This window comes from Patescibacteria group bacterium, assembly GCA_041665365.1.
GTDB lineage: Bacteria > Patescibacteriota > Patescibacteriia > UBA9570 > UBA9570 > UBA9570.
Window position 1 is genome coordinate 1 of sequence record JBAYIY010000001.1, and the last position, 57,671, is coordinate 57,671.

Sequence of the window (57,671 nt, forward strand, 5' to 3'; positions counted from 1 at the left end):
TACAAGAATTACAAATGTTAGTGCGTTATTTAGGTATCTCTGATGCCGATATGGAAAAGGGGCACATGCGCATGGATGTAAATATTTCATTGCGTCCAGTTGGGGATACTGCTTTGTATCCCAGAACGGAAATTAAAAACATGAATTCGTTTAAAGCGGCCGAGCAGGCCTTAATTTATGAAATAACCGAACAAACCAAATTGTGGGAAAATAATCAAGCACCAGAGCAACAACGCACTTGTGGCTGGGAGGATGCCACCGGCAAAACTATCGAGTTGCGCAGTAAAGAAGCCGCCGCTGATTATCGCTACTTTCCCGAGCCAGATATACCACCTTTACATATTACTCAAGACCAGATCAATATCATCTTTAAAAAGATTCCGGAATTACCTTTAGAAAGACGGGCGCGGTTTCGTGAAGAATATTTTTTGTCTTACTATGATGCTAAGGTTTTAACGGCCGATCCACGCGTCGCGGAATATTATGAAAATACGGTCTCTGAATTACGCTCCTGGTTAAGCTCGATCGATACCACCGAGGGGAGTGACGAAGAAATTTGGCAACGGGAAGGCGAAAAATTATGCCGCCAAGTATGTAATTGGATCACATCAGAATTATTCGGACAATTAGCCAAAGCTAAAAAAGATTTTTCTCAACTCATCATTACACCAGAAAACCTAGCAGAATTTATTAGTTTGGTGCATCAAAATAAAGTAAACTCGTCGGCCGCGCAAACTATCTTACGACATATGTTTGAGCACGGGTCAGACCCATCGCAGGTCATGCAGGAACTTGATCTTGAACAAATTCATGATGGTGACCAGCTCGGTAAAATATGCGATGAAGTAATCGCCGCCAACCCAAAAATTGTGGCTGATTATAAAGCCGGTAAAGAACGTTTACTGATGTACTTAATTGGGCAAATTATGAAACAGATGAACGGTAAAGCTAATCCGGAAATGGTTACTGGTTTATTAAGAGAAAAATTAAAACAATGATCACTATAGTGTCTGGCTTGCCAAGATCGGGTACCTCTCTCATGATGAAAATGCTTGAAGCTGGCGGCATTGCTGCATTAACCGATGAAGTTAGATCGGCTGATATCGATAACCCAAAAGGGTATTATGAGTTTGAGCGGGTCAAACAATTGCCCAATGACACAACTTGGTTACCCGAAGCTGAAGGTAAAGCGGTAAAAATGGTTTCAACCTTATTGTATGATCTACCATCCGACCGGCAGTATAAGGTTATTTTTATGCGCCGGGCTATGCCGGAAATTTTAGCCTCGCAAACCAAAATGCTCTTACGACGCAATAAAGATATGATAGTGAATGATTCTGAAATGAAAGAATTATTTGAAGGACATTTAAAAAATATTACGGCCTGGCTACAACAACAAACCCATTTAAAGACTCTCGAGATTTGGTACAATGATATTATGAAACAACCCGCTGTTGCGGCTCAAAAGATAAAAGATTTTTTGGGTATTGATCTAGATATAAAAAACATGATGAATAGTGTGGATGAATCATTGTACAGAAATAAACTATGACTAAACCCTACGATCTTAAAACTATCTTCTTAGATAAGGTTAAAGCCAAGGGCGGTTTTGTAAACTGCCATGCCCATTTTGATAAAGCCTTTTTGATTAACGAGCAGAACTTATTGCAATCACACATTGACATGGAGGCGAAATGGCATTTATATAAGGAGATTAAGAAAAATTACACCCCGGAAGATTTAAGAAATCGTATGCGTGAAGGAATGAAGCGCATGGTCACTCAGGGCGTACGGTATGTACGCTCATTTATTGATATAGATACCACCGTTGGTTTAAAGTGCCTGGAAGCAGCTTTTGATATTAAGAAAGAGTTTGCCGGTAAGTGTGAGTTGATTATTGTCTCACAAACGTTAGAAGGAGTTATTAATCCTGAAGCTAGAAAGTGGATTGAACAAGCCGCACCGTTAGTTGATGTAATCGGTGGTTTACCTAGTTATGATCGACCGAACTCAGCTCAGCATCTCGATATTATTTTTAATTTAGCTAAAAAATATAATAAGTGTGTTGATGTCCATATTGATCAAGAAAATAATCCGGACGAAAAAGATACTGAATTATTAGCCCAAAAAGTCATCGAACATGGCTTACAAGAAAGAGTTAATGCTGTACATGTAATTTCTTTATCGGCGCAAAGTGAAGATTATTTTCAACATGTTTTAAAACTGATGGTCGAAGCCAAATTAAATGTGATCACTTGCCCTGGAGCTGCCTTAGGCATGAAACAATTGCGCGGTAAAAATGCTCCGGTGCATAATTCAATTGCGCGTGTGCCAGAATTTCTAGCCGCCGGTTTAACTGTAGGCATTGGCACTGATAATATAAATGATTTTTTTCAGCCTTTTATTGATGGTGATTTATATACAGAAGCACGGATGTTAATGGAGGGATGTCGCTTTTACAACTTGGATGCTTTAGTTGATATTTGTACTACTAATGGTCTGAAACTATGTCAAAAATAGCCAAATTAATATTATCTGACGGCACAGCATTTATTGGTGCATCATTTGGTTTTGTTGGTAACGGTGACGGTGAGGTGGTGTTTAATACCGGCATGGTAGGCTATCCGGAGAGTCTGACGGATCCGTCATATCGGGGTCAAATATTGGTCTGTACTTACCCATTAATTGGTAATTATGGGGTACCTAACACTACTCAATTAGAATCAAATAGAATTCAAGTATCAGGTTTAATTGTCTCGCATTACACGGCACAGTACTCTCATTGGCAGGCCACCCAATCATTAGGTGATTGGTTACAAACCAGCCAAATTCCGGCCATTACTGGTATTGATACACGTGCGCTCACAAAAAAACTAAGAACCCATGGTGTAATGTTAGGCAGAATTGAAATTAATCAATCAAACAACTCAACTATAGAAGATCCTAATAAAAGAAATTTGGTTAGTGAGGTGAGTTGCACAGAAGTTATTTGGTACGGTCAGGGTAAAAAAACCGTCATCGTAGTAGATTGTGGTGTCAAAGAAAGTATTATTAGAAATTTAGTTAAGCGCGGCATTAAGGTAAAACGAGTACCATGGGATTATAATTTTACTGCAAATTTAAAAGATATTGACGGTATATTACTATCCAATGGCCCTGGTGATCCGACTCAATGTGTAGCCACCATTCAACAAACCAAATTAGCTATGCAAACTAAATTGCCAATTTTTGGAATCTGTTTGGGTAGTCAAATTCAAGCGTTAGCCGCTGGTGCGACAACCTATAAATTACCGTTTGGTCATCGCGCACAAAATCAACCGTGTCAGATTGAAGGCACCCAACGCTGCATATTAACCTCACAAAATCATGGATTCGCTGTTAAGGAATCAACCCTACCAAGTGATTGGTCAGTGTCTTTTAGAAATGCCAACGATCAATCCGTTGAGGGGATTGTACATAAAACCAAACCTTGGTGCTCGGTGCAGTTTCACCCAGAAGCCAACCCGGGGCCAGCTGATGCTAATTATTTGTTTGATGATTTTATCAAACTGCTATGAATAATACTTTACCAAAAAAGATTCTTTTACTTGGCTCAGGGGGATTAAAAATTGGTCAAGCGGGCGAGTTTGATTACTCTGGCTCACAAGCTATTAAAGCCTTCAAAAAAGAGGGGATCAAAACCGTTTTGATAAATCCTAATATTGCCACTGTCCAGACTGACCCCGACATGGCTGATGTGGTCTATTTTTTACCATTAACTTTAGATTTTGTTCAAGAAGTTATTGTCAAAGAAAAACCGGATGCCATTGCTCTAAGTTTTGGCGGACAGACGGCATTAAATGTAGGTTTAGAATTAGAGACAGCTGGTGTTCTCAAAAAATATAGTGTCGCAGTTCTAGGTACGAATACAAATAGTATCAGAGTAACCGAAGATCGTGATCTATTTGCCCAGACTTTACGTGCCATTAATGTATCAGTGGCCACTAGCACGGCGGTCACTACAATAAAGCAGGCTTTAACAGCCGCCAAGAAAATTGGTTATCCAGTGATGATTCGATCAGCCTTTTCTTTAGGTGGTGAAGGTTCTTCCAAAATTACTACAGCCCCCATGCTTAAAGCTCGCGCTGCTGAAGCTTTAAATAATGTGCCGCAGATATTAATTGAAGAATACTTGGGTGGCTGGAAAGAAATTGAATATGAAGTAGTGCGAGATAAATTTGATAACTGCATTACTGTTTGCAACATGGAAAACTTTGACCCGATGGGTATTCATACCGGTGAAAGTATCGTCATTGCACCATCACAGACTTTATCTAATTCTGAGTATCAAAAATTGCGCGATGTCGCGCAACAGGTGGTACGGCATCTACAAGTAGTCGGGGAATGCAACATTCAATTCGCCTTAGATCCGCACTCGAGTGATTATAGAGTAATCGAAGTTAATGCTAGATTATCACGCAGTTCTGCTTTAGCGTCTAAGGCTACAGGCTACCCTCTGGCATACATCGCTGCTAAATTAGCCATGGGATACTCATTGTTAGAGGTGAACAACTCTGTCACCGGTACTACTACCGCCTGTTTTGAACCAGCTTTAGATTATGTCGCCGTAAAAATACCACGCTGGGATTTAAAGAAGTTTAAACTGGCCGAGCGCACCATTGCCACTGAAATGAAATCAGTTGGCGAAGTGATGGCGATCGGTCGAACTTTTAATGAAGCCCTCCAAAAAGGTTTACGCATGTTAGGTACCGGCGATGATGGTTTGGTTGCCAACGCACGCTCTAATCCTGATTACATGTCTGATATTAAATTACCCACCGATCGACGAATTTTTGCTCTAGCGACAGCGCTGGAACACAAAGTTAGTGTTGATAAGCTGTATGATCTAACTAAAATTGATAAATGGTTTTTATTCAACCTAGCTGAAGTTGTGACTTATCAAAAAACTATTAGCAAAGATTTGACTCCAGTAGTTTTAAAACAAGCCAAGCAACTAGGTTTTTCTGATGGACAAATTGGTCGTTTAACCAAGCAGACTGAACAGCAAATTCGACAACTCAGAAAAACCCATCACATTATCCCGGTTATTAAACAAATCGATACTTTAGCGGGCGAATATCCGGCGCAAACTAATTATCTATATTTTACTTATCACGGTAGCGAACATGATGTGGCTTCAACTAAGCAGGGTATTATTGTGTTAGGTAGTGGCCCGTACAGAATTGGCTCTAGTGTCGAGTTTGATTGGTGTTGCGTACAAGCTGTTAAAACGATTCGCCAAAATAAACAGACCAGCATCATGGTGAATTGTAATCCAGAAACAGTTTCAACCGATTATGATGTGTCTGATAGACTTTATTTTGAAGAACTGACTTTAGAACGTATTTTAGATATCGTCGATTTTGAGCAACCCCACGGAGTGATCGTAGCGATGGGTGGTCAAACTCCAAATAATTTGGCGATGGATTTAATGGCTCATAAAGTACCCATATTAGGTACTAGACCCAAAGATATTGATCGCGCTGAAAATCGCTATATTTTCTCAAAATTATTAGATAAGATTGGTTTAGATCAACCCGCCTGGAAAGAAGTCACCACGATTTCAGCCGCTATGAAATTTGCTGATAAGTTTGGTTATCCAGTATTGATTAGGCCATCATATGTCTTATCTGGTGCCGCCATGAATGTGGCTTTCACACCGGAGAATCTTGAGCATTATCTCAAAGAAGCGGCTGAAGTTTCCAACCGTTATCCAGTAGTGATTTCAAAATTTATTGTGGGTGCTAAGGAAATTGAATTTGATGGTGTCGCCGATCACGGTGATTTAAAACTTTATGCCATGACCGAACACATCGAAAATGCTGGAGTTCATTCCGGTGATGCGCACGCCGTGTTTCCACCGCAACGCACCTACATTGAAACAATTCGCCGCACCAAACAACGTATGCGCCAGGTAGTGAAAGAACTGAATATTTCCGGACCATTTAATATCCAATTTTTAGCCAAAGACAATGAAATTAAAATTATTGAATTAAATTTGCGCGCCTCACGCAGTTTTCCGTTTGTGTCTAAATCATTAAAAATAAATTTTGCCGAGACGGCCACCAATGTTATGCTCGGCAAAACTGTTGAGGTTGATTACGGCCGATTCGATCTTGATTATGTCACCGTTAAAGCCCCTCAGTTTTCTTATAGCCGTATTAAAGGGGCTGACCCGGTCTTGTATGTCGAAATGGGTTCCACCGGTGAGGTAGCCGCCTTTGGTGATGGCTACCAAGAAGCCGTGCTTAAAGCGATGTTGGCAGCCGGCTACAACATTCCCAAACGGAAACGTCTGTTATTATCAGTTGGTCAAGATGCCCAAAAAGCTAAATTATTACCGTTTATTCAAAAACTCAATCATCATAACTATACTTTGTACGCTACTGAAGGGACGGCCGAATTTTATCGCAAACATAATATACCGATTAAAATTGTAAAAAAAGGCGCTGCGGTGATACGCTTAATTGAACAAAAACACATTGATTGCGTCATTAACATTCCACGCCAATATAATCATCGTGAATTAACCGATGGTTACCGCCTGCGCCGCGCGGCGATTGACTGGCATGTCCCATTGATAAGTAACGTGCAGATTGCTAAGATGTTTATAAATTCAGTCTGTAATCTAACTTTAAAAGATTTATTAATCAAAGCCTGGCATGAATACTAATATTATCACCACAGACAACTTCACTCGATCATGGATTGAACAGGTGCACACACGGAGTGCTGCTCTAATAAAGAATGGTTTTCAAGCAACTTTATCTGGAAAAATTATCACCACCTGTTTTTTTGAACCTTCTACACGCACCCGTTTATCTTTTACATCAGCTGCCCAGCGCCTAGGCGCCAGTGTATTGGGGTTTGATTCTGTCACGAGTACGTCTACCACCAAAGGGGAATCGCTCGAGGATACAATCCGAATGGTGTCAAACTACGGTGATGTTATTGTGATGCGTCATCCTGAAGCCGGTAGCGCCGACCGAGCGGCTCAGGTGGCCGGCGTACCTGTGATTAATGCGGGTGATGGTGCCAATCAACATCCCAGTCAAACTTTATTGGATCTATTCACGATTAAACAAGGTATTGGTAGACTTGATGATTTTACAATCTTGATGATTGGTGATATTGAACATTCTCGTGTTGTTCATTCACTATCCACCACGTTAAAGTTATTTAACAACGTGGAGCAGTTATTAATAAATCCATTAACACAAGATTATAAACCACATTTAAATAAAGCTGATATCATTTTGGTTACTCGGGTCCAAACCGAACGGTTTACCGATAAACATCAAGCCGATCTGCTACAAAACAGTTATAAAATCTCTCTGCAAGATGTCGAAGCCATGAAACCAACTTGTAAAATAATTAGTCCTTTACCCAGAACTAGTGAATTACCAACAAACATCGATGCTGTTCCGCAAGCCTACTATTTTCAACAAGCTTCCTTTGGTGTGCCCGTGCGCGCCGCTTTGCTAGAGAATGTGCTCGGCGTATGGTAACTTTACCCGGCCTGTTTGATTGCCACGTGCACTTTCGCACACCGGGCCAGGAGTATAAAGAAGATTGGGTGACAGGCTCGGCTGCGGCACTAGCTGGTGGAGTAGTTGGTGTAGTTGACATGCCTAGTAATGTACCGCCTGTTCTTACCCAAGCTGACTTACTGAACAAACAACGTCTCATAGAAAAAGTTAATCCGGGTATTGCGTACCGTCTACCACTTGGTGTCACTGACAAATCGCTTCAAGACACTTTAGCTGCTCAAGAACAGGCGTGTGGGATTAAAGTTTTTTTACAACCACACTCAACTGGCATGTTTGTGCGCAACGATGCCACTCTACACACTCTTTACCAAAATGCCACCAAACCAATCATGATCCATGATCATACTGGGGTTGATCGCATTATGCCGTTTGTTCGACAATACAAAAAACTAACTTATTTCTGTCACATTTCCACTCAAACTGAAGTAGAAAAAATTGCTCAAGCCAAACGTGAAGGCTTGCCGGTTTACGCTGAAGTTACCCTGCATCACTTATGGTTAGATGAAACCACTAAAACTCAACCAGTGAACCCGCCATTACGGACGGCGGCTGATCGGGCCGCTTTATGGGAAGGGGTAAGAGCCGGTGTGATCGATACAATTGCGACAGATCATGCGCCCCATTTAATCAGCGAGAGCAATCTGCCTGGTTTTCCAAGTATCGAGTTTTTCGTGCCGCTATTATTTACCGGACTAGCGCAAAATAAATTGAGTATCGATGATATTATACGATGCTGTGTTACTAATCCAACTAAACTATTTGGCTTTACTAGTCAGAAAAAAATCGACCTTGATCCAGACTGGAAATGGACCATTAGCCAAGCTGATATTAAAAGTAAATGTGGCTGGTCACCTTACTTAAATATGCCTGTACAGGGTAAGGTGCTTCGGGTATACTAGCCGATAATATGGCTCAGTTATGGCACAAAGGTTATAGCATAAACAAAGAAGTTTTAGCGTTTACAGTGGGGAACGATTACGCTCTTGATCAGGTGATGATAAAACATGATGTCTATGGCAGTATTGCCCAAGCCGCCATGTTGAAAAAAATCGGTGTCATCACAACCAAAGAATTTAAAACTCTACAGACTGCATTAAAAAAAATAATCATCCTGTGGGAAGACGGTAAGTTTATTGTCAAACCAGCCGATGAAGACGGCCATACCGCCATCGAAAACTATTTAGTTAAACAATTAGGTGATTTAGGTAAAAAAATACATACTGCTAGAAGTCGTAATGATCAGGTAGTAACGATGACTCGCTTATACACCAAAGAGCGCATTTTAGATTTGTATAATTTGACGATTAATTTGGCTGATAATTTTCTGACATTAGCGAAAGACAATGAGTTTGTACCCATGCCGGGTTATACTCACATGCAGCGCGCTATGCCGACATCGGGGGGAGTATGGTTCGATCAGTTCGCTGAAGCCCTACTAGATGATCTCCAACTGCTCAAAACCGCTTATCACTATAACGACATGAGCCCATTGGGCAGTGCGGCTGGTTTTGGTGTAAATATGAAGATTGATCGCGCTTATACAGCCAAACTACTAGGGTTTAGTAAAGTGCAAAATAATACCCTGTATGTGTCTTATACCCGTGGAAAAATTGAGGCGGTTATATTATTTGCCGTGAATCAACTTATGCAAACACTCGCTAAGTTTTCTAATGATGTCTTGATATTCTCAATGTCTGAAACTGGTTTTGTGGAGCTACCCCAAGAGTTTTGTACAGGTTCGTCCCTTATGCCGCAAAAAAAGAACGGCGATGTGTTTGAACTTACGAGAGGTAAAGCTAATGTGAGTTTGGGTTATTTAATCAGTACCATCGAAATGCAAAATGTTTTATTATCTGGTTATAATCGCGATTCACAATTAACCAAAGATCTACTCTGTAAGGGTTTGGATTTATATGAAAATACTGTTAAAGTGATGTTGGCGTTAACTAAAGGTATTACTTTAAATAAAACCAAATGTTTAGCGGCGTGTACACCGGAGATATTCGCCACCGATTACGCCCTGGATTTAGTGAAACACGGCATGCCCTTTCGTGATGCTTATCGCCACGTGAGTAATTCACTTGATGAGCTTGAGCAAATTGATCCAGTTAATAATATCCGGCAGAAAACCCATCTTGGTGCTAGTGGCAATTTACAACTAAACCAGATCAAACAGGCTGCTCAGTTAGAAAAAACCTGGGTTAAGTCTGAAACCAATAAATGGGTTAAAACAATTAATACATTGCTAAAATGATATCTTTTTTAAATGTAAAATTTAAAAACCCCTTAGTGCTAGCCTCGGGTATTCTAGGTGTTACAGCCGCTTCGATGAAAAGATGTATTGATTTAGGAGCCGGCGGTGTGACTGTTAAATCATTATCATTGCAACCACGCCCAGGCCATGTTAATCCAACCATGGGTGGTTTTGATAATTATTTTATCAATGCCGTTGGTTTATCCAACCCCGGTGTTGAGCAAGGTATAAAAGAATTAAAAAAATTCAAAAAGGTTTGCCAAGCACCATTAATTGGTAGTGTGTTTGCTGGCACATTAGAAGAATTTGGTACAGTGACGGATCAAATTGTCAAAGCTCCCATCGACATTTTAGAAGTAAATATATCTTGCCCTAATGTTGGTTCTGAATTTGGGGTACCATTTGCCTATAGTGTAGAGGCCGCTACGGCGATCACTAAAATGGTAAAAGCCCATGCCAAAGGGATACCAGTCTGTATGAAATTATCACCCAATGCTTGGAACATCGGCATTATCGCCGCTGCCTGTGAGCAAGCCGGAGCCGATGCCATTACTGCTATAAATACGGTTTCTGGTATGGTCATTGACAGTTCTTTTCAAACACCATTTTTAAGTAACAGTGTCGGTGGCATGTCTGGACCAGCCTTAAAACCAATTGCCTTAAAAGCCGTCTGGGATGTTTACAACTCAGTACACAATATACCGATTATTGCCACCGGTGGAGTTACTACCGGCGAGGATGCCATTGAAATGATGCTGGCCGGTGGCACACTCATTGGAGTTGGTTCAGCCGTGTTTTGGAGAGGCCCAGATGTTTTTGGAAAAATTATGAAAGAAATGGATCAATACATGACACAACATAAAATAAAAAACTTGACTACTTTAATTGGTAAAGCACACTCATGACACCTAAAATTGCTATCTTAAAAACTATTTCTCACGAAGCTGACAATGTGAAGGGGTTTACATTTAATTTTAATAATTTAAACTCACAACCTGGCCAGTTTGTCATGTTATGGTTACCCGGCGTGGATCAAAAGCCGTTCTCGATTGCGGCTGATAATGGTAAAACATTTACCACAGTAGTATTCAAGTTAAAAAATTTCACCACTGCGTTGTTTAAATTAAAACCAGGTGCCAAAGTAGGTGTGTCTGGGCCATATGGCAACCCATACACTTGGAAACCAAAACAACATGTTATAGCAGTAGGCGGTGGCTATGGTGCCGCACCATTAGTTTATTTGATAAACACTGTAAAAAAACAACAGTGTAGTTACGAATTATTAGTCGGTGCCAGAACAAAAGATCTATTACTTTACACTGATCATTTTCCAAAACATACTTTTCTGTCAACTAATGATGGATCGACTGGTTATAAAGGATTTATTACTGGCGTTCTTGAACAACGTTTACAGACCATTACTAAAACTCAGCTAAAACATACTACGGTATATGTCTGTGGGCCAGAACCAATGGAGTATGCTGTAGCAATGTTAGCAAAAAAATATGGTGTAGAATCTCAGATCAGTGTGGAACGCTACATGAAGTGTGGTTTCGGCGTATGTGGTCAATGTTGTATGGATGACACCGGTGAACCCATGTGCCAGGTGGGTCCAGTTATCACTGGTAAAAAGGCTTTATCATTAACAGAATTTGGCAAATATCACCGGGATAAATCAGGCCAAATTATTAATTACTAAATAATAGATTTTTTAGGTATGTCTGATCCAAAGCCACATGAGCATCGTCGTATAAGGGGAGAATTGAGCCGTTGGGGTGAAGCAGAGGCGAAACGATACGAAGCTGCTAAACATGGCCCGGATGGTAGACGTTTTTTGGATAATAATCTCTATGAAGTATTGGATGAAGCTGCCATTAAAGACAAAGTTGTAGCTGATATTGGTGCCGGCGCCGGACCATGGAGTGAGTATGCAATAAAATTAGGAGCTAGTCATGTCACCTGCCTTGATCTCAACCCGGCTATGATCGCACGAGCCAGAGAAAAATGGGGTGAAGCTGGTCCTCCGACAAATATTGATTTTGTAGTGGCCAATGTTGCCAATTTACCGTTGGACAATGATTCCCAAGATGTAGTTATGAGCATAAATGTTGGTTGCAATTTGCCCGAGGTTGGAGATGTCTTTAATAAACATTTTAATGAAGCTTATCGCGTGGCCAAGCCAGGAGCTATGCTTGTAGTCACTGCGCCAGACTCATTAAACACAGTTTTTACTGATGGAAATGAACCTAACGGAGAATCAGTTCAATCTGAGATCGATCAACTATGGGAAAGAGAGACAGACCATACGGTGGGCGGTGCAAAAAAAATACTTAGTACTTTAGTTCATATATTACGCGCAACATTTATTTTAGATAAAACTGGCAAACCAATTGTGATTACAGATAAAAATTCTCAGTTAGTGAAATCTGGCGATCCGATTTTACGAAAAATTCCTGGATTAGTAGTTGATAATAACTACCATACGGCTGCTGAATATCGTCAAGCTGCTCAAGCAGCTGGCTGGGAAATAGTTTCGGAAAGCAACGAATCATTTGCAGATGAAACCGAAAGAACAACCCATAATGAAGCAGGGTCTACTAATAAATTAGGGAAAGAATATATTGAGCACCCTCCATTTATCATGCTTAAATTAACTAAACAGCAGTAAATATACTTATGGAAAATTTATTAGCCATGTTAGAAGAAGTTGGTGCTGTAATGCCCAATGATCACTTTGTGGGCACGTCTGGGAGCCATTTTGATACTTACATCAATAAAGATGCTTTGTACCCCTACACCGATAAAGTAGCCATGGTAGGTGAGATGTTTGCCGAGGCATTCAAAACCTATAATGTTCAAGTTGTGGCTGGCCCAGCTTTAGGCGGTATTATTTTGTCCCAATGGACCGCGGCGGCTTTATCTAAACTGACCAACACAAAAGTATTATCTGTTTATGCTGAAAAAAAAGACGACACTTTAAAAATGACTCGCGGTTACGATAAAATCGTGGCTGGAAAAAATGTGGCGGTCGTGGAGGATCTTACAACCACAGGTGGCTCACTGCAAAAAGTAATCGACGCGATACAAACAGCGGGTGGCAAAGTGGTGGTGGCAGCAGTGATGGTAAATAAGAATCCACAACAAGTTAACAGTGATTTTTTTGGTGTGCCATTTGTGGCCTTAGCTGAAAAAATCGTGACAGTGTATCCAGCTGAAGAGTGTAAATTATGCGCGAATAATATTCCGGTTAATACAACTATCGGGCATGGCAAAATATTTTTTGAGTCAAAGAACAAATAATTTATGAAAATACAAGATCGTATCCAACTCACAAATAATGCCACCGCTAAGCGTTTATTTACCATCATGGCGGAAAAAGAAACCAATGTTGCTATCGCCGCCGATGTCACAGATGCCAACAGTTTAGTTAAATTGATCCAACAAGTGGGGGATAGTATCTGCGTGTTAAAGACCCACATTGATATCATTAGTGATTTTACACCGGAATTGATCACCACTTTGCTTGATCTAAAAAAGAAGCATAACTTTTTGATTTTTGAAGATCGTAAATTTGCTGATATTGGTAACACCGTAAAACTACAATACAGTGGCGGGATCTATAAAATTGCTGAGTGGTCAGATATTATAAACGCCCATGTTGTATCGGGGCCAGGCATCATTGAGGGTCTTTGGGAAGTTGGCAAAACGAAGGGGAGTGGATTGCTATTATTAGCCGAAATGAGTTCAGCTGGTAATTTAGCCACGGGTGATTACACTAAAACCGCCATAAAGTGGGCACAACAATATAGCGATTTCGTGTTTGGTTTTATCGGCATGAAAAAACTGATTGACGATCCTAAATTTATTACCATGACACCAGGTGTAAATCTAGCCGATTCTGGTGATAAATTAAAACAACAATATGTGACTCCCGAACAAGCCATTGCTGGTGGTTCAGATATTATTATCGTTGGTCGAGGGATCTATGGGGCGAGTGATCCGGGACAGATGGCAGAAGCCTACAGACAGGCTGCATTTTACCCCTAAGAAAAAATTTAGCGAACCATCCTAGCCCCCTGCAAGGGGGTTGGGGGTAAACTCCCAACAAATCTAAACGGTTCAACCTGATCCAATCTTATTTTTTGAAATGTTCCAACTAGTTGAGCATCAGCTGGGGCTGGAAACTCTATGGTAATCTGATGTTGATTACGGCCCAACCAATGATCTTTAGAATATTTTTCAACCAGAATCGTATCAATCGTACCGAGTCTGGGTGTTTGGTTACGCATAAACGTTTCTCCAAGCAAAGCAGTTAGCACTGCAAACCGATGTTTTTTTTCGGCATGGGTGACATTATCTTGAAACCGTCTGGCGGCTACGGTGCCGGGGCGTACGGAGTATTGAGCAATAAAAGCCATATCATAACCCACTTGTTCCATTAAACTGTATGATTCAGCAAATTCAGCTTCGGTTTCGCCACAAAAACCAACAATGATATCCGTTGATAATGACACATTAGGAATGCCGGCTTTAATACGAGTAATTAAATCTAAATAATGTTCGCGTGTATAAGGCCGATTCATCCGGCGTAACACAGTTGAGCTACCCGATTGGGCTGGCAGATTGATCTGTTTGCACAATTTTGGATACTGCGCGATAACCTCAATCACATCATTAGTGAAATCGCGCGGGTGGGGAGCATGGAAACGAATCCAAAACTCACCGGGTAACTCGGCCACACTTTTTAGCAACTCAGCAAAACTGATTTCTGCATTCGGTTTATCTAAACCATATGAATTCACATTTTGACCCAACAGGTGAATATCTTTATAGCCACGTGAAATTAAGTCGGTAACTTCATTGATAATATCCTGAGATGGGCGCGACCTTTCGCGGCCCCGGGTGAAGGGGACAGCACAATAGGTACAGTATTTATCACAACCTTTGGCAATTGGCACCCAAGCCCGAAACGTCGAGTTATGAATTGGTTGGATAGCAAAATACTCCATTTGATCACGCAGATTAACAGTAGTTTCAAGATTGGTTTGCGCTAATAGTTGGGGTAATTTTGGAAGATCTTCAATATCAAAGACCAGATCAAACTTGGGTGTGAGTTTTGTTTTATCATGCGGCAAAACACAACCGGTCAGTAAGGTGATCAAATCTCCGGTCTGTTGGCGTTTTTCCCACCAGCGGAATTTACCATAAATGCGATCCACGGCTGATTGTCTAATGGCACAGGCCACTACTACAATCACATTGGCCGTGGTGTCTGTGACAGCGCGGGTATAGCCCATTTTTGTCAGCACACTAGCCACGCGTTCACCGTCAGATTTATTGGTCTGACAGCCTAAGGGCCAGATGAAGTAGGTTTTAGACATAGCGGGAGGATTATAGTATACTCAACCATATGTTACAACACCCTACATTATCACAATTTGTCCTCGATCAAGAAAATAAAACCGGTGGCAGTGGCGAGTTTTCTAAAATATTATTAGATATTGGCGTGGTCGGTAAAGTAATTTCGCGGGAAGTAAATAAAGCCGGTTTAGTGAACATTTTTGGTGAAGCGGGCATGGCTAATAGCTCTGGTGATACGGTTAAAAAACTGGACGTTTTATCCAACGAATGGTTCGTAAAATACCTATCCAAAACCGGTCACTTTGCCGCCCTCGCCTCCGAAGAGGAGACTGATATTGTCTTAGTACCCGGCGGTGAAAATAATGAGTATGTCATTGCGTTCGACCCATTAGATGGCTCATCGAATATTGATTACAACGTCTCAATTGGTAGTATTTTTTCTATCCATCACAGAATCAGTCCAAAAGGTCAGTCGGCTACTTTGGAAGATTTTTTACAACCAGGTAAAGATCAGGTGGCGGCTGGATACATTTTATACGGATCAAGCACCATGTTAGTTTATACTACGGGTCATGGTGTGCATGGCTTCACCCTCGATCAAAGTATCGGTGAGTGGTTGTTATCTCATGAGGCTATTCACATACCGAGCACCTGTGATGTTTATTCGGCCAACGAGGCTTATATTCATACCTGGTCAGAACCAGATCGCTTATTTTTAGATAACTTTAAAAAAGTTAACCCAAAATGCACGTCCCGTCATATTGGTTCACTGGTCGCTGATATTCATCGTAATATATTAAAGGGGGGATTATATTTTAGACCGTATGATGATGCCGCCAAGCAAACAGCTAAGTTGCGCTTAAATTATGAATTAAAACCTCTGGCCATGATTATTGAACAAGCCGGTGGCGTCGCCACATCTGGTACCGAACGGATTTTAGATATCAAACCAAAGTCATTACACGCCAAGTCACCGATGGTGGCTGGTAATTTAAAACACCTTCCCCTTCCTAAAAAATAACCTTATTCCTAACTCCCTCCTACGATAGGAGGGTTGGGGAGGTGTGTTCGCGAATGTCAATTTTCAACACTTCAACAAACTCATCCAATGTCATTGTACCAGTGTCTTTTGAACCTCTTTTCCTAACAGCTACCATTTTACCTTGCACTTCTTTATCGCCCAATACAACCATATAAGATACTTTTTCACTGACAGCTGTTCTAATCTTGCTACCTAAGGTTTCACTGGCCATATCAACCTCAACTCGAATATGATTAGATTCTAACTGTTGCTGTATTTGTTTGGCATACTCGAAATGGCCTTCACCCACGGCTAGCAATTTAACTTGCACCGGAGCCATCCAAGTAGGGAAATTACCGGCAAAGTGTTCAATCATAATGCCCAACCAGCGCTCCACCGAACCCAACACTGCCCGATGAATCACTACTGGACGTTGTTTGGAACCATCAGCGGCAATGTAATGTAAATCGAAACGATTGGGTAAATTAAAATCTAATTGTACAGTAGAAAGTTGCCACTCACGACCAATGGCGTCTTTTACCATGAAGTCCAATTTTGGACCATAAAAGGCCGCTTCACCTGGCACTACTTTATAGGTGATATGGCGTTTAGAAATAATGTCTTCTAAAATCTTTTCCGCATTATCCCAAATAACCGGCTCACCCAAATATTTAGCCATGTCATTCGGATCACGCGTGGAAATACTTACCCAGAAATCATTCAGTCCAAAAGCCTGATAGACCGATTGGATTAAATCTAAAATGTTATTAATCTCCGTTTCAATTTGATCTGGGCGCAGGAAAATATGGCAATCATCTTGGGTTAACGCGCGTACCCGGGTTAAACCGGCCAACTCACCGGATTTTTCATTGCGATACACTGTGGTAGTGGCTGTCCAACGTAACGGTAAATCGCGATAACTGTGTGGCTGACTCTTATATAACATCATGAAGTGTGGGCAATTCATTGGCTTTAAATAGTAGTCCTGGTTGTCCAGTTTTATGGCTGAAAACATCGCATCGTATTTTCCTAAGTGCCCGGAAGTTTTATACAAAGTATCTTTGGCGATGTGTGGTATCCAAATATTTCTAAAACCCAGTTTGTACTGTTCGGCTTCAATAAAATCCTCAACTGCCTTACGTAAAGCCGCTCCCTTGGGATAGAACAGGGGAAAACCTGGCCCAATTTCATCAATCACGGTAAATAAACCCAGTTCTTTACCCAATTTTCGGTGATCGCGTTTTTCAGCCTCTTGCAGTTGAAGCAAGTAATCATTTAGTTCTTTTTTACTGGCAAATAGCAAACCATAAACCCGAGTCATTTGAGCATTCTTAGCATCGGCTTGCCAATATGCCCCAGCCAGTTTCGTTAATTTAAGACCAACCCCCATTAATTCTTTGGTGTTTTGGACATGACCACCCTGACATAAATCAGTAAATGGCCCGGAATGGTAAAGATGAAGTTGTTCACCTTGTTTGGAAAATTTTTCTACCAACTCTTGTTTAAAGGGTTGGTCAGCAAAAAATTTCTTGGCCTGTTCAGCAGTAACATCTTCACGTACAAATTCATGCTGACCATTTATTATTTTACGCATCGCCACAGTAATTTTTTCTAAATCAGCTTCTGTAATCGGTTGTGGTGGTAAAACATCATAATAAAACCCATTATCAATTACTGGGCCAGTACCCAACTTTGTACCAGGATAAAGCTGCACTAGAGCGGCCGCCAGCATATGAGCGGCTGAATGTCGAAGATGATTAAGATCCATTTATTGAGCGATTATAAGATTAATTTGTTGGGCTAAAGCCGGTGTCCGCTCCAACCAGAAGGGGACAAAGGTGACTTGGACACTATCAATTTGTTCATAGTCACTTAAGACATTTTGAATTTGCTGCTCTGTTTTGTCCGTTAAGATCGTCGGATCAATAAAGTCCAGATTCTCCACTTGTCCAGTAGTTTCAACGTCGCCGGATAAAATCCATTCATTACCATCAAAATTTGCTTCATAAGTTAACGGCGCATCTTTGGTAATTGGCTCGTTATCATTGAGTAATAATTTACGAATCGCGGCCGTAGCATCTGGCAGCACGACAGATTTGCCCACACTATGCACCTCGACCGAATTAACTTCATCACCCACGGTGCCATTTACCTCTTGTGCGGTAAGGTTTACTTCTCCCGCCAATGCCGCCTTAGCCGCGTGCTTAGCGACAGTAATAATTTTGTCAGTTAAAACAACTTTTTTAATAACCCCACCAGTCATGGGCGAGGTACTTTTGGCGTATATTTGTGCTTTGACACTATCGTGTAGTGCCACAATTTCAAAATGATCTGGTTCAATATTACCACTCGCTCCGGCGGCATCGGCATAAACCGGTACCTCAATACTTCCTCCAGCTGGCACGGTCACTGTTTCGTCGGTGTGAAACAGAATGCCACTATCCGACAACAATCGAGTGGTTCGCACTAATGGTTGGTTACTACTAGTTTCGTCGTAAATAGTCACCGTGCCGGTAGCCACTGCATCTTCGCTAGCATTAGCCTCATAATCGGTAAAGGTAAAGGTTTGATCAATGGGTGTTTCGGTTATTTCTAAACCAAGGTCTGTTGTAGAATACTGAAAAGGTACTTTAGCCGGCACATCACGCAATTTTACAGCAACTGTAGTTTTGCTGAAAGCCACATAAAACACCGCCGCAACCAAAACGGCCACCACTAGGATGAATACAATTAAGACTGGGGAGAAATAGCGCTGTAAGCGTTGTGGATGTGTCATGGGGCTTATTATACCAAAACCACCTGATCTTCGCCAAGGAGCTGACTAAGTTGCGTCACAGCCTCCCGTTTAATACCACTATCGGTTTTTAATATTTTCTGCTTGGTAACCAAATACACGGGAATTGATCCGGGTGAGGTTTTAAAAACATGCTTAGCTGCCTGAGCTTGATCGGTCGATGTTGTGCCGGTTAAATTAACCAGCACAAATTCTTCTGGCCACGGCGTGATGGTTTCGGCAATCAATTTGGTTTGTCCATCGCGCTTGCTAATTTTTCCTTGCACCGCCACACACTGGCCTTCACTTAAAACGGTTTTTAATTTCTGTACAGCGCTGGCAAATAACACTACCTCTAACTGAGCTGTACCATCACCACATTGAAAAAACTGCATCGCATCACCAGACTTTGTCGTGATCCGTTTTAGTTGTTGCACCAAACCTAAACACTGCACGGGGCTATTCACCCGCTGCTCAGCGGCACTGGCTAGTGTTATCATCCCGGGCAATTTTAAACGTTGCACTTTAGCCAGGGGATGGCCTGATACATACAAACCCAATAAGGTTCTTTCCCATTCCAATTGTTGGCGTCTGATAGAATTTGCGGCTGGCTGTAAATACAGTTTCGGTGAAAGCAATATCGAGCCACTAAAAAGATTACCCTGCCCGGATAAAGCATCTTGTTGCGCCTGACGATTATATTGTAATAACGTTTCTACATTAGCCAGTAAGGTAGAGAATTCTCCAAACGCTATCAGCGCACCCGACATGATTAAACTTTCCAATGATTTCTTATTTAAATCTTTATGTTGAATGCGGCGTAAAAAATTTTGGATATCAGTAAACGGTCCATTAGCTTTGCGTTCTGAAATAATATCTGTAATTAAGTTTTGTCCAACATTTTTTATAGCCGCTAAACCAAATCTAATACGCGGCTGTTTGGGTAAAGATTCCCGCACCACGGTAAAAGTAGAATAACTTTCATTGATATCAGGTGGTAAAACAGCTATCCCCATACTGCGAGCCTCTTCCACTTCAATGGCAATCCGATCAGAATCAGCCTGATCGGAAGTTAATAAACTAGCCATGAACTGAGCCGGATAATTGGCTTTCAAATAAGCCGTTTGATACGCAATTAAAGCATAGCCAGTCGAGTGAGACTTATTAAAACCGTAGTGCGCAAATGGTTCAATAAACTCCCACAATTGTTCGGCAATACGTTGCGACACACCATTGGTTTCGCAACCAACAATAAATTTTTCTTTCTGTTCATTTAATAACTTTTCAATTTTTTTAGCCACCGCTTTAATTAAAAGATAGCCCTCACCAGCCGTAAAACCAGCCACGTCTCGCGCCATGGCCATCACTTGTTCTTGATAAACTAAAATGCCGTAGGTTTTTTCCAGAATCGGTTTTAATTGCGGTATTAAATATGTCACTGTGCGTTTTTTATGTTTGCCTGAGATATATTCCGGAATCCGCTCCATCGGCCCTGGTCGATACAGCGCCACCATGGCAATGATGTCCTCAAACTCAGTTGGCTTTAATTCGCGCAAGTAGCGTTTCATGCCGGAACTTTCTAATTGAAAAATGCCAGTGGTTTGACCGGTTTGAAATAGACGATAGGTTTTTTTATCAGTTAACAAAAGATTATCCAGCGCTACAGTAGTGTCGGTCGTTTTTTTAATTAGCGCCAAAGTTTGTTCAATGATGGTGAGATTTTTTAATCCCAAAAAATCCATCTTTAACAAGCCGAGTCTTTCAATGGGGTGCAATGAATACTGGGTTACGATGTCGTGTTCACTGGTGGAGGAATACTGCACCGGTGTATAAAATTGTAAAGGCTCCTTAGTAATAACTACACCACAGGCATGGGTTGAAGTATGACGCACTACACCCTCCAGTTTTAAAGCTTGGTCAATTAGCCGGGTGGCATCGGCATCAGACTGATATAACAGTTTTAATTCCGGTACTGTCTCAATGGCGACTTGAATCGATGTAAACATGGGAATCATTTTGGCGATGGTATCACAAAAACCATAGGTTAAACCTAACGCTCGTCCAACATCACGTACTGCGGCGCGCGCTGCCATGGTACCAAAAGTAATAATCTGTGCCACATGATCTTTGCCATATTTAGATTCCACATATCGAATTACTTCGGCCCGCCTGGTATCGGCAAAATCCAAGTCGATATCAGGCATACTAACCCGTTCTGGATTCAAAAACCGTTCGAACAATAAATCATATTTCAATGGATCAATCTCGGTAATACCGGCTAAAAATGCCACAATGCTACCAGCCGCACTACCTCGACCCGGACCAACCACAATGTGGTTTTCTTTAGCCCAATTAACGAAATCTTGCACAATTAAAAAATATGAGGCATAACCGGTTTTTTTGATAACGTCTAACTCATAAATCAAGCGGGCCCGCGCTGCCGACACATGCTCACCGCTATAATGTTTGGTAATATTATTTTCACATAGTTCTAACAATACCTGGTTGTCATTTTTACCGGGTGGTAATTCATAAAAGGGGAGTTGGATCACACCTAAAGGAATGTCTATCTGACAACGTTGAGCAATCACCTCAGTTTGCGTAATGGCCTCAGGTATATCTTTGAATAATGCCATCATACTGTCAGCCGACGCTAGTGAAAAATCATCATGCCGCATCGATAGGCGATTAGTATCAGACACAGATTTTTTAGTGTGAATACAGACCAAAATATCCTGTGCCTCCGCGTCAGTGGGTTGCAAATAATGGCTATCAGCCGTGGCGACTAACTTAGCACCGGTTTGAGTGGATAATTTTATTAAACTATTATTAACTATTAATTGTTCTGGAGTGTTAGTATGGCGTTGGAGTTCCAAAAAAAAGTTATTTGGACCAAATATTTTTTGATAACGAGTGATCGTATCAACAGTGTGTGCCTCATCGTGTTGTAAAATTGACCGGGCCACTTGGCCACTTAAACAACCACTCAAAGCGATCAGGCCCTCATGATATTGTTGCAGTAAATCAAAATCAACTCTGGGGCGATAATAAATCCCTTCCAAATGTGCCTGGCTCACTAGCCTAATTAAATTAAAATAACCTGACAGGGTTTCAGCTAAAACCACTAAATGATACGGTTTATCATCCTGACGCGGTTGCCGATCAAACCGTGTCCGTTGGGCGACGTACAGTTCGGCACCAATAATCGGTTTAATCCCAGCGGCTTTACACGCTTCATAAAATTCAATCGCGCCATATAATACACCATGATCGGTCAAAGCCAGATGGCTAAAACCTTGTTGTTTGGCATAATCAACCAACTGGTCAATTTTCGGTAAACCATCGAGCAACGAGTAGTGGCTATGAACATGTAGGTGAGTAAACGACATAAGTGGCGGCATTATACCAACTGTGTTACACTATGGCTAATATGCCAATAAAACCACGCTCCATACAAATCAATCAAACTAAAAGACTACGCAACTGGCCAAGCTTAATGGCAACAGTGGCGTACTGCTGTGCTGGGCTATCTATCATTCTGGTATTTGCCCAATTTGCCTTGTACAGTAACCAGTATAATCAATTATTTAATAGCGATGTTGTCTCGGCTGTCACTTTAACGAATGGTCAGACATATTTTGGCCACATCAAGAAGTATGGGCCAGGTTCGTTGGTGCTATTTGATGTTTACTATTTACAAGTCAGCCCAAAGACAGATACCACAAATACTGCCACTGATACTAACACTGATACGACCACACCCGATAATGGGGTGAAACTCAAAAAATTAGCGGATGATTTTTATAAACCAAACAATTATATCATCATTAATCGCAATGAAATTCTATTCTGGCAACACCTCACAGATTCTTCTCCGATTATAGATGCAATAAACAAATATCAAGCTGAAAACTAATCGTCAGAGCGACGCTTTTTCTTTGACGATTTACCGGCCAGGGCGCGCACAATATCTAGCACTGAGCCAATTTGGTCAACAGATTCGTTAACTTTATCTTTGATGACTTTCACACTGGCATCTAACTCTTCCATCTTATCGCGAAAATCGGTAATCATTTCGTTACTCTGTCTGGTGATCTGAACTAGATAATACATTATCCAGATTAAAAAAATGGTGAATAGTAAAATACAAACTGACACTGTAACATACAAAATATCCTGGGTAGTGAAAATCATATAATTTTATATTTATTTAAATCTTATAGTTGACTTTAGTATAGCACAGCCTTAAACTTGTTTCTATATGGATGATTTAGAAGGGAAGGATTTACAGTGGGCCTATTGGTTTAACACTCATAAAGACCAAGTTTACACAGCCTTATATGGTGTGGGCATTGCCGCAGTGTCGATTTTGTGGCTGGTTAATATTGTGCTATTGGTCATATATTTAGTTAATGAACCCAAAACCAATACTGCCATAAATGAATTGGGTACAACTAACGTGATTTACGATTCAATCAAAGCGCCGGAGGCGTTAATTATCAAAGAGGTGAAAGTTTTGCCGCATACCAGTGCGGTATTTGATGTTTATGCCATTGTGACAAATCCAAATTCTACCCAGGTGGGAAATTTTACTTATACATTTAATGTCCTGGGCAAGCCGTACACTTTTAAAGATGGTGTCATTTTGCCGGGTGAAACCATTTATTTAGTAGCCAATAACATTTCCGGTCAAGCCACCACTCAAACTGAAGCGACTCTGGTGCCGTCTGATGTAACGTGGCATCGCGTGCGCGGCCCACAGATTCAAACAGAGTTTACTATTAAAGATATCAAAGTCGGACGAACGAATTTATCGGTTACTACCGCACCGGAAAAAACCACCATCGAAAACATTAACTCAAATACCAATAGTTCTGAATTCGCGACACCAGAAACAAATACCAACACACCGCCGATCCTCGGTGAAACCATAACACAATTAACTAGCACGCTCACTAATGCCAGTGCTTACGGCTTTAAAAAGGTTATCGTCACCGCTGTAATAAAAGATTCAACCAATACTATTGTTGGCATTCAACAACAAGTGCTGACCAATGTAGCGTCATTTCAAGATTATCCTTTAGCGTTCAATTGGCGGCGTTTGTTTGAGGCTACTGCTACGGGGGAAGTAACCGTGACAACCAATGTCCGCGACAGTGGAAACTTAATCTTGCCATGAAATCACCTGATTGGTGGCTAGTCTCCGGTACTGTCTTGCTAATGTCTGTTAGTACCGTCATTTTGTATAGTTTAAACCAAACCCCAACTTCCGATTCACTCCGCTTTGAAAAGCAACTGGCCTTTATTGTGTTAAGTTTAGTGACATTAGGCATTACCAGTCAAATTAACTATCGCCGTATCCTGCAATATGCTTATATTGGCTATTTAGTATGGTTCTTAGTGCTAATTGCTGTATTAATATTCGGAACTACAGTCAACGGTACGACGGGTTGGTTTCAATTGGCCGGCATAAGCATTCAACCGGTTGAATTTGCCAAAATTGCTTTTATCCTAGCGGCCGCTCGTTTTTTGGCGGATAACAGTTTTAATATGGAAAAATGGGGCACCGTAGCACGCTTTGGTGCTATGTTCGGTTTATATTTTGCCACAGTGTTACTGCAGCCGGATCTAGGTTCGGCTCTTATATTGGGTGGTATTGCTTCTGTGATGGGTTTAGCCACCTCCATTCGGCCGCGCCAATTACTGCTCATTGGCGGTGTCGCTTTACTGGTTGGAGTATTGAGCTTTTCATTTTATTTGGATGATTTTCAAAAAAACCGTCTGCTGACTTTTGTTAATCCAGAAAATGACCCGGCTAAATCTGGGTATAATGTCCGTCAGGCCATTATTTCGGTCGGTTCAGGCGAATGGTTTGGACGTGGTTTAGGGCTTGGTCCGCAAAGTCAACTCAGTTTTCTACCTGAGCGCGAAACAGATTTTATTTTCGCAGTGATTGGTGAAGAATTAGGCTTTATTGGAGCTGGCACCGTCGTGCTAATTTTTGCGGCCATGATCTGGCGACTATGGCGCTTGAGCCGTGAGTTACACGATGACGTAGCGCGCTACATCGTAATTGGATATGTCGCCATGTTGTTCGGTCAAGTTCTAATAAACATTGGCATGAACATTGGTGTTATGCCTGTCACTGGTATACCATTGCCATTTATTAGCGCCGGCGGCAGTTCATTATTGGCCATGTCATTTGGTTTAGGTATAACCCTAAATGCTCTCACTGAACTCAAACGTTGACAGACTAGTATTTTTTTTGTAGAATGCGCTTATGCATAACATTAGTAAAACTATTGGTGCGCTTGAGAAGCTGATGGCGGTTTGCCCGCATTGCCGCGCCGGTTATGCACAGTTAGACACGGCCATAGTAAGCGAGAACCACGGGGCTGAGTTAGTGCATGTGAAGTGCCGCACTTGCCAATGTGCGACGGTTGCATTACTATTGAGCACCGGACCTCTAGTTAGCTCCATTGGCCTGGCTACCGATCTATCATTAGATGATGTGGCTAAATTTCGTAGCGCCGGTCGTATAACTGAGGACGATTTACAAGCGTGTCATCGCTGGTTTAATAACAAGAACGTAGTGACAGAAATTATTAATTTACATATTTAGTATGACCCAGACTGAGGCTATTACATTGCAGGCTAAGACAAGAACCGTGTTAGGAAAAGCTGTAAAAGAATTACGTAAAACCGGTGTCGTACCCGGTGTCGTTTATGGACATGACACGACCGCAACTAACATTCAAATTGATGCTGTGGCTCTAGAAACGGTCTATCGTCAGGCTGGTTTAGGTGGTAGTTTGATCGATTTATCGATTGATGATAAAAAAACTGTCCCAGTAGTTATTCAAGAATTAACGCGTGATTATTTAACAGACAAGTTAGAGCATGTTGATTTTCATGCTGTGAGAATGGATGAAGTGATTTCTGCCCAAGTGATGTTGATATTTACCGGTGAAGCACCGGCGGTAAAAGGCTTAGGCGGTACCTTTATTAAAAATAAGGATCATATTACTATTAAATGTTTGCCCAGTAAGTTGTTTAAAGACGTGACGGTTGATATTAGTAAACTTAAAACCTTTGAAGATAGTGTTAAAGTCAGCGACATCACTCTACCAGATGGAGTTCAAGTGGTTGAGCAACCCGGTGAAATTCTGGCCGTAGTTGAACCACCGCGCAGTGATGAAGAATTAGCCTCATTGAACGCTAAAGTGAGTGAAGACGTGACCAAGGTTGAAGGTGTGATTAAGCCAACAGCAGAAGTAGAACCGGCTCCAGCCAAAACAGACAAAAAATAACCTAGTCTATGGATAAAAGTTGGAAGGAAAAAATAAAAGATCTCTGGTGGAGGTTTAAACGTAATCGCGCAATCAAAATTTTAGCTTTAGTGGTGTTTGGTTTAATCGCCTTATTGGCGATATTTTATGCTGTATTAAACTACTACGGGAAACTCCCTTGGCAAACTGCTACAACCACACTGTCTGATAATAGTAATGAACAAATAGCCCCACCAATTGAAGTGCCCGCTACCAAGCGCTTTCCAATAGCAGTGATGATTGAGAATCTCGTTTCCATTAGACCGCAATCTGGTTTGGATAAGGCCAGTGTTGTTTATGAAGCCTTAGTCGAAGGTGGCATTACTCGTTTTATGGCCATTTACACAACAGATACTGACATTCCACTGATCGGACCGATTAGAAGTGCTAGATTATACTTTGTTGACTTAGCTGAAGAGTATGGTGGCTTATATGCCTATGTCGGTGGAAGTCCACAAGCTTTAGGCGCAACAGATACTTCAACCTATATTACAGACTTAAACCAATACTATAATTCAGAATACTATTATCGTAATGAGGAAATTTCTGCTCCGCATAATTTATTTTCTAATTCTGAATTGTTTAGTTATGCGCTGCGTGATCTAAATTTAGTACAAACTGAAGCTACTTACCGTCCATTTAATTTAAAGGATCACATTAGTTCAGACGAGCGACCAGCCTCAGTGGCACCGATCACTATAAATTTTTCGACAGCCGACTATCAAGTTGAATGGCATTACAATCCCGCAACGAATTTATATACCCGCTGGAATGGGGGAGTAGAGCAAGCTAATATCACAGCTTCAGATATTATTATCCAACGAGCGGAAACCACTTTGCTTGAACCGGCTACAGGCCGACTTGATATTAAAACTATCGGGCAAGGCTATGCACTCTTATTTCAAGATGGAGCAGTCGAGACAGGCAGTTGGGTTAAGACCACGCGTGGTGAACGCACTCATTTTAATGATGCCTCTGGCAGCGAATGGGCATTGAATCGAGGTCAAACTTGGATTGAGTTGGTGACACTAGATACTCCGGTCACTTACTAATATGACGCTTAATAAAAAATTGGGTTTGATTGCCGGTGTCGTCACTATCATGGCCTGTGCCGTGTGGGGTGGTATTTTATATATTGCCATGCAAGCACCAGTTGATCTGGTAACGACAGATAAAACATCTACCACTGAAACATCTACCACCGTTGTTACCGACCAAAATCAACCGTCTGATGAACTAGTAGCGCGCCGCATTGATGGAGTTTTAGTACCAACCGATCAAGCTAACCTTTGGCCGCTTGGTATCATGATTGAAAATGCTGCCTTTGGTGGTGTGCGCCCACAATCAGGTTTGAGTTTTGCTCAAGTTGTATACGAAGTACCGGTTGAGGCTGGCATCACGCGCTTTATTGCTTTTTTTTCCGGTGACCTACCAGATGCCCTTGGCCCGGTACGCAGTGCTCGACCAACCTTTTTGGAATTTAATTCAGAATACGATGGCTTATTTGCTCACGCCGGTGGTAGCCCGGAAGCGATGCAGGCAGTTGATGGATTATCTGTCCGAGATTTGTCAGCTTTAGGAGCGGAAGCAAAATATTTTTACAGAAACTCAACCTTGGTGGCACCACATAATTTGTTTACCAGCGGCACTTTACTGACGCAGGCCAGACAAGATAAAGGTTTGGCCCAATCTCTGCCAATTTATGAGAGTTGGTTATTTAAAGATGATACACCGGTCGCTCAACCCAGCCTTGCTCCATTGAGTATTGATTTTGGTTCCGGCCCACTGTATGCCGTCGATTATACTTACAATCCAACCACTAATAGTTATGACCGCAAGAATGGTGGGGATCCTCAAACCGATGCGATTACTGGTCAAGTCATTTCGCCGAAAGTGGTTATTGTGCAAATGGTGCCACCCGGAGTTTTAACCGGCACTGAGGGTAGAATCAACTACGCTGTCACTGGTAACGGCACAGCTTACATTGCTCAAGATGGCGCCGTCATAGCTGGTCAATGGAGTAAAACCGATCGTCAATCTAGAACAATTTATCGAGATGCCACCGGCAATAAATTATCATTAAACCGTGGTGCCATTTGGATAAGTATAGTGCCAACCACCGGTAAAGTGATATTGCCAAATATAGGCACTAATTGATATACTGTATGCATATGAAAAAATACACATCTATATTACCACTTGGTCTGACAGTGTTACTCGGGCTAGGTGTCGGTTGTACTACACCAAGTACAACAACTAATACTTCTGCTACCTCAACAGATGAGACAGCGTTAATAGCGGACGATACCATCACAGTTGAAACCAGTGATGTCTACGGAAAAGACATTGATGGCGTCACGCGTTATCCAGATTCAATTCGCAGTTATTATTCAAAAAACGATTCTGAAGCTGATGTAACTTATCAAACCACCGCTGGTGTAGAAGAAGTGCGCCAATATTTTAATGATCAATTAACTAAAGCCGGCTGGACAAATTCAGAAGAAGCGACCGATTACATGGAGTATATAAAAGGGGATAGTCAAAATCCTGAGATAATGACAGTCTATTTCACTGAATACAAAACACAAGGTGTGGTTGAATATGAATTAGTCGATGAGGCCGCGATGACGGACACAGCTGAACTTGATTTCTAAAAAACGGTCTCATTCTTTATTTAGCGCCGTTGCGCTACTAGTTGGTACCGCCGTTGGCGCAGGAGTGTTTGGATTACCTTATGCGTTTGCTCAAGCCGGAGTTTTTGTCGGAATTGTTTATGTGCTTGTGATTGGTTGTGTTCTCTTGTTTGTAAATTTGGCGTATGGTGAAATTGTCAGTAGTATACCTGGACACCATCAATATACTGCCTATGTTGAGAGGTATTTAGGAAAGCGCTGGAAAATACTGGCAGTTTGCTCAATGTGCTTAGGATTTTATGGAGCTTTGAGTGCCTACTTAGTTGAAGTAAATAAGCTTTTATTTGCCCTGTTTGGCCAATCGTGGATTGGACTGGTATATTTTTCTTTATTGGCGCTCGCTTTATTAGTTGGCATTCGAGCTGTCGGCGTTTTGGAAAAAATACTGATGATTGTGATGCTGTCTTTGATTACTATTTTTACTGTCTATGCGCTACCACACATCAACATCAGTAACTATACCACTGCGAGTGGTGCAAATATATTTTTGCCATACGGCGTGGTGTTATTTGCGCTGGCCGCTGCCTCGGCCATACCGGAAATGAAAGAAGTGCTGGGAAATAACCGGTCAAAACTGTACTTGGCAATTATTATTGGATCTATTATTCCACTAGTAATATATTTAGTCTTTCCGATTGTCACAGTGGGCATTACCGGCAGTAATACAACTGAAAGTGCTGTGCTTGGTTTAGGAAAAGCGCTCGGACCACAAGTTTTGTGGTTAGGTAGTATTTTTGGTTGTATCACAATGACCACATCTTTTCTGGTGCTCGGTTTGGCACTCCGAGAGATGTTTCAGTATGATCTGCATATCAAGCCAACCTTAGCCTGGTTTATCACATTACTCCCCCCGCTGGTGATCTTAGCCCTAAACAATCTGAGTTTTATTGAAATTCTTGGCATCTCCGGTACATTTATTGGGGGGATTGATGGTATAATTATCATGCACATGCATCGTCAATTGCGTAACATAAACCATGCCAAATCATCTTTTATTTTACATGGTTTAGCTTATTTAGTTTTTATTGGTGGTATTGCCTATGAAATTTGGATCGTGGCTCAACGATTATCGTAAGTATAGATTATTGGAAATGATTCCCGGTTTGTTGTCTTGGGGTACTTTAATTGGTGCTGTTTTATTAACGATAATTACGCCTATCACCATGGTTTATGTTGTTATTGTGTACGATTTTTACTGGATGGTAAAAGTGGCATACATTAACACTTTTCTCGTTATTTCCTTTTTTACTTACAAAAAAACCATGCGCATCAATTGGCCAGATAAACTAAAGACCTTGAACAATACTGAAATCTATCATATAATTTTTATCCCTAACGCATCAGAAAATATTAATGTAGTTGAATCCACATTTGCGGCTTTAGCTAAAACCAACTATGACCCAGACCGGCTTTGGATCGTGTTTGCCGCTGAAGCTCGTTTTCCTGGCAGTATTGCCAATGGTCTAGCGATGCAACAACGCTACGCCGATCGTTTTGGAAAAATTATTGTCACCACCCATCCTGATAATATTCCAGGTGAAATTGCTGCCAAAGGAGCCAATCTAACCTTTGCCGGAAAATATATTAAGCCACTAATTGACCAAGCCGGTTTGCCTTATAAAAATATTTTGGTGACTATTTTAGATGTTGATTCATGTGTTGAACCGCAATATTTTGATTATTTAACCTACACTTTTTTACAGCATCCTGATCGACTTCATACGAGCTACCAGCCCATTCCAATGTTTAACAATAATATCTGGGATTCACCGGCTATTATGCGAGTAGCCTCAATGGGAACAACGTTTTGGTCGATGTCTGAACAAGTGCGGCCAGAGCGTCTGTTAACCTTCGCGTCACATAGTATGCCCTGGCAAGCTTTGGTTGATGTTGGTTTTTGGCAAACGGATGTAGTATCGGATGATTCACGAATTTTTGTACAATGTTTTTTGGAATATGATGGCCATTATAGTGTGACACCATTACATATGCCTATTTATATGGATACAGTTTTATCGGATAATTTATGGAAGAGTCTAAAAAATCTTTATAAGCAGCAACAACGCTGGGGGTGGGGGAGTGAAAACATACCGTTTATGCTCTGGCAATTTCGTCAGGCTAAACAAATTCCCATACGAAAAAGAATTTTAGCAGTCATAAATCAATTAGAGGGTCATTGGTCTTGGGCAACTGCTTCGATTATTATATTTTTTTTAGGCTACGTACCACTCCGTTTGGTTGAGTGGCAGCAGGCGACTGATCAAATTGCCACCATTGCGCCACAATTACTAAATGTCATGCTTAGTGTGGCCGATATTGGTTTAATCTTATCGGTTATTTTAGGAACGCTGATTCTACCGCGCCGACCAGTTAATTATTCACCCAGTCGATATATAATGATGATAGTACAATGGCTGTTATTACCGATTTCTATGATCGTGTTTGGTTCATTCCCGTCACTAAGCGCTCAAACAAGATTATTGTTTGGTAAATATCTAGGTTTTTATGTCACTGAAAAATCCAGACGAACACATTAAAATATCAATTGTCATACCAGCCTATAATGAAGAACTGACCATAGCGCGGTGTTTACGTAGTGTTACTGAACAAAGTTTGCCACGTGATGAATATGAAATCATTTTAGTTGATAATAATTGTACAGATAACACTGTCAAAATCGCCAATACTTTTGACAATATCATTATTGTACAGGAAACCAATCCAGGAGTTGGGGCGGCTCGGGCGGCGGGCTGGGCTCGAGCGCGTGGTGAAATTATTGCCTCGACCGACGCTGATTGTCAGGTACCAAAACATTGGCTACGTAAAATTTTACATCGCTTTACTGTAGAACCACATTTAGTTGCAATATCTGGTGGTTATTTATTCTACGATCGAAATTTCTTAATAAACATACTGGTGCGGATTGTTGAGCGTTGTTTAGTGGCTCTATCTTGGTTTTTAGCCGGTGGTGTTATGGCGATGACGGCTAACAACATGGCCGTGCGCCAATCAGTTTATGCTCAAACCAGTGGCATTGACCCGAACCTGCAATACGGTGAAGATCTTAATTTAGCCAAAAAACTCCATGCCTATGGCTCAATACGTTGGGTCTTTAATAATCGCATTAAAACTACAGCCAGACGTTTTCAGGGTCTAAATTTATCCGTCGTACCATATGCCCTAAATTTTGTTTCTATGTCGGCGCGCAATAAAGCGTTCAAGAATCACTTAAAAACTATTCGTAAATAGTACTTGTTTATATCCGTGCTCAAAGTCAGCCAATGACATGGCTGGTTTACCGGCCGGTTGAATCATATCACAAATAAATTTGCCCTCTTGCCAATGCGCCTGAGTAATTTTATAGCGCTGCTCATTTTCTACAAAATAAACACCTGGCCAAGGTTGCAAAGCGCGATACCGATTCCACATCTTCCGAGCCGACATATCTGGCCGTAATTCACCATCAGATTTTCTTAACATTTTTGCGATTGTTACACCTAAGGTCGATTGTGCTTGCGGTCTGATGGTTTGGTTTAAATATTTATGTATTGTTTCAGTTAACAGATCTGCCCCAATTTGACTTAAAGTTTTTTCTAAAGTAATGGCTGTATCATGTATAGAAATCGGATAATTCTGTTGTGACAAAATGGGGCCGGTATCTAATCCGGTATCGATTAACATTATGGTCACACCAGTTTCTGCATCGTCTGATAACAAGGCAGATTGAATGGGGGATGAACCGCGCCAGCGTGGTAGTAAAGAGGGATGAAGGTTAATAATCCCAAATGGAAAATGATCAATGATCGCTTGTGGGATTTTAACACCATAATCAATGACTATGCCTAAATCGGCTTCGGGTAAATCATTTAAACTATGCTGCAATGGAAGCCCGAATGTTTTTGTCAGCTCACTAACTGGGGTAGGAGTTAACCTATGTTGTCGACCACTAGGTCGATCTGGCTGACTAACAACCAACTGAATACTATCTTTTAGTAAAGTCAAACTTGGTAAAGCCACTAAACCACTGCCAAAAAAAATTAGCTTCATGCTTCAAATTTATCGATAATAAGCACGCCTGTGAGATGATCAATTTCGTGTTGAAACACTTTAGCCAATAAACCCTTGGCTTTAAACAGATGCTTTTTGCCGTCAAGAGTATAGGCTTTAACGCGCACTTTTTCCGGCCGACGCACATCGCCAAATAGGGTTGGACACGATAAACAACCTTCTTCCATAACATTCATGGTTTTAGAAGAAAATACAATTTTCGGGTTAGCGAGCACTAAATGATCCGGTGTTCCAGCCACATCTTTATTAATAACAAATAAATTGATATTTTTTGCAACCTGCGGGGCAGCCAAACCAATACCGGTATTTTTTATCATGACCACAATCATTTGTTGACCTAATTCAACATAATTTGGTAATTCTGCAATGGGCAAATTATGCGATTTTGCCCGTAATATCTTATTGGGTTGTAGGGTAAGAGGTAATACTTCCATAAACGCTAGATTAACACATATGGCGGATAATGAAAACGTTTACGCTCGCGCAATGTTTGTTTGTACCATTGCTCTGGATAGGGCTGATGAAGCGCTTGAATTACTGGGTGATCTGGAGCATAAGTTTGTATATACAAACGGGCGACACGGTTACGAAGCCAGATTAATTGTTGGAGAGTGGTTTCATGACTGCGATAATCAGGCAGGGTTAATTGTGCATCAAGGCTAGTAGCAATGACAGTATCAATTGTGCTCCAATCGAGTTTATTAAACAGTGCGGTTGTTCCAACAATGATGGTTTTATCCGGAAACATTTGTTTGATCGTTTTATCAATGACGTTAACCGTCCGATTATGCCACAACACCACATGCGTAGCTTCGGCCATGGCGGCCAAGACACCCGGTGCAAACAAAACACCTGGCGACGAAGCTATAGTGGTAATTTTGGGTAAATAATCTTCCGTTAAAAGCGCAGTAACAATCGGTTGATGCGCCACTTGCTCGGTGCGCGGTGCCATACTCAGGTAAACAGCGTAAGTTTGTTTATCCACGACAGTTTGAACGTGATAACGTGGTTTCATATCCCACTGTTCATGAGCAGAATTTTCTGGATCAAGCACGATTACTCGCGTTGCCTCGGTTAAAGGTAAAAGCGACAATCTTTTTGTACCAATGAGAACACCAGGCTGATGATTTACTAATACCTGCCATGCCGATTGAATGGTATCTTTATGTTTAGCTTCGACTACTAGTGGATGATATTGGGCCACAACGCCTGACCAATAGGCTATCTGAGTGTGATCAGGACAAATAATAACCACCGGACCCTTTACGTGTTTAATCAAACCAAGCACAACCGCGGCGGCTTCATTACTTCGTTGATAAAGGATTGTACTTGAACTCTGCAATGAGACAACGGTATCGACAACTTGTTGAATGACCGCTTGGCGTTTTTTTTGAATAACCAAGGCACGCGGTAAGACTGGCTGTGGAGCGGTTTTTAATGCTTTTTTCTTATGAAACTGCGGGAGACAAGCCAGATAGGCGGATGATAAACTAATCTCATAATGATCGGCTAGCCAATGTAAAAAATTGTTGTATGGCTCTGGTAATTTATCGGGTAAGACAGTTTCGATCCATTTGGCGGTGGGATAAGGAGTAACATTATTGTCTTGCACAACACCAAGCACACTTGAATTACGCCAGGGAATCATTACCAACTGACCTTTAACTAGAGCAGCGGTTGACCGATAGGTAAATTGATCCTTGCCACGAATCACCCGAATCACCGGACTGACCAGTACGTAACAGTCTGACATTGAGTTAAATTAAATTGAATTGTGCCACCAATAATCCGGAATCATGCACCACTTCGTAGGATAATATATTCGCTCTAACTTTAGCTTCTGATAATGCTCCAGACAATAATACTAAAGTGCGGAACTCATTGACCGCCTGAGCTGATTCAGCTAAATCAAGATTAAGTGATTGGAGTTGGGTTAAGTCACCCGATTGAATAGTTTTCATGATGCGATCGGCAAAGGCTTTTCCCGCCGGATCGGTCATGGCATGGCCTAATTCGACTGAGGCAATACAGGCGATTCGTTTATTACTTTGCAAAGCCACTGAGCGTAACAACTGGCCAAAAGCGTAATGTTGTTCCACACCCAAATGTGCCAAACTTACCGGCACAATTTTCACTGATGGAAGATGTTGTGTTAAGTGGTAGAGCGCCACGGCGGCACCGTAATCCAATTCTGGTTGCGTAATACTATGTACTGGTTGACGATGGGCATCGGCATACTCACGAATTTTTGAGACTAACTCAATATCACCATGCAGTTTAATTGAAGTCTGCGCATCACCGAAATCTTCATAGGTGCAAATAAAATCGGGTGATAGGTTAACCGCAAAAGACGCTTCACTCATTGGCGCATGTGGTGATAAAACAAATATAGTATCAGGCTGCATTACATAAAATTCACCTTCCAGTTCTTTCAAGGCAGTTCGAGTATTCGTTAGCCCAGCTTGATCTCCGTTCATACCTGGCAAAGTACTAGGGGAGTGGGGCACGATGGCAGCAAAAACCAAGGACATATATTTATTTAGTAGTTGACTTAGTTAGACGTAATGGTTTACCTGTCTTATGCAATTTTAAATCGTCTTTTTTCACTTGAATAATTTGGTCGCGACCACCTAAGCGTTTTAAAATACCGGTCGAGGCAATGGGTCGCTTCTTGCCACCATCGATCACATAAATTGTATCGCGTTCTGGAATTTTTAGTAAAGTGCCATCCGCATACTTGATGGCTGGCCGTTGCGGAAACTGTTGTAATACTGCAGGGCTCTCAGCTTCTATCGCATATCCTTTGAATCTATTTTCTAAAATAGTTTTTGATCTAATATCATGTATGTAACCAGATTCATCCAAATAGACGACGGCTCCGCTAGTTTTATTTTGCAGCACGGCACCTAACGGATACTTATTGTTTTCCGTAATGGGCACACCATCTGGAATAATGTTCAGTTCGGCTTGCGTCATAGGGATCACTTCTTCAGGATTATACCCTAAATTGTGAAAAACAGAGGCTGAGGTGATAGCTCGTTTGTTATGATCACCATCAATGAGATAAATGCCACCAGTGGGACCTTGTACTAGGATGAATTTTGGCACAGCAATCGGGGTCCCAAAATTATAACGATCAATGACAGAACTATCGACTGTGACAATTTGGTTTGGATTATAATTGGCCAGTAAAGCCGTGGTTGAAGTAATTGGCCGCAACTGATTGCGCTCTAATTTGTACACGGCACCGGAAATAGAATCTTGCAACAAAGTTAGATTAGGATAACGTAAATAAACTGACGCTCGATTCGGAAAGAACCCCTCCATGATGTCGTAAAATAATGAGTTGCCACCCACATAACTAGCCCCACCGTAATAACCCAGCCATGGTGTGTAGGTGTAAAGTACGGCCGTCGCTTTGTTTTGCGGAGTAATGGCGATGCCATCTAGAGTAGTTTTGGTAATGCCAACCCCCCAACCAGAAATAGTACTGTTATGATCTTCCAGGTCTGCTAAATAACCATTGCGAATTTGGTTGCCAGCGGCATCAAGCTGCTTGGCAAAGCCTTTGTACTTGATCACGAGAGGATCGTCTTTAGAACAACTATCACACACGCCATAACCTAAAGCCCAATCTAGTAAATTTGTGTTGTGCCCAGTTACTAAACTTGATTCTTTCTGTACCGTGGCAATAATAAATTGCGCATTGAGTTGATAACGCTGAGCAGTGTTGTAAATAATTTCCGCCGCTGAGCGTTGTGTGCCATCTACATCAGTTGTTGTATAATCGCTTAACGCCCCACCCCGATTGCTCAAAAAAGTTTGAATACTGGTTAATGACATTCGGCTATAATCGGTCATGTCCTCATTACTGATGATATCATGCGGATTAAATGGTGCGGCAAAACTAGCCAGTGGCACCACTAGCGGGACAAAAATAGCTAATGTTAGCATCATTCTATTAAACATATTGCTTTGAGTATATCTTATTCTGTGCTAAAGTTCAAGGGCTATGAGTGTCCGGATAGATCCATTAACTAAACAGGCAGTGCATAACTTACTCGATCAGTGGCTCCAACAAACTGAGCGTAAAGTTATCTATACACCCAATCCAGAAATTCTGGTCTATGCTTATTACCATAAAGATTATACAGCCTGTCTTAATCGCAGTGCTTTAAATTTACCAGATGGGATTGGCATTGTGCACTGCAGTAAAGGTAAAGTGCCAGAACGGGTCACTGGTACTGATACTATGAATTATATATTAAACCAATCTAAAAAAAATAATCTTACGGTTGGAATTGTAAAAAAAACCACCGGCTTATCTTCTGTTGCAGAAATAAAACAACATCTACCAGATAGCGAAGTGATTACTGAGAGCGGTTCGTTTACAAAAATTCCAGACGTGGTTTTGGTTAGTTTAGGTTTTCCGGAACAAGAATATTGGATTGAGCAACATTATCACCAACTCAAAGGTAGCCGCATTATCATGGCAGTAGGGGGGAGTATCGATCATATTACTGGTCAACAAAAACGTGCCCCATTGCTTTTTCAGCGTCTTGGGTTAGAATGGCTGTGGCGTGTCTTGTGGCAGCCACACCGTCTGAACAGAATTATCACGGCGGTGCTCGTTTTTCCTTATTTACATTATACTAAACAACTCTTTCATGTCTGAAGTTCGCACTCGGTTTGCCCCTTCACCTACCGGTAATCTCCACATTGGCGGCGCGCGCACGGCTTTGTATTCTTATTTATGGGCGAAGAAAAACCATGGTAAATTTTTCTTAAGAATTGAAGATACTGATCAGACTAGATATCAAGCTGGCGCCGAGCAATCAATTTTGGCTGGTTTACAATGGCTGGGTTTGGCATGGGATGGAGAGATAGTTAAACAATCTACCCGTACAGCCATCTATCGAGAGTATGCTGAACAACTGTTACAAGACCATAAAGCCTACCGTTGTTTTTGCAGTGCTGAACGGTTAGATCTAATGCGTGAATTGCAAAAGAAAAAAGGGCGCGCCCCTAAATATGATAAAACCTGTTTACACTTATCGGCTGAAGAACTGTCGGCCAAGTTAGCCAATCATGAACCGTACGTCATTCGGTTAAATATTGAACCGACCGGTGTTGTTCGAATCACCGATTTAGTACGCGGACCAATTGAATTTGCGTGCGCTGAGCTGGATGATCAGATTTTGTTAAAATCCGATGGTTTTCCGACGTATCATTTAGCCAATGTCATTGACGATCATGCTGCCGGTATAACAGATGTCATTCGCGGTGAAGAATGGATTCCATCGACGCCTAAACATGTCTTGTTATATCAAGCCTTTGGTTGGCAACCACCCACCTTTGCTCATTTGTCATTGTTCATCAATAAAGGGGGAGGGAAGTTATCCAAACGTGAAGGCGCTGCCGCATTACTAGAATATAAACAACAAGGCTATCTACCTGAAGCGGTGATTAATTTTATTGCGCTGTTGGGTTGGAATCCTAAAACCACCCAAGAGTTTTTTAGCCTAACCGAACTAGTACAAGCGTTTGACCTGAAGCAAGTAAATACAGCGAATCCCATTTTTGATACAGACAAACTTGATTGGTATAATGGCCAATATATTCGTAAATTAACCCCGGCACAATTACTGGAACAATGTCGACCATATTTGCCAGAGGCCGACATGGATTATCAACAAAAAGTTGTTTTGCTTGAACAGGAACGTCTAAAAAAATTATCTGACATTACTGCTTTAACTGACTTTTTCTTTACTGATAAATTAGTTTATGAACCAACTTTGCTTGTCTGGAAAAAATCTGATGCCGCCAGTACGAAAAAATACCTACAAGATTTATTTAATTTATTGAGTACATCTTTTTCTGAAAATTTAGAACCAGACATCCTCACTTGGATCAAGCAAAACAATTACCAAAATGGTGATGTGTTATGGCCACTGCGAGTAGCTTTATCCGGTAAAAAAGCTTCACCACCGCCTTTTGCCGTGGCGACAGTCTTAGGTAAAGAAAAAACCCTCAACCGTATCCAAAACGCCATAAACTTGCTAAAATAGACGTAGCATGAAAAAAATTATCCTATTAGCCAGTATTTTACTGTGTTTTAGCCCATTTGTTGTATTGGCCAATGGTAATTTGGTTGAAATTCAAGCCAAATTAAAAGAAAAGCAGCAAGCTTATGATGATTTACAATCCAAAATTGATATTTATGAAGAAAACATAAAATCAAAACAAAATGAAGCCGCCACCTTGAATAGCCAGTTGGAGGTGATTGATCAAAATACCGAGCTAACTAAATCCGAGATCGAGCAAACCACTGTGGAGATTGATAGTTTGGGCTTGGAGATAGATAGTTTACAAATAAACATCAATGATACTGAGGATAAATTGGTGAGCAACAAAGAGTACATGAATAAAATGATTCGTGATTTATATGATTACGATCAACAAACCTATCTCGAAATTTCTTTATCTCATGCCACCTTATCGGATTTTTCGACGCAAGTTGAATATACCGAAACTATCAATACTCAATTTAAAGATGCGACGGAACAACTGCGTCAGCTAAAAGACCAACTCAAACAAACTAAGCAAGATAAATCTGAAAAACAAGCCGCCGAACAGCAAAAAAAACAAGATTTAGTAGCTCAACAAGAAACCTTAGTGGGGGAGGCCATGTACAAAGAAGGGCTACTGTCTACAGTACAAAATGACGAAAGTAAATTTCAACAGCTCATTAAAGATGTGCGTGCTGAACAAGATGGCTATAATGCTGAAATTTCTCGCTTAGAAAAGTCGGCGCGCGAGACCTACAGTCAACATAGTGGCCCCAATAATACTAGTACCACCGATACCTTGCCAAGTGAGTTTGATCCGATGTGGCCAGTATCTGGAACTATCACGGCGACATTTCATGACCCGAGTTATCCATTTAGAGCATACTTTCAACACGATGCCGTAGACATTGGTGTTCCTCAAGGTACGCCAATCAAAGCCGCTGATAGTGGGGTAGTGTCTGTTGTACGGTTTGATGGGTCAACTAATTTTGCTTATGTGTTAATCGTGCACGCTGATAATTTTGCTACGCTGTATGGCCATGTCAGTGCTGTTTATGTGCAGCCAGAAGAGATTGTCCAAAAAGGTCAAACCATTGCCTTAAGTGGAGCCATGCCTGGCACCCCTGGAGCAGGGCCATACACAACGGGTCCACATCTTCATTTCAGTGTCCGCCTCAACGGTATCCCAGTTGATCCGTTGTTGTATTTACCGTAATGATGGGGAATTGTCGATGTGTCGGACAATAAACCTTATACGACGCATGGCTACTATTTACTGCTTCATTACTTGTAATATACTCGATCTGGGAACCGGACATCGATATAATCAACACTAGCAGGGTTTTTAATCTCGTCACTGATTACAGTGTTTAAATTATTTAACTGTGTAGCAAGATCCAACTTACTATCTAAATACACCTCAACGTTGTCTTGTGTCACTACAATTATGTCTTGAATCACTGTTGGATAGTCACACGGTGTTTTTTTGTATTCAGCGGCTAGTTTAATAAAAGCCTCATTAGAATTTTTATCACCCTCAGTCTTCTTGATCTCTTCTAATAAATCCAAACTTTGATCAACGGTAATTGTATCGCTTCTCAGTTGATCTAAGATGTCACGCTTTTTTTGTTTAGCCGATTCAGTGGTTGATCCGGCAATTTCATCAGCAAAGATTTTTTCAGTCACAAATTGTTTAGCTTGACACGTCACTGGCATTATGGCGTATTCAGAAATATCAAGATTGCTCTCTAGTGTAAACTTGTCGTTTACTTCACTAATAAACTCCATCACACCCGGCGATAAAATTGATTCGCCAACAGTTATTTCCCGTTGTTTATTGCGTTCACGAATATGGGGAAAATGGGGATCAACTTCAGTAGCAGTGGTAGTTTGAGTAATAGTTCCTTCCACATCAAGATAATAATAACTATTATCATTTATATAAACATAGCCCGGTACACGTTCAGACACCGTGACAATAACGGTTTTGGGCCATTGTACTTCTACTAGAATCGATCGTAGTTGTATTTTATGACTGAGTTGCTCAGCGATGCTATCGGACAATTGTTGTTTATCTAAAAAGGGTAAAAACTTTTGTTTAAATATCAACCATTGCCGTTGTTGCAAACCCTCTGCGGTAGCCGAACTAATATCTTCTTCAGTTAAATATTGCTGACCTTTCACAATAATGGTCTGAACCGACAAAAAGTGCCAATAAAAAAACACAAACCAAACTATTATACTCAACAAAATTAGTGATCCTATAATAGCAAATAAATCACGTTTCCGGTGCTGTTTCTTTTCAACATCACGTGCAAAATACGGATTATGGAACCGACCTTTCAGCATGCCTGTGAGTATAGACGAAATCGCTAAAATCAGCCATACTTCAGGCTATGTTTGAGCGTTATCGCAGCCATTATCCACAAAGTTTTCACGTAAATATAACCGTGGCATTGTTCCCAAATGATAAAGTCATTGCTATCCCCTATCCGATCAACCACCCACAGCAAACTGTCATGGATGTTAACTTTTCTAGTGATGGGAACATAACTGATCATGGTGCGGTGATTATTATTGAACACGGAAAAACAGCCCGCATTGAAGCTACAATATCTGTTAAACCATTCAAGCCAATTTTTCCACAAGCCGATTTGGCTTTTCAATCGGCCGGTGGAGCTGACCACATGTATCTCGAACCAGACCAATTTATCCACTCCAAGCATCCGGCTATTCTGGCTGAAGTTAAAAAAATAAATCTTAAACAACGACCTTTGCAAATTCTAGAACATATCTATAATCATTGTTTAGATCAACTGCAATATGGCAACCCAGTTCCTGGGCTCTATACCACCACTGAGGCCTTAGCGTTAGATTCAGTTGATTGTGGAGGCTTTAGTACATATTTAGCGGCCATGGTTCAAGCTTGTGGTATTCCAGTTCGACTAGTATCTGGGTTTTGGGCCGGCTATAAACATAATGACATGCATGCCTGGATAGAGGCCTTACTACCAGATGGCACTTGGTGGCCAATGGATCCATCCGTTGAATGGCTGCGGTTGAGACGACGGTCAGCTAAACATGGCGGATTTGGACAGTTAGGCAGTGATCGGATTGTGATCAATATTGGCACTAATCATGTTATAAAATATCAATCTAAAGACTATCCCGTAGGGATGTTGCAACTACCAATGATTCTAACTACCACGGGTGATACTCAATATTTACAAGTCGAAACAACCATAACCTGCACACGTTTATGATTACCACAGCGCTGTCTCCAAATGTTGAACGAGACGATGTGATACAAGCTTTAAAGTTGATCGTGCAACCTTGGAAATGGTTAAACGGATCGGCGACTGAACAATTACGCAATAAACTGTCAATTTATTTTAATAATCATGAAGTTATATTAACCAATTCCGGTCGAACAGCTTTGCTAACAATTTTACAAGCCTTACAGTTGCATGATACAGATGAAGTTTTATTGCAAGCCTTTACCTGTAATGCCGTATCAAACCCAATTCGCTGGGCCGGAGCCAAACCCGTGTTTGTTGATATCACTTCTGAAACATACACCATGAATCCGGTTGATTTAGAGAAAAAAATTACTCCACATAGTAAGGTTTTAATTATCCAACACACTTTTGGTCAGCCAGCTAATTTAGAAATTTTACTAGACCTCGCCAAAAAAAATAATTTATATGTGATTGAGGATTGTGCGCACGCACTAGGAGCTAGCTATCATCATCATCAATTATTAGGTACCTTTGGTGACGCGGCAATCTTTAGTTTTGGACGCGATAAAGTTATCTCTTCAGTTTATGGTGGTTTTTTATTGCTTAACAAAGAGCAAAAAAATATATCCCAACTCCCCTATCCCAGCCTACTCTGGACACTACAACAATTAATTCATCCCATCGTGACAAAATCCCGCTATTCATTTAAGGTTTTTCAAACGTTAGGTTTATTATCTTTAGCCGTTAGTCAACTCGAAAGATTCGGCAAGAAACCTAAATATTTTCCAGCGCGTTTACCTAATGCTTTAGCCGCTCTCGCTTTAGTACAGTTCGATAAATTAGAGCGTTTCAATAAACATCGTCAACTCATGGCTAAAATGTATCATGATAATTTACAGCCCAATAGCCCGTGGCAAGAAGATTCAATTTGGTTACGCTATAGTGTGAATGTAACCGATCAACCTGGAGTATTTAATAAACTCAAACAACAAGGTGTTATACTAGGTGACTGGTACTGGGCGCCGGTAGTACCAACGTTATTAGACTATGTGAGTACTTCATGTCCTGTGGCTGAAACGGTCTGTAAAAATATTATTAACTTGCCAACTCATATTAATATCTCACCAAGAGCTGCTGAAAAAATTATTACTCTAATGAAACCTTATGTCACTAACCATTAAACCGATTACAGATCAAACCGTTTGGGATCAATTTATTGTGGTAGAAAAACCCGACACGTTTTTACAGAGCTATACTTGGGGTGAATTTCAGGCAGACAAGATTGAACGCATCGGGGTATGGTCAGAGAATGATCTAGTCGGTGTGGCCTTATTGATTATCACGGAGGCCAAACGCGGTAAGTTTATTTTATGTCCCCACGGACCTATAATTAAAGCCCATAATAATCTCGTGCTAGATAAGTTATTAGAGTACATGGTTGAGTTAGGTAAAAAAGTCAAAGCCGATTTTATCAGGGTGGCACCTTTATTTCCAGATCAGCCGGATGTTAAAGACTGTTTTATTAAAGAAGGGTTTAGACGAGCGCCAATTCACGTTCATCCGGAATTAAGTTGGATTTTAGATATTACGCCAGACGATGAAATACTCATGAAGAATATGCGTAAAACCACTCGTTACAGTATTCGCAAAGCCGAAAAAGATGGTGTGACTGTTAGAATCAGTACAAACCAAGCTGACATTGCCGTATTTCACAAGTTATACCTTACTACTGTGGCGCGGCAAGGTTTCCAACCATTCAGTTTGGAATATTTAGAGCGTGAGTTTACTACCTTCAACCAGACTGACATGGTCAGAATTGGCATTGCCGAGGAACAAGGTGTGGCCGTGGCTGGTGCGATTATTATTCTGACACCTTATGAAGCCTTTTATCATCAAGGTGCTTCATCACATATCAACCCAAAATCAACCGCGGCTTATCTGTTACAATGGCGTATGATCCAGGAAGCCAAGCAGCATGGTTGCACAAAATATAACTTCTGGGGTATTAGCCCCGACGATAAGCCGAATCACCCTTGGGCTGGTTTGAGTCTGTTTAAGAAAGGTTTTGGTGGGCAGGCTTACCAGTATCTACCAACGCAAGATAGACCGCTGACTTTAAAATATTGGCTCAATTGGTTACTGGAAACTACGCGGCGAAAGCGACGCGGGTATGATTAAACATCCAGGGGTGTAGCACCTCTGGAATAATAATTGTGCCATCAGCTTGCTGATAATTTTCCATGATAGCGGCAATAATCCGGCCAATCGCTAGGGCGGTGGCATCGTTCATGTGGACAAAATTAGTACTACCATCCGCTTGGCGGTACCGTGTATTTAACCGTCTCGCTTGATAATCTGTCATGTAGTCAGCGGTATGCGTTTCACGATACACGCCTTGACCAGGCATCCAGGTATTTATATCCATCCCGCGCGCATTTGGATCACCGATATCACCGGTGCATTTTAGTAAGACCTGATACGGTAAGTTTAATTTTTGTAATAATGTTTCTTCAATACTCACTAACAAGTTGTGTTCTGCCATACCTTGCTCTGGCGTACTAAATACTTCCATTTCTATTTTATGAAATTGATGTAACCGCAAAATACCGCGCGTATCTTTACTGGCCGCACCAGCCTCACGCCGCAAGGCTGGTGAAAAAGCAATATACCGTAAAGGCAATTTAGCTTCCGGAATAATTTCACCCAAATGAATCGAGCCTAATGTATGCTCAGCACTACCAATTAAATACAGATCATCCGATGGAATGTAATACCGTTCAGCAGCGGGATGTAATCGACCCATCTTTTCAAACACATCAGGTTTAATAAAAATGGGCGGAATAACCGGTATGAACCCCTGCTCTAGGGTGACGGAAAATGCTAACTGCACTAAAGCATATTCCATTAAGGCTAATTCTTTTTTAAGATATGTAAACCTGGCACCCGAGACGCGGGCAGCCGCCTCATTATCAATCACATCTAACGCTTTGCCTAATTCCCAGTGCGGTTTTGGAGTAAAATCAAACTGAGGTTGTGTCCCCCACTCACGCACCATCACATTGCCAGATTCATCCGCACCAACTGGCGTATCCTGTGTGGGAACATTTGGTACTTGATACATTAATACTTGATAATCATGCTCAACCTTACGTAATTCCTCTTCAATCTTACTGGCTTGTTGTTTTAGGTTTTTACCAAGTTCAATCTGATCTGGAGTTGGTTTATTCTTCTTACCTTGATTAGCAAAGGCATTACGTTGTTGATTAAGATCATCTAAGTTTTTTTGTAACTCTCTTTTGGCATCATATTTCTTTAGAACTTCTTCAATATTAACCGTACTATTTTTATTTTTTATAGCCTGTTTTACTTCATTAAGATGGTCGCGAATATATTTGATATCAAGCATAGTTTTGGGTTATTGTTTTGGTCTTAACAGTGGAAACATTACGCACTCACGAATCGGTTTATCCATTAAAAATGAAAACAATCTTTCACTCACGCCAAAACCGGAAGTGGGTGGCATGCCATATTCTAAGGCATCAATAAAATCTTGATCATGCCTTTGCGCTTCCTCATCACCGGCCGCGCGCAGTTTGGCTTGATTGGCAAAACGTTCGGCCTGATCAATTGGATCATTCAACTCAGTATAACCGTTGCCCAGTTCACTACCGGCAATAATTACTTGATAGCGTTCGACTAATTCAGGATTGTCGGTTTTTCTTTTAGCTAAGGGTGAGACAGCTACAGGATGATTCACTAAAAACACGGGTCCGGCTATTTGTTTACGACAATGTTTCCATAATAGATCCATCAGTCTCCCTTTCCCCATCTCACCAGCTATTTTAATATTAAGTTCAGTACACTTTTTTTTAAGATCCGTGGCTGAACTGGTTAATATATTAATATTAAGTTGATCTTGAATGGCCGTGACATAATCTAATCTCGGCCACGGTTGATCGAAATCAACTTTAAAACCTTTGATGTCGAATTGTAATTTACCGAAAGTAGCTTGAATAACATGTTTGTAGAGTCGTTCTACTAAGTGCATGGTATTTTCATAATTAGCATAAGCCCAATAAAATTCCATTTGGGTGTAATCTTGTAAATGTTCCGGGCTAATGCCTTCATTGCGAAATTGTCGACCAATTTCAAAGGTTTTTTCAAAGCCCGCCACCATGAGACGTTTTTGCCATAATTCCCCCATCGAGATACGCAAATACAGATCAATGTCTAAAGCATTATGGTGCGTTGTGAACGGTTTAGCGTCGGCTCCACCGGGCGTGGTTTCCAGCACGGGTGTTTCTACTTCCAGGAAATTTTCCGTTTGTAAAAACTCGCGCAGGCTCCGCCAGAACATGGCTTTCTTTTGAAACATATCACGCAACTCCGGACGCAGCTGCATATCCACATAACGCCGCCGGTAACGTTGTTCTTCATCTTGTAAACCAAACCATTCATCCGGTAATGGCTGGATGGCTTTGCTTAACATGATAATCTTTTCAACCAGAATAGATTGTTGGCCCTTATGTGTCACAAAAGGTTTGCCGCTTACCTCGACAATATCACTGACATCAAATAAATTTAGCTCGCTGTAATCTGGTTGTTTTAGTTCGGTTTTAGATAAGGCAATTTGAATTCTGCCTGACGCATCTTCCAGTTGAGCAAAAGTTAATTTGCCGTGTTCCCGCCATTGCCTTATTCTACCAGTTATTATTACAGTAACATCCGATAAACTAGCAAAGTCAGTTAGGACTTGAGCCACCGTATGGGTACGATGACTAACCGACGGAAACACCTGACCCAACTTTTCCAAGTAGGCTTTGGCTTTATCTATCCGAACAGACCGTTCTTCCATTAGGACACTTTCGTTAGCGTGTAGATGATATTACCTTTCGGTACAGCCACCGTCACTTTATCTCCGACTTTATGACCTAAAAATGCTTTCCCCATGGGCGATTCATTAGAAATCTTTCCATTGGCTGGGTCGGCCTCATTTGAGCCTACCACATCATATTTCAATTCTTTGCCAGCTGGATTAGTGACAGTAATACTTGAACCAATCACCACTGTTTTCGAACCTTTCGCTTTGGTAATCAGTTTGGCATTACGGATGGCTTCTTCCAACTCTAATATCTTAGTTTCAACCAAGACTTGTTCTTCTTTAGCATCACTATACTCCGCATTTTCTGATAAATCACCCAGCTCTTTAGCACTGGCAATTCGGCTGGAAATATCCTTACGTTTGGTCGTTTTAAAGTACTCCAAATCACTCTTTAATTTCTCTAAACCTTCTGGTGTTACAAATGTTTCTTTATTTGTCATGCCGAGTATTGTACTGTGGCTAGTATTGAGTGTCAATACCATATTTACTCAACACCGCTTTGGCTACTGGCACGGCGGCTTCGGTGCTTTCGCCACCTTCCTCAACCAACACGGTTAAGACTAATTTTGGATTTTCGTATGGTAAAAAAGTGGTATACCAGGAATGGGTTTTGTCTGTGCCACCCATTTGGGCGGTACCGGTTTTACCGGCCGACGTCATTGGCAAGCTGCTCATGGTTCGGGCGCTACCGCCGGTAACCGCTTGACGCATACCGGCGCGTACTACAGCTAAATATTGATCATCGACAAACTGCTGCCGCCGAATAATGGGCTCAACTGTTTGTGTGGTGACACCGGCTTGATCGGTGATATGGTCGACCAATTGTGGCTGATACAAGGTGCCACCATTAGCCACGACTGATGTGTACATAGCTACTTGTAGGGGTGTGACTAATAAATCACCTTGGCCAATTGAGACATGGTAAGTATCTCCTAAATACCACGGCTCACCTTTTGCCTCTTCTTTCCATTCCCGGGTTGGTACAAAACCATCAGCTTCACCGGGTAAAGGAATGCCGCTTTCTTCGCCCAAGCCAAATTCTTTAGCATAAGCGGCGATACGATCAATGCCCAATCCACCGGTAATTTCACGAGTGTCTTTATCATAGGTGCCACCGCCAGCAATATAAAAATAGGTATTCACTGACTCAGCTAAAGCTTTATAGATATTTGTAATACCATGCCCGCCGGCTTTCCAATCTGGAAATAAACTATCAACCATGATACCGCCGACACTATTCACGGTGGTGGCCGGTGTTACTACTCCTTCTTGTAAAGCAGCTGATGCTACAATCAGTTTAAAAGTTGAACCAGATGGATACTCTCCGGAAATGACGCGATTAAACAAAGGTTTACGGGAATCGTTTATTAAATCAGCGTAGGTGTTAGCCGTGATGCCTTTAATAAATAGATTCGGATCATAGCTGGGATAGCTGACTAAAGCCCGAATGGCGCCAGTGTTAGGATCAAGGGCTACGGCTGAGGCACCTGGCAAGCCTTTACTATCTACCATATTTTTTAGTTCATCGTACAATAATTGTTGTAGATTTGTATCGATGGTTAATACTAAATTTTCTCCGGGAATAGCTGGTTCTTCAGCAATATCATTCATGGCTTGACCGGCGGCGGTAGTTTCTTTAGTAATGGTACCTTTTTTACCATGCAAGACAGCTTCATAGGTAGATTCCAAACCAGTCTTCCCAATTTGATCGGATAATTCATAGTCATCAGCTAAACCATCAGCCAGATCAGCGTTACTAATTCTGCCAATATAACCCAAAATGTGTGCATATAAATCTGGTTGAGTATAATGCCGGGCGGTTTGCGCCTCAACATATACACTGGTTGAATCATGAAACTGTGCCATGAGCGCTATGGCTTTATCATGAGCAACGAATTCTTGAACGATGTGTGGTTGTGTATTATTTTTGTTGGTATTTTTTTCCAGCACGACAAAATTTGGTTCATTCTTCACTAAGGGCAGACCGGTCACATCATAAATCAAACCACGCGCCGCCGGAATGGTAATTATTTGACTACGATTAGCATCGGCTTGCGCACGATAATCAGACCCGTGTAGCACTTGTAACCAAACTAATCTACCAAGTAATACAATACACAAGCCGACCATGACTGTGCCTAACCAACTGACGCGACTACCTGGTAAAGCACTGGCAATATAGCTCGTGGGCACGCTCGGATCGATGGGAGCTTTATCCACCACATGAGCCCGATAATAGGTTCCTAATTTTGTATCACGAATTGACCCATCCCGAATGGAATTAAACAAGTCTTTCATAACGTGATGGAATAATCCAAACAATCAAGGCAGTTAGACTACTAGTTACTAGCCAAGCCACCGGCCAATGCCACCATGTAATATTGGTTACAGTTGATAAAGTCAGCTGCCAGAGCCAGGGCAAAATGCTCACTGCCACACTGGCACAAAACGTTGTGACAAAAACAGACAAAGCTGAAGCTTGTTTTACCCAGGTAGTATGTATTAACTGAATAATGATAGTGATGGATAAAAGCATTATCATCCACATACCAAATGGAGTTGGTGCATAAATATCAATTACCAGACCTAACACGACTGCCACATAACCGATCCGAGACCAAGGCAAAACATGTGTCAACACAGCTATCACAACCCAACTTGGAAAGAAACAAAATGCCAGCGCTGGCCAAGCCCAACTGCTTAGTTCCGCCAAAACCGTTACACCTAGCAGAGTGACTAAAGCCACCCACCGCACTATGGTCATAAATTTTTTGGAATGACAACCGAGACAATCGCATTATTGCCGTAACGCACCATCGATGTGACTGTGGCGGACTTGAACAATTCACTGCTGGCATCAACAACTTGTTCAACGGTACCAATAATTAAACCGGCCGGAATATATTGATCTTGCCCATTGGTGACAATCATGTCTCCAGCCTGCAAGGGGTAGTCTTTTAAAATATATTGTAACAACAGACTAGTACCGAATTGGCCAACGACTAACCCACTGGTAGCATCTTCCGCCTGCGTTTTGGCTTGAATAGCACTATCATCATTAGTAATTAGACGAACCTCACTGTAGGATTCATGTACCGCTGTAATCACACCCAACATCAAACCTGGCCCATATATAATTGGATAACCCACCTGAACATTGTCAGCATTACCAATGTTGATATACAGCCATTGTCCGACCGTACTATCACCCACCCTGGTTAATACTTTAGCCGGCTGTAAGGTATAATCGCGCTCTTGGGCAAACGCTAACTCAGCGCTGTATTCTTCATATTGTTTTTGCTGTTGTTGCAAATCGTGATTTTGTTGCACTAAACTAGCCAGTTGATCTTTCATGGTTCGGTTTTCTGCTAAGAGTGTGCTATCGGTTGTACTGTATAAAGGGCTGTAAGAATCAATCGCCGCATAGGTTAAACTCATGGTGGGTTGTACGATTAAACTTAACCAGTGCTCGATTGGACGCAACCAACCCGCATAATAAACCACCACGGCTACACCGATCACGGCGAGCAGAGCTAACCATTGCCGCGCCTGATCTTGAATAAATTTCATGTCTGACTAGTGAAGATGATGGTTTGTTTCATCGCCTCAAGATCTTCTAGTACTAATCCGGTACCACGCGCCACAGCTGTTAATGGATCATCCACCACGTGCACGGGAATTTTTGTTTCGGCAGCGATACGATCATCCAGCCGTTTTAATAGTGCCCCGCCACCGGTTAACATGATACCGCGATCATAAATATCTGCGACCAACTCGGGTGGAGTTGTTTCAATGGTATTACGAATACTCTCAATGATATTACTAATGGCTCGTTCCAAGGCAGCGCGCACATGCCGACTGGTTAAAGTTAATTCACGTGGTAAACCGGTGATCAAATCACGGCCGCGCACTGGCATGTCTAATTCCTCATCTAATGGCAGGGCTGAACCCAATTGTATTTTTGCCTGTTCGGCTGTCCGCTCACCAATTAATAAATTAAATTCATCACGCACAAAATTAACAATATCTTGGGTAAGATCATCTCCGGCCGTGCGTAAAGAACGCCAATTCACCACGCCACCTAACGCAATCACCGCCATTTCTGTAGTACCGCCACCAATATCTACAATCATCGTACCAATCGATTCCCCCACCGGTAGACGTGCGCCGATAGCTGCCGCCATTGGTTCTTCAATTAAAATTACTTCCTTGGCACCGGCATTACGCGCCGCATCTTCCACTGCTTTACGTTCCACTTCAGTCACACCGAGTGGTATCGCTATCACCACGCGCGGGCGCGGTAAAATAGAAAATGATTCGCGATGGACTTTATCAATAAAATGTTTCAACATTTTTTCCGTGACTTCGAAATCAGACACAACTCCTTTTACTAAGGGACGAGTCGCAATAATATGAGCTGGTGTTTTTCCGACCATCGCTTTAGCGTCTTGACCAACGGCTAGAATTTGATCGGTTTGTGTGTTTACAGCCACAACAGATGGCTCATTGATAATGATGCCACGATCGCGCACATACACTAAAGTGTTGGCCGTACCGAGGTCAATGCCAATATCTTTGGATACGCTACTAAAGAGATTTTTGAAATTCATGATAGTTATTTATGTACTGTTCAGGGGTGACTAATTGTGTGGCTTCAGCTTGCCGTTGTTTCCATTCCAATTTCCCGGATGTTTTTTGACCAATAATTAATCGATCCGGCAAACCGAGCAAATCAGCATCAGCTAATTTATTCCCCACTGAAGTAATACGGTCGTCATAGAGTACCGAAATTTGCGCTTTTTGTAAAGCCGCATAGATCGTATTAGCCTGAGTACTATCTTTATTCAAGTTGATTAAGTGCGCCTGATATGGTGCCACACTCACTGGCCAAATAATACCTTTGTCATCATGATAGATTTCAACAATTGTGCCCAATAACCGCGTTAAGCCGATACCGTAACAGCCCATCACCACTGGCTGTTTCTGGCCGGTCTCGGCGGTAAACTCGAGCTTAAATGGTTCAGAAAACTTCGTCATTAACTTAAAGATGTTACCCACCTCAATAGATTTTTTGGTATCAAATTGATCGTTGTCACAACTTGGACAAGTAGGAGTTTCTGACTTTATTTCTTTATTGATAGCCAAATGACATTGGGTGCAGATAAAAATAATATCTTCCCCTGCCTCAGTCACAGTTTGAAATTCGTGCGAATATTTTGCAAACGCCCCACCCGAGGCAAATGTCAAATAAGTAGTGTCGGCTAAACCCATCCGCTTAAAAATATTTTTGTAGGCTTGAGTGACTGCATCATAATATTTATCCAAATCTGACACTGAGCTATGAAAAGAATACATGTCTTTCATCAAAAACTCTCGTCCGCGCAGAATGCCAGATTTAGGACGCAATTCTTTTCTAAATTTATGTTGAAACTGATACACCGCACACGGTAAATCTTTATAAGATTGCACATATTGTTTTACTAGCGGCACAACAATTTCTTCATGAGTGGGACCTAGAGTATATTCATGACCAGCTTCATCTTGTAATTTATAGAGAATGTCATGCATCGTATCCCACCGTCCGGTTTTTTGCCAATTCGCTTTCGGTTGCAAAGCCGGCATAGAAACTTCTTGCCCACCAACTAGGTTCATTTCCTCTCGAATAATACCAGCAATACGATTAACCACTAAATTTCCCAAGGGCAATAATGTATAAACCCCGGCCATTAGTTTACTGATATAACCAGCGCGCAACAATAATTGTGCGTTAATACTAGTTTCCTCTTGATTGATCGATTTACTGGTTTTGGTAAACAACTGAGATTGACGCATAAATTTATCGCACTAGCCCCACGACATCTTTGATCGTAACGGCCATAATGAATAATAAGAAAATAACAAACCCAATATTATGCACAATAATTTGCCATTTAGTTGGCACCGGTCGCCGAATAATGGCTTCCACGACTACAAAAATAAGTTTTCCGCCATCCAGTGGTGGAAACGGTAATAAATTGAAGATGGCTAAATTGATTGACAGCATCCCAGCTAATTGTAAGAGATAAATGAAACCGAGTTGGGTCGCTTGATAGGTAATGCGCGCAATACCAACCGGTCCTGATACACTGCTCGAGACATCAACACCATGGAAAGCCCCAAGAATTAATCCACCCAGGGCTTGTAAGATTGCCACGGCGAATTTGTTGGTATAACGCGTCGCCTCAATGATAGCTCTATACCAGGGTAGGCGGACCGTACCAGATTCAACGAAATATGCCCCAATCCCTGCCGAGCCATCGGCTAACTGAATAGTGCTTGTATTCAATTCAAGGATTGTCTGGTCACGTTTAATGGCTAGTTTAATCGGTGAATTTGGTAATACCGTTTTGAGTATGTCCTTGACTGCCACCACCGAACTGACTGTTTTACCATCTACAGCCACAACACTGTCAGAAATTTTTAACCCAGCTTGAGCGGCGGGAGTATCAGCCGAAATGTCTGCCACTAAGATGGTCGGATTCGATACAGTGGCACCGGGTGGTAACTGATCAATATTTGATGGCATACCGATCATATAGCCAACTGCAAATAAGCCAATGGTCAAAAGGTAATTCATGACAATACCAGCAATTAAAATCGCAAAGCGTCGCCACAAACTCTTAGCCATAAAATCATCTGATTGCTGATGATGTGGCTCATCATTCTCTTCAATCACACCTTTAATTTTGACGAAACCACCTAAGGGAATAGCATTAACGGAATATAAAGTTTTACCAAATTTTTTTCCAAACAAGCGCGGTGGAAAGCCGAACCCAAACTCATCTACTTGTACTCCATTTAACCTGGCCACAATAAAGTGGCCAAATTCATGGACTAATACCAACAGACCAAGGATGCAGATAAAACTAACCACTGACAATATCATCATAATGTCATGACATCAGCCGCTTTCTTATCAGCTAACGTAGTTACCTCCTTATTATATTGATCGACTAATTTTTGAATGTTTTTTTGTTCAGCAAAAGCTTGATCTTCAGACATGGCTTTATCGACTTTCTTAGTTTTAATGTCATTCATACATTCTTCACGCAGTAATTTAATATGAACTTTAGCCGCTTCGGCTCGATCTGACACTAATTTCACAATTTCTTTACGTTTTTCTTCAGTTAAAGGTGGAAAAGGCAAACGAACGACGGCGCCATCGACAGTTGGATTATAATCACGTCCACACATCCGTAACGCCCGCTCGACATCTTTGAGAATACTTTTATCCCAGGGTTGAATCACTAACTGCGTCGCTCCTTGACTGGTAATAGTGGATAATTGTGATAGCGCTGTTTTTGTGCCGTAGGCTTCGACCAGAACATCATCCAACACGGCTGGCGTCACTCGCCCAACTTGTAATCCAAGTAATTCTTTTTGAAAATGGGCAATGATATTAGCAAATTTTTCTGTCATATAAATTTATTATTTAGGTTGCTTAAGCAAGCCACTTTGTTCTTCAACTTTAAACATCCCAGCATACATGACATTAGGCGTTTGGGGATCAATTAAATAGCGATAAATTTTTCGCACGGACGGAAAATTCTCAATCACTTTCCAGGTGACACCCGCATCAACCGATTTATGCACAACATTATTTAATGTGAAAAATATTTCATTGGAATTACCTGGTGTTGTCCAGACATTTCTAATGTCATCATTTTGTTTATCATCAGCACCAATTAACGTTACAATGTCACTCCATGTCGTACCATTATCGGTACCGCGCATAATGCCGCGCCGGGTGACAATAAATACAATGGTCGAATCATTACTATCCAACGCCATATCATCGACTTTATCGGCTCCCGGAAATTGTTGTTTAAAATCTTTATCTAATAACAACGTCCAACCAGAATTAATGGTGTCGGCTGTTTCATCCGGAATTGGTTCCCCACCATTGTCAGTTTTATAAACATAACCATCAGTGTTTAACACATAAATAATTCTGGTATCATGTTTGGCGATAAATATCCGTTTAATCCCATCCCCTTTTTGCATACGTAAATCCCAATTAACTCCGTAATCAACACTCTTTAAGAGAGTCCCGGCTGACGTACCAGCATAAACCCGATTATGTTCATAGTTATCCACCACTACTGTAGTAATAGATGCACCTTGCACATCACTATAAACTGTTTCCCAGCTCACACCTTGGTCAGATGATTTTAATACTTTAGTATCTTGTGCGACATAAACATTGTTTGGATCAACCGGGTCAACTGCAATCGCATTAATCGTGCCCGTATTAACCTGTTGTGATTGAATCCAACTCTCGCCACCAGTTAAGGTAATATATAATCCCTGCCCGGCTGTACCGATATAAATAATATTTGGATCAGTTGGGTGGAAGGTCATCGCCAGAATATTTAGATCACTAATAGTAACGGCGGTTTTACCATTCATTTTTACAAAATTCACTTGTTCCCAATTTTCTCCTGAATCAAGCGAGCGAAACACACCGCCGTCAACGCGTTGATTACAACTAGCACCTAACAATAATACTGGTAGAAGAAAAAGGGCGAGTTGTTTCATAAGATGGGATTAATATTCAAAAGTAAGTTAGTATAAATAAATTTGGCTTGCACCGCCTGAGCTGACTGTCGTCTAGCCTGAGCCACCAGGGTTAAACCGTGCAGGGCTGCTGCCGTCGGCAAGGCTTGATACAGGACAAGTTCAATTTGATCCAACACTTCAGATAATTGATCAGCTTTGATGATATCACCAAGGCGCTCAGCACTGGGACGTTGTAATAACACGCGATAACGTTCCAAGCTCGGCTGCAGTTTTTTGAGCTGTTTCACCTTGCCTGGCAACCCTTGCGCCAATGGCAGCATATTAGCCTGAGCGGGAAAGGCCGCTATCATAGCCGCATCACTGACGCGCTCAAACCAGAGCACCTGGCAGCGTGATTGCACTGTACTAGGGATATTGTCTAGGGCGGTCACTAACAAATATATCGTCACACGACTACGTGGCTCTTCGAGCACCTTTAGTAGGGCGTTCCAAACTTGGTAGCTTAGCTCCTGTGCTTGATTGATAACGATAGCCCGCTGCCCTGACCACAAACTTGTTTCCATAGTCGTGGCTATCATGGCTCGAGCTGTTGTCAGATCAAAATCGGCTCCGGAAAACCAAGCTACATTGGCCTCAGCTAAATTGGCAAGATGCTGGCTCAGAAAAGTGGTTTTACCGATATGTTCTGGTCCAACCCATAATTGAGCTGGCGGGACTATACCACTTTTTTGCAGATTTTGCAAATACTGTTGGATCATTTTGTTTCCAACTAACTCGATCTTCTTAGGCATGATTCTAGTCTACTTGGGATAACAAAACTTGCCAAGTTTGTTCAGCGCAACGTTCCCAAGAAAACTGCTTAACTTGAGTTAAACTTTTCTGACGAGCCACACTCTGATCAGCTTGCAAACAAGTTAAAATGGTTTGAGCCATATGGTGAGGATCGGTCTGGTTAAAAAACCAACACGCCTCACCGCCCACTTCCCGCAAGGCTCCAATATCTGAACAAGCTACTTTTGTTCCCACGGCTAGCGCTTCAAGCACCGGGATACCAAAGCCCTCATAGTGTGACGGAAAAATAAAGGCACTCGCTTGGCGCATGAGATCGGGTAAAGCACTAGCTTCGGTATAACCCAAGAATTTAACATCCCGCTCTAGTTTTTGATCTTTCACCAACTGGGTTATTTGTTCATAACCAAAACCAGGTTGCCCAGCTAACCAGAGTTGCTCGGGAATGTGTCTAGTGTGTTTTAATTCAGCAAAAGCTAAAATTAAATTATTGATGTTTTTCTTTAACTCAATACGGCCAACAAAAAACAGATACGATTGTGTCATGGTTACTTTATTCGGTGTCTCATAGTATGATGTTCGATCATAACCATTGTGCACTACGGCTATTTTATGATCAGACACTGTATAACAATTTTGTAATTCATGTTTAGTGAATTCAGAAATAGTGATTATTTTTTTGGCATGACGCACTGCAAAGCGCATGGAGTAACGGTGATAATCCAACTCAGTCGTGCCATATTTACCGAGTGTTAAAATTTTTATTAACCAGTGTAAAATTTTTCCACCAATATAAGTATTGGCATACAAGGCGGCATTGCGTTCAAACCCTAAATCATGGGCGACATAGACAGTGTTTCTGACATGAATTAATGGAATGGTATGAGCCGGAATGAAGAGCACATCCGGCCTAAGCCATGGTACCAGCATGGTGAGAGATAAACGTAATTGCGTCCATAATAATTTGGGTGGCCAGCGCAATATTCGTATTTCCCAATCGGCTGGTAAATCTTTCAGATCAGCTACTAATGGTTCTTTGAGATACAA

General features: G+C 41.5%; 55 protein-coding genes (1 of these 55 running past the window's edge). 31 read left to right on the forward strand and 24 right to left on the reverse strand.

The window, feature by feature from the left end:
* The 13 genes from WCV88_00005 to pyrF form a co-directional block, all read left to right on the forward strand.
* Positions 1–998 (forward strand): Asp-tRNA(Asn)/Glu-tRNA(Gln) amidotransferase subunit GatB (locus WCV88_00005; protein ID MFA6474566.1); only part of this gene is annotated, 998 nt, incomplete at its 5' end.
* Positions 995–1,552, forward strand: coding sequence for a sulfotransferase domain-containing protein (locus WCV88_00010; protein ID MFA6474567.1), 558 nt, complete (start codon positions 995–997; stop codon positions 1,550–1,552). The genes WCV88_00005 and WCV88_00010, both read left to right, overlap by 4 nt.
* Complete coding sequence (locus tag WCV88_00015) at positions 1,549–2,520, forward strand: amidohydrolase family protein (protein MFA6474568.1); 972 nt, start codon at positions 1,549–1,551, stop codon at positions 2,518–2,520. Before WCV88_00010 ends, WCV88_00015 begins: the two co-directional genes overlap by 4 nt.
* Complete coding sequence (carA, locus tag WCV88_00020; protein ID MFA6474569.1) at positions 2,508–3,557, forward strand: glutamine-hydrolyzing carbamoyl-phosphate synthase small subunit; 1,050 nt, start codon at positions 2,508–2,510, stop codon at positions 3,555–3,557. Before WCV88_00015 ends, carA begins: the two co-directional genes overlap by 13 nt.
* On the forward strand, positions 3,554–6,712 hold the full coding sequence (gene carB / locus WCV88_00025; protein ID MFA6474570.1) for a carbamoyl-phosphate synthase (glutamine-hydrolyzing) large subunit: 3,159 nt from the start codon (positions 3,554–3,556) through the stop codon (positions 6,710–6,712). Before carA ends, carB begins: the two co-directional genes overlap by 4 nt.
* Positions 6,702–7,547, forward strand: coding sequence for an aspartate carbamoyltransferase catalytic subunit (locus tag WCV88_00030; GenBank protein MFA6474571.1), 846 nt, complete (start codon positions 6,702–6,704; stop codon positions 7,545–7,547). The genes carB and WCV88_00030 overlap by 11 nt, the downstream gene beginning before the upstream one ends.
* On the forward strand, positions 7,541–8,488 hold the full coding sequence (locus tag WCV88_00035; protein ID MFA6474572.1) for an amidohydrolase family protein: 948 nt from the start codon (positions 7,541–7,543) through the stop codon (positions 8,486–8,488). Before WCV88_00030 ends, WCV88_00035 begins: the two co-directional genes overlap by 7 nt.
* Before the next feature lie 8 nt (positions 8,489–8,496).
* Positions 8,497–9,843: an argininosuccinate lyase gene (argH, locus tag WCV88_00040; GenBank protein MFA6474573.1), complete on the forward strand. Its 1,347-nt coding sequence runs from the start codon at positions 8,497–8,499 to the stop codon at positions 9,841–9,843.
* Positions 9,840–10,748, forward strand: coding sequence for a dihydroorotate dehydrogenase (locus WCV88_00045; protein ID MFA6474574.1), 909 nt, complete (start codon positions 9,840–9,842; stop codon positions 10,746–10,748). Before argH ends, WCV88_00045 begins: the two co-directional genes overlap by 4 nt.
* On the forward strand, positions 10,745–11,542 hold the full coding sequence (locus WCV88_00050; GenBank protein MFA6474575.1) for a dihydroorotate dehydrogenase electron transfer subunit: 798 nt from the start codon (positions 10,745–10,747) through the stop codon (positions 11,540–11,542). The genes WCV88_00045 and WCV88_00050 overlap by 4 nt, the downstream gene beginning before the upstream one ends.
* An 18-nt stretch (positions 11,543–11,560) precedes the next feature.
* The gene (locus WCV88_00055) at positions 11,561–12,511 is read left to right on the forward strand and encodes a class I SAM-dependent methyltransferase (GenBank protein MFA6474576.1); all 951 of its coding nucleotides are present in this window, start codon (positions 11,561–11,563) and stop codon (positions 12,509–12,511) included.
* Between the two features lie 8 nt (positions 12,512–12,519).
* Positions 12,520–13,143, forward strand: coding sequence for a phosphoribosyltransferase family protein (locus tag WCV88_00060; protein ID MFA6474577.1), 624 nt, complete (start codon positions 12,520–12,522; stop codon positions 13,141–13,143).
* 3 nt (positions 13,144–13,146) lie between these two features.
* A complete protein-coding gene (gene pyrF / locus WCV88_00065) occupies positions 13,147–13,890 on the forward strand; it encodes an orotidine-5'-phosphate decarboxylase (protein MFA6474578.1) in 744 nt (247 codons plus the stop codon).
* Positions 13,891–13,898: 8 nt separating this feature from the next.
* On the opposite strand, the gene miaB is transcribed toward pyrF, so the two are convergent.
* Positions 13,899–15,224 carry a tRNA (N6-isopentenyl adenosine(37)-C2)-methylthiotransferase MiaB gene (gene miaB / locus WCV88_00070; GenBank protein ID MFA6474579.1) on the reverse strand — a complete coding sequence of 442 codons (1,326 nt, stop codon included), beginning with the start codon at positions 15,222–15,224 and terminating at the stop codon, positions 13,899–13,901.
* A 29-nt stretch (positions 15,225–15,253) separates the two neighbouring features.
* Between miaB and fbp the strand changes: the two genes are divergently transcribed.
* A complete protein-coding gene (fbp, locus tag WCV88_00075) occupies positions 15,254–16,225 on the forward strand; it encodes a class 1 fructose-bisphosphatase (GenBank protein ID MFA6474580.1) in 972 nt (323 codons plus the stop codon).
* Between the two features lie 19 nt (positions 16,226–16,244).
* Here fbp and thrS read toward each other — a convergent pair whose 3' ends face one another.
* From thrS to WCV88_00090, 3 genes are read right to left on the reverse strand one after another with little or no spacing between them, the layout of a single operon-like run.
* Positions 16,245–17,993, reverse strand: coding sequence for a threonine--tRNA ligase (gene thrS / locus WCV88_00080; GenBank protein MFA6474581.1), 1,749 nt, complete (start codon positions 17,991–17,993; stop codon positions 16,245–16,247).
* Positions 17,994–19,001: a baseplate J/gp47 family protein gene (locus WCV88_00085; GenBank protein ID MFA6474582.1), complete on the reverse strand. Its 1,008-nt coding sequence runs from the start codon at positions 18,999–19,001 to the stop codon at positions 17,994–17,996.
* Positions 19,002–19,009: 8 nt separating this feature from the next.
* A complete protein-coding gene (locus WCV88_00090; GenBank protein MFA6474583.1) occupies positions 19,010–22,387 on the reverse strand; it encodes a DNA polymerase III subunit alpha in 3,378 nt (1,125 codons plus the stop codon).
* A 41-nt stretch (positions 22,388–22,428) separates the two neighbouring features.
* Here WCV88_00090 and WCV88_00095 point away from each other — a divergent pair, with 41 nt between their 5' ends.
* A complete protein-coding gene (locus WCV88_00095; protein MFA6474584.1) occupies positions 22,429–22,914 on the forward strand; it encodes a hypothetical protein in 486 nt (161 codons plus the stop codon).
* Here the strand turns inward: WCV88_00095 and WCV88_00100 are convergent.
* The gene (locus WCV88_00100) at positions 22,911–23,192 is read right to left on the reverse strand and encodes a hypothetical protein (protein ID MFA6474585.1); all 282 of its coding nucleotides are present in this window, start codon (positions 23,190–23,192) and stop codon (positions 22,911–22,913) included. The genes WCV88_00095 and WCV88_00100 overlap by 4 nt on opposite strands.
* 67 nt (positions 23,193–23,259) lie before the next feature.
* Here WCV88_00100 and WCV88_00105 point away from each other — a divergent pair, with 67 nt between their 5' ends.
* From WCV88_00105 to WCV88_00150, 10 genes are read left to right on the forward strand one after another with little or no spacing between them, the layout of a single operon-like run.
* Positions 23,260–24,177 carry a hypothetical protein gene (locus WCV88_00105; GenBank protein ID MFA6474586.1) on the forward strand — a complete coding sequence of 306 codons (918 nt, stop codon included), beginning with the start codon at positions 23,260–23,262 and terminating at the stop codon, positions 24,175–24,177.
* On the forward strand, positions 24,174–25,247 hold the full coding sequence (locus tag WCV88_00110) for an FtsW/RodA/SpoVE family cell cycle protein (protein MFA6474587.1): 1,074 nt from the start codon (positions 24,174–24,176) through the stop codon (positions 25,245–25,247). The genes WCV88_00105 and WCV88_00110 overlap by 4 nt, the downstream gene beginning before the upstream one ends.
* Positions 25,248–25,278: 31 nt before the next feature.
* Positions 25,279–25,620 carry a hypothetical protein gene (locus WCV88_00115; GenBank protein ID MFA6474588.1) on the forward strand — a complete coding sequence of 114 codons (342 nt, stop codon included), beginning with the start codon at positions 25,279–25,281 and terminating at the stop codon, positions 25,618–25,620.
* Between the two features lies 1 nt (position 25,621).
* Entirely contained in the window at positions 25,622–26,308 is a 687-nt protein-coding gene (locus tag WCV88_00120; GenBank protein MFA6474589.1) for a 50S ribosomal protein L25, read from the forward strand.
* 8 nt (positions 26,309–26,316) lie between these two features.
* A complete protein-coding gene (locus WCV88_00125; protein ID MFA6474590.1) occupies positions 26,317–27,378 on the forward strand; it encodes a DUF3048 domain-containing protein in 1,062 nt (353 codons plus the stop codon).
* Position 27,379: 1 nt separating this feature from the next.
* Positions 27,380–28,483: a DUF3048 domain-containing protein gene (locus WCV88_00130; protein ID MFA6474591.1), complete on the forward strand. Its 1,104-nt coding sequence runs from the start codon at positions 27,380–27,382 to the stop codon at positions 28,481–28,483.
* Positions 28,484–28,497: 14 nt separating this feature from the next.
* Positions 28,498–28,980, forward strand: a complete 483-nt coding sequence (locus WCV88_00135) for a hypothetical protein (GenBank protein ID MFA6474592.1) — start codon at positions 28,498–28,500, stop codon at positions 28,978–28,980.
* On the forward strand, positions 28,970–30,094 hold the full coding sequence (locus WCV88_00140) for an aromatic amino acid transport family protein (protein ID MFA6474593.1): 1,125 nt from the start codon (positions 28,970–28,972) through the stop codon (positions 30,092–30,094). Before WCV88_00135 ends, WCV88_00140 begins: the two co-directional genes overlap by 11 nt.
* Complete coding sequence (locus WCV88_00145; protein ID MFA6474594.1) at positions 30,060–31,556, forward strand: glycosyltransferase family 2 protein; 1,497 nt, start codon at positions 30,060–30,062, stop codon at positions 31,554–31,556. The genes WCV88_00140 and WCV88_00145 overlap by 35 nt, the downstream gene beginning before the upstream one ends.
* Entirely contained in the window at positions 31,525–32,268 is a 744-nt protein-coding gene (locus tag WCV88_00150; protein MFA6474595.1) for a glycosyltransferase family A protein, read from the forward strand. Before WCV88_00145 ends, WCV88_00150 begins: the two co-directional genes overlap by 32 nt.
* Here WCV88_00150 and WCV88_00155 read toward each other — a convergent pair.
* From WCV88_00155 to WCV88_00175, 5 genes are read right to left on the reverse strand one after another with little or no spacing between them, the layout of a single operon-like run.
* Positions 32,248–33,066, reverse strand: coding sequence for a methionyl-tRNA formyltransferase (locus WCV88_00155; protein ID MFA6474596.1), 819 nt, complete (start codon positions 33,064–33,066; stop codon positions 32,248–32,250). The two genes, WCV88_00150 and WCV88_00155, sit on opposite strands and share 21 nt — an antisense overlap.
* Positions 33,063–33,521, reverse strand: a complete 459-nt coding sequence (gene def, locus WCV88_00160) for a peptide deformylase (protein MFA6474597.1) — start codon at positions 33,519–33,521, stop codon at positions 33,063–33,065. The genes WCV88_00155 and def overlap by 4 nt, the downstream gene beginning before the upstream one ends.
* A gap of 5 nt (positions 33,522–33,526) precedes the next feature.
* Positions 33,527–34,840 (reverse strand): hypothetical protein, encoded by a 1,314-nt coding sequence (locus tag WCV88_00165; protein MFA6474598.1) that lies wholly within the window; start codon positions 34,838–34,840, stop codon positions 33,527–33,529.
* Positions 34,841–34,844: 4 nt separating this feature from the next.
* Positions 34,845–35,618: a class III extradiol dioxygenase subunit B-like domain-containing protein gene (locus WCV88_00170; protein ID MFA6474599.1), complete on the reverse strand. Its 774-nt coding sequence runs from the start codon at positions 35,616–35,618 to the stop codon at positions 34,845–34,847.
* Between the two features lie 4 nt (positions 35,619–35,622).
* Positions 35,623–37,056 carry a hypothetical protein gene (locus WCV88_00175; GenBank protein ID MFA6474600.1) on the reverse strand — a complete coding sequence of 478 codons (1,434 nt, stop codon included), beginning with the start codon at positions 37,054–37,056 and terminating at the stop codon, positions 35,623–35,625.
* A gap of 43 nt (positions 37,057–37,099) precedes the next feature.
* On the opposite strand from WCV88_00175, the gene WCV88_00180 reads away from it, so the two are divergent.
* From WCV88_00180 to WCV88_00190, 3 genes are read left to right on the forward strand one after another with little or no spacing between them, the layout of a single operon-like run.
* The gene (locus WCV88_00180; protein MFA6474601.1) at positions 37,100–37,762 is read left to right on the forward strand and encodes a WecB/TagA/CpsF family glycosyltransferase; all 663 of its coding nucleotides are present in this window, start codon (positions 37,100–37,102) and stop codon (positions 37,760–37,762) included.
* Complete coding sequence (gltX, locus tag WCV88_00185) at positions 37,755–39,155, forward strand: glutamate--tRNA ligase (protein ID MFA6474602.1); 1,401 nt, start codon at positions 37,755–37,757, stop codon at positions 39,153–39,155. The genes WCV88_00180 and gltX overlap by 8 nt, the downstream gene beginning before the upstream one ends.
* Before the next feature lie 7 nt (positions 39,156–39,162).
* Positions 39,163–40,371 (forward strand): peptidoglycan DD-metalloendopeptidase family protein, encoded by a 1,209-nt coding sequence (locus tag WCV88_00190; protein MFA6474603.1) that lies wholly within the window; start codon positions 39,163–39,165, stop codon positions 40,369–40,371.
* Positions 40,372–40,439: 68 nt separating this feature from the next.
* Here the strand turns inward: WCV88_00190 and WCV88_00195 are convergent, their stop codons facing one another.
* The gene (locus WCV88_00195) at positions 40,440–41,504 is read right to left on the reverse strand and encodes a hypothetical protein (protein MFA6474604.1); all 1,065 of its coding nucleotides are present in this window, start codon (positions 41,502–41,504) and stop codon (positions 40,440–40,442) included.
* Positions 41,505–41,551: 47 nt separating this feature from the next.
* On the opposite strand from WCV88_00195, the gene WCV88_00200 reads away from it, so the two are divergent.
* Genes WCV88_00200 through WCV88_00210 form a run of 3 tightly spaced genes read left to right on the forward strand, consistent with a single transcriptional unit; the run spans position 41,552 to position 44,572 of the window.
* Entirely contained in the window at positions 41,552–42,418 is an 867-nt protein-coding gene (locus WCV88_00200) for a transglutaminase-like domain-containing protein (protein ID MFA6474605.1), read from the forward strand.
* Positions 42,415–43,575, forward strand: a complete 1,161-nt coding sequence (locus tag WCV88_00205; protein ID MFA6474606.1) for an aminotransferase class I/II-fold pyridoxal phosphate-dependent enzyme — start codon at positions 42,415–42,417, stop codon at positions 43,573–43,575. The genes WCV88_00200 and WCV88_00205 overlap by 4 nt, the downstream gene beginning before the upstream one ends.
* Positions 43,559–44,572 carry a peptidoglycan bridge formation glycyltransferase FemA/FemB family protein gene (locus WCV88_00210; GenBank protein ID MFA6474607.1) on the forward strand — a complete coding sequence of 338 codons (1,014 nt, stop codon included), beginning with the start codon at positions 43,559–43,561 and terminating at the stop codon, positions 44,570–44,572. Before WCV88_00205 ends, WCV88_00210 begins: the two co-directional genes overlap by 17 nt.
* Here WCV88_00210 and serS read toward each other — a convergent pair.
* The 13 genes in view from serS to WCV88_00275 are tightly spaced (at most 19 nt apart) and all read right to left on the reverse strand, a layout consistent with a single transcriptional unit that may run on beyond the window.
* A complete protein-coding gene (serS, locus tag WCV88_00215; GenBank protein MFA6474608.1) occupies positions 44,541–45,800 on the reverse strand; it encodes a serine--tRNA ligase in 1,260 nt (419 codons plus the stop codon). The genes WCV88_00210 and serS overlap by 32 nt on opposite strands.
* A gap of 9 nt (positions 45,801–45,809) precedes the next feature.
* Complete coding sequence (lysS, locus tag WCV88_00220) at positions 45,810–47,249, reverse strand: lysine--tRNA ligase (protein ID MFA6474609.1); 1,440 nt, start codon at positions 47,247–47,249, stop codon at positions 45,810–45,812.
* Positions 47,249–47,716 (reverse strand): transcription elongation factor GreA, encoded by a 468-nt coding sequence (greA, locus tag WCV88_00225; GenBank protein MFA6474610.1) that lies wholly within the window; start codon positions 47,714–47,716, stop codon positions 47,249–47,251. The genes lysS and greA overlap by 1 nt, the downstream gene beginning before the upstream one ends.
* A 19-nt stretch (positions 47,717–47,735) precedes the next feature.
* Positions 47,736–49,574 (reverse strand): penicillin-binding protein 2, encoded by a 1,839-nt coding sequence (mrdA, locus tag WCV88_00230; protein MFA6474611.1) that lies wholly within the window; start codon positions 49,572–49,574, stop codon positions 47,736–47,738.
* Complete coding sequence (locus tag WCV88_00235; GenBank protein ID MFA6474612.1) at positions 49,558–50,040, reverse strand: hypothetical protein; 483 nt, start codon at positions 50,038–50,040, stop codon at positions 49,558–49,560. Before WCV88_00235 ends, mrdA begins: the two co-directional genes overlap by 17 nt.
* Positions 50,037–50,846 carry a rod shape-determining protein MreC gene (gene mreC, locus WCV88_00240; protein ID MFA6474613.1) on the reverse strand — a complete coding sequence of 270 codons (810 nt, stop codon included), beginning with the start codon at positions 50,844–50,846 and terminating at the stop codon, positions 50,037–50,039. Before mreC ends, WCV88_00235 begins: the two co-directional genes overlap by 4 nt.
* Positions 50,843–51,886 carry a rod shape-determining protein gene (locus WCV88_00245; GenBank protein ID MFA6474614.1) on the reverse strand — a complete coding sequence of 348 codons (1,044 nt, stop codon included), beginning with the start codon at positions 51,884–51,886 and terminating at the stop codon, positions 50,843–50,845. Before WCV88_00245 ends, mreC begins: the two co-directional genes overlap by 4 nt.
* On the reverse strand, positions 51,864–53,108 hold the full coding sequence (locus WCV88_00250; protein ID MFA6474615.1) for an aminoacyl--tRNA ligase-related protein: 1,245 nt from the start codon (positions 53,106–53,108) through the stop codon (positions 51,864–51,866). The genes WCV88_00245 and WCV88_00250 overlap by 23 nt, the downstream gene beginning before the upstream one ends.
* A gap of 4 nt (positions 53,109–53,112) precedes the next feature.
* A complete protein-coding gene (locus WCV88_00255) occupies positions 53,113–54,204 on the reverse strand; it encodes a M50 family metallopeptidase (GenBank protein MFA6474616.1) in 1,092 nt (363 codons plus the stop codon).
* Entirely contained in the window at positions 54,201–54,734 is a 534-nt protein-coding gene (gene frr, locus WCV88_00260) for a ribosome recycling factor (GenBank protein MFA6474617.1), read from the reverse strand. The genes WCV88_00255 and frr overlap by 4 nt, the downstream gene beginning before the upstream one ends.
* A gap of 9 nt (positions 54,735–54,743) precedes the next feature.
* Entirely contained in the window at positions 54,744–55,853 is a 1,110-nt protein-coding gene (locus tag WCV88_00265; GenBank protein MFA6474618.1) for a hypothetical protein, read from the reverse strand.
* Positions 55,850–56,626: a hypothetical protein gene (locus tag WCV88_00270; protein MFA6474619.1), complete on the reverse strand. Its 777-nt coding sequence runs from the start codon at positions 56,624–56,626 to the stop codon at positions 55,850–55,852. Before WCV88_00270 ends, WCV88_00265 begins: the two co-directional genes overlap by 4 nt.
* Before the next feature lie 4 nt (positions 56,627–56,630).
* On the reverse strand, positions 56,631–57,671 hold the 3' portion of the coding sequence (locus tag WCV88_00275) for a glycosyltransferase family 1 protein (protein ID MFA6474620.1). It continues 126 nt past the right edge of the window; only the last 1,041 of its 1,167 coding nucleotides appear in the window; its start codon lies off the right edge, out of view; the stop codon is at positions 56,631–56,633.

Bases quoted from the DNA above. Each gene is read 5' to 3' on its own strand.
- WCV88_00210 (MFA6474607.1), top strand. From the start codon at position 43,559: ATGTCACTAACCATTAAACCGATTACAGATCAAACCGTTTGGGATCAA.
- mrdA (MFA6474611.1), bottom strand. From the start codon at position 49,574: ATGAAAGACTTGTTTAATTCCATTCGGGATGGGTCAATTCGTGATACA.
- mreC (MFA6474613.1), bottom strand. From the start codon at position 50,846: ATGAAATTTATTCAAGATCAGGCGCGGCAATGGTTAGCTCTGCTCGCC.
- WCV88_00045 (MFA6474574.1), top strand. From the start codon at position 9,840: ATGATATCTTTTTTAAATGTAAAATTTAAAAACCCCTTAGTGCTAGCC.
- WCV88_00165 (MFA6474598.1), bottom strand. From the start codon at position 34,840: ATGTCAGACTGTTACGTACTGGTCAGTCCGGTGATTCGGGTGATTCGT.
- argH (MFA6474573.1), top strand. From the start codon at position 8,497: ATGGCTCAGTTATGGCACAAAGGTTATAGCATAAACAAAGAAGTTTTA.
- serS (MFA6474608.1), bottom strand. From the start codon at position 45,800: ATGCTTGATATCAAATATATTCGCGACCATCTTAATGAAGTAAAACAG.
- WCV88_00180 (MFA6474601.1), top strand. From the start codon at position 37,100: ATGAGTGTCCGGATAGATCCATTAACTAAACAGGCAGTGCATAACTTA.
- WCV88_00175 (MFA6474600.1), bottom strand. From the start codon at position 37,056: ATGTTTAATAGAATGATGCTAACATTAGCTATTTTTGTCCCGCTAGTG.
- WCV88_00050 (MFA6474575.1), top strand. From the start codon at position 10,745: ATGACACCTAAAATTGCTATCTTAAAAACTATTTCTCACGAAGCTGAC.
- WCV88_00055 (MFA6474576.1), top strand. From the start codon at position 11,561: ATGTCTGATCCAAAGCCACATGAGCATCGTCGTATAAGGGGAGAATTG.
- thrS (MFA6474581.1), bottom strand. From the start codon at position 17,993: ATGGATCTTAATCATCTTCGACATTCAGCCGCTCATATGCTGGCGGCC.
- WCV88_00195 (MFA6474604.1), bottom strand. From the start codon at position 41,504: ATGCTGAAAGGTCGGTTCCATAATCCGTATTTTGCACGTGATGTTGAA.
- WCV88_00010 (MFA6474567.1), top strand. From the start codon at position 995: ATGATCACTATAGTGTCTGGCTTGCCAAGATCGGGTACCTCTCTCATG.
- WCV88_00035 (MFA6474572.1), top strand. From the start codon at position 7,541: ATGGTAACTTTACCCGGCCTGTTTGATTGCCACGTGCACTTTCGCACA.
- frr (MFA6474617.1), bottom strand. From the start codon at position 54,734: ATGACAGAAAAATTTGCTAATATCATTGCCCATTTTCAAAAAGAATTA.
- WCV88_00090 (MFA6474583.1), bottom strand. From the start codon at position 22,387: ATGTCGTTTACTCACCTACATGTTCATAGCCACTACTCGTTGCTCGAT.
- WCV88_00120 (MFA6474589.1), top strand. From the start codon at position 25,622: ATGACCCAGACTGAGGCTATTACATTGCAGGCTAAGACAAGAACCGTG.
- WCV88_00270 (MFA6474619.1), bottom strand. From the start codon at position 56,626: ATGCCTAAGAAGATCGAGTTAGTTGGAAACAAAATGATCCAACAGTAT.
- greA (MFA6474610.1), bottom strand. From the start codon at position 47,716: ATGACAAATAAAGAAACATTTGTAACACCAGAAGGTTTAGAGAAATTA.
- WCV88_00265 (MFA6474618.1), bottom strand. From the start codon at position 55,853: ATGAAACAACTCGCCCTTTTTCTTCTACCAGTATTATTGTTAGGTGCT.
- gltX (MFA6474602.1), top strand. From the start codon at position 37,755: ATGTCTGAAGTTCGCACTCGGTTTGCCCCTTCACCTACCGGTAATCTC.
- WCV88_00115 (MFA6474588.1), top strand. From the start codon at position 25,279: ATGCATAACATTAGTAAAACTATTGGTGCGCTTGAGAAGCTGATGGCG.
- WCV88_00135 (MFA6474592.1), top strand. From the start codon at position 28,498: ATGAAAAAATACACATCTATATTACCACTTGGTCTGACAGTGTTACTC.
- WCV88_00085 (MFA6474582.1), bottom strand. From the start codon at position 19,001: ATGACACATCCACAACGCTTACAGCGCTATTTCTCCCCAGTCTTAATT.
- WCV88_00105 (MFA6474586.1), top strand. From the start codon at position 23,260: ATGGATGATTTAGAAGGGAAGGATTTACAGTGGGCCTATTGGTTTAAC.
- WCV88_00100 (MFA6474585.1), bottom strand. From the start codon at position 23,192: ATGATTTTCACTACCCAGGATATTTTGTATGTTACAGTGTCAGTTTGT.
- pyrF (MFA6474578.1), top strand. From the start codon at position 13,147: ATGAAAATACAAGATCGTATCCAACTCACAAATAATGCCACCGCTAAG.
- miaB (MFA6474579.1), bottom strand. From the start codon at position 15,224: ATGTCTAAAACCTACTTCATCTGGCCCTTAGGCTGTCAGACCAATAAA.
- fbp (MFA6474580.1), top strand. From the start codon at position 15,254: ATGTTACAACACCCTACATTATCACAATTTGTCCTCGATCAAGAAAAT.
- WCV88_00150 (MFA6474595.1), top strand. From the start codon at position 31,525: ATGTCACTGAAAAATCCAGACGAACACATTAAAATATCAATTGTCATA.
- WCV88_00155 (MFA6474596.1), bottom strand. From the start codon at position 33,066: ATGAAGCTAATTTTTTTTGGCAGTGGTTTAGTGGCTTTACCAAGTTTG.
- WCV88_00190 (MFA6474603.1), top strand. From the start codon at position 39,163: ATGAAAAAAATTATCCTATTAGCCAGTATTTTACTGTGTTTTAGCCCA.
- carB (MFA6474570.1), top strand. From the start codon at position 3,554: ATGAATAATACTTTACCAAAAAAGATTCTTTTACTTGGCTCAGGGGGA.
- WCV88_00145 (MFA6474594.1), top strand. From the start codon at position 30,060: ATGAAATTTGGATCGTGGCTCAACGATTATCGTAAGTATAGATTATTG.
- WCV88_00235 (MFA6474612.1), bottom strand. From the start codon at position 50,040: ATGACCATAGTGCGGTGGGTGGCTTTAGTCACTCTGCTAGGTGTAACG.
- def (MFA6474597.1), bottom strand. From the start codon at position 33,521: ATGGAAGTATTACCTCTTACCCTACAACCCAATAAGATATTACGGGCA.
- WCV88_00130 (MFA6474591.1), top strand. From the start codon at position 27,380: ATGACGCTTAATAAAAAATTGGGTTTGATTGCCGGTGTCGTCACTATC.
- WCV88_00095 (MFA6474584.1), top strand. From the start codon at position 22,429: ATGCCAATAAAACCACGCTCCATACAAATCAATCAAACTAAAAGACTA.
- WCV88_00250 (MFA6474615.1), bottom strand. From the start codon at position 53,108: ATGCGTCAATCTCAGTTGTTTACCAAAACCAGTAAATCGATCAATCAA.
- WCV88_00200 (MFA6474605.1), top strand. From the start codon at position 41,552: ATGTTTGAGCGTTATCGCAGCCATTATCCACAAAGTTTTCACGTAAAT.
- WCV88_00170 (MFA6474599.1), bottom strand. From the start codon at position 35,618: ATGTCCTTGGTTTTTGCTGCCATCGTGCCCCACTCCCCTAGTACTTTG.
- WCV88_00245 (MFA6474614.1), bottom strand. From the start codon at position 51,886: ATGAATTTCAAAAATCTCTTTAGTAGCGTATCCAAAGATATTGGCATT.
- WCV88_00060 (MFA6474577.1), top strand. From the start codon at position 12,520: ATGGAAAATTTATTAGCCATGTTAGAAGAAGTTGGTGCTGTAATGCCC.
- WCV88_00205 (MFA6474606.1), top strand. From the start codon at position 42,415: ATGATTACCACAGCGCTGTCTCCAAATGTTGAACGAGACGATGTGATA.
- lysS (MFA6474609.1), bottom strand. From the start codon at position 47,249: ATGGAAGAACGGTCTGTTCGGATAGATAAAGCCAAAGCCTACTTGGAA.
- carA (MFA6474569.1), top strand. From the start codon at position 2,508: ATGTCAAAAATAGCCAAATTAATATTATCTGACGGCACAGCATTTATT.
- WCV88_00255 (MFA6474616.1), bottom strand. From the start codon at position 54,204: ATGATGATATTGTCAGTGGTTAGTTTTATCTGCATCCTTGGTCTGTTG.
- WCV88_00125 (MFA6474590.1), top strand. From the start codon at position 26,317: ATGGATAAAAGTTGGAAGGAAAAAATAAAAGATCTCTGGTGGAGGTTT.
- WCV88_00030 (MFA6474571.1), top strand. From the start codon at position 6,702: ATGAATACTAATATTATCACCACAGACAACTTCACTCGATCATGGATT.
- WCV88_00015 (MFA6474568.1), top strand. From the start codon at position 1,549: ATGACTAAACCCTACGATCTTAAAACTATCTTCTTAGATAAGGTTAAA.
- WCV88_00110 (MFA6474587.1), top strand. From the start codon at position 24,174: ATGAAATCACCTGATTGGTGGCTAGTCTCCGGTACTGTCTTGCTAATG.